This is a genomic window from Acinetobacter sp. YH12219, from assembly GCF_013417875.1.
GTDB classification, from domain to species: domain Bacteria; phylum Pseudomonadota; class Gammaproteobacteria; order Pseudomonadales; family Moraxellaceae; genus Acinetobacter; species Acinetobacter amyesii.
This window is the reverse complement of record NZ_VPDC01000022.1, coordinates 1-57,671: the sequence shown is the minus strand read 5'-3', so window position 1 is coordinate 57,671 and position 57,671 is coordinate 1. Positions and strand designations below refer to the sequence as shown.

Below are 57,671 nucleotides of genomic sequence, written 5' to 3'. Positions count from 1 at the left end.
AATTTAACCTCTTACAGAAACAAAAAGGCTATAACAGCCAGATTAAGAGTAATGGCTACATCCACGAAAAATTTTTAGTCACTGGCAAATCGATCATTGATGAACGTGAGTCGTTCAAGATGACAGGCTATTACAAAGCAGATGATGGCCGTGATAACATGTATTCAATTTCAGAATATCGTGTGTATTGTGATGACCAAAGCTTTGGTTTTGCACTCATGGACTTTGAAGCAGACGGTCAAAGACTGTACTAACCAATGAGAGTGATTATGCCTTTGACTATGAAGATCCCACTCCACGAGACCGTGAGTTTAGTAAAGTCCTCAAAAATGCCTGCAAACACGCCTCACTTAAATGATCAGAGCCATGCAGCATTGGATCAGTTAAGCACTGCGAAACACGAAATAGACACATCCAAAAAGGCATAAACCTGCCCACAAATAGTCCAACTTAAAGGGTTGTTTAAAAAGGAAAATCATAAATGGAACGAAGACCAATAGCGTCACGACTTCTTGTGTGATTTTCATTTGACCCAAAGACCACCCATGTTTGGCCAACAGTCGCGTTGCTGGGATCATAAAACTATATTCGAGTAATGCTATAGCCCATCCAAATAAAATCGCTTGCCAGAGCGGCGCATCATGTAGAAATTTCAGATGTCCATACCAGGCCAAAGTCATAAAACAGTTGGAGATAATCAATAAAAATAGGGCAAGTGACATAAGCAATCAAGATCGCAAAAAATTGCGCTTATTGTACGTTTTTCATCATGATTTCGCGCCTATTTTCCGTGTTTTTATCCTCAAGAAAATTGCGTACATTTGATCAGTTACGTGCTCAATCTTTTTGCACGATCTCATACAAAAAAATCTATCTTTTCGCTAAGACCCTTGCTATGGTTGCTCTCAAATGAAATTAACCTTTTCAACCAAATCTATAATGACAACACCACAATAACAAAGTGATGTGTCGATAAAAGCAGTGGAGTTAGAACGAATGCATCTGCATATCTTGGGTATTTGTGGCACCTTTATGGGTTCATTGGCGCTCTTGGCGCGTGATTTAGGACATAAGGTGACGGGTTCAGACCAAAACGTTTACCCACCAATGTCTACCCAATTGGAAAATGCAGGCATTACCTTAATGCAAGGCTATGACCGTAGCCACCTTCAACCACACCCAGATCTCGTGATTGTCGGCAATGCCATGAAACGTGGCATTGATGCAGTGGAATACATGCTGAACGAAGGCCTACCTTATATTTCTGGCCCACAGTTCCTTGCAGACCACGTCCTACAAGGCAAACATGTCTTAGGCGTTGCAGGCACGCATGGTAAAACCACAACCACAACCATGTTGGCATGGGTGCTCGATCAAGCGGGTTTAAACCCAGGTTTCTTGATTGGCGGAGTACCTTTAGGCTTTAGTGAAAGCGCACGTTTAGGCGGTGGTGAATATTTCTGTGTAGAAGCCGATGAATATGATTCGGCATTTTTCGACAAACGTTCTAAGTTTGTGCATTACCATCCTAAAACAGCGATTTTAAATAACCTTGAATTTGATCATGCCGACATCTTCGATGACTTGGCTGCGATTCAAAAGCAATTCCATCATCTAGTGCGTACTATTCCAAGTGAAGGCCGTATCATTGCGCCCATCACTGAAACAAATATTGATGAAGTCTTGGAAATGGGCTGCTGGACACCTGTAGTGCGTACATCTTTAGATGCCAATGACAAATCTGAGCTGTATGCAGAGCAATTGTCTGCTGATGGTTCACATTTCAAAGTGCTACAGCATGGTGTCGTGAAAGGCGAAGTCAAATGGAATATGACTGGGCAACACAGTGTAGCCAATGCTTTGGCAACCATTGCTGCAGCTGAACATGTCGGTGTTTCGATTGAAACGGCGTGTGAAGCGCTTTCAAACTTTGGTGGTGTCAAACGTCGTATGGAGCTTTTGGGCACAGTCCGTGGCATTGAGGTTTATGACGACTTTGCACATCACCCAACGGCGATTGATACCACTTTAGAAGGTGCGCGTAAGCGTCTGGGTCAACGTAAGCTTTGGGCGGTGATTGAGCCACGTTCTAATACCATGCGCATGGGTAGTCATAAAGATGGCCTTGCACATTCTGCACGCTTAGCGGATGAAGTGATTTGGTATCAACCTGAAGGTTTAGATTGGGATCTACAGCCTGTGATTGAAGCTGCTGCGAATAAAGCTGTCGTGGCGCGTTCACTGGATGACATCATTCAAACCATCGTAAGCGAGGCAGGCGAGGGCGATGCTGTAGTGATTATGTCGAATGGCGGTTTTGGTGGTTTACATCAGAAGTTGATCAGTGCATTAAAAGCCTAAATCAACTGGATAAAATAAAAGAAGCCCGCGAAGCGGGCTTTTTTTATTTTATTCACACTCAGCTTAAAAATAATGCTGATAGCCTCGGTTTTTATAGCCTGAATCCAGCTTAACCGGCTGTTCAACATTTTCTAATCTTAACAAGGTCGTTAAAAGCGCCTGAATTTGTTCTAGATTGAGCACGTCGGGTTGAAAGCTTGAATGTCCAAAGCGCTGAAACAAACTAGCAATTTCACTATGTCGGTTGACATATTTCATCGACCATTTTGAAAAATCGATTTGATCAATATTTTGATCAGGATAACGCACAATATCCCGATGGCGAGTATCTTTCGCAATATGCTGAAAAAGCTGTTCGAGAGCCGCTTGCTCACCTTGCAGGCATTGGAAGAACCGGCCTTCGGCATAGTACAGCACGCCAAAAATACGCTGTTCAGTATTAAAGCTGCGGGCTCTCACCAAAATATCACTTAAATCTTGTATTAAATCAAATTGTTGTTCTACACGTGTACTGGCATAACAGAGTTGTATCATTGTGTTTATTCTTAAAGTATTTGCACGATTTTAACGTAGAAAGTTCTACAGGATGAGTAAATATTTGTATATTTTTTAATCAAATGTGCTTTTTAACTTACAACAGAAAACCAAGATCACGTATACCGATATCACCTTCATTTTTTTAAACTCATACATATTAAAACAATGAAATTATTTCCATTTGAAGATGAATAAAGAGGCCGACCATGCTCAAGAATTTACTCATTTTTTTATCGATCACTTGTGTATATTTTGCTGCCTTGATCATACTGAATAATTTTGGCGTTTCAGATTTTTTAAATGTCGTTATTTGCTCATTTATTTTAGGAATAACACTGCGCACCGTGATTCCTCACTATCTTATTTATTTACTAATGATGATGACCATTGGCAGTATTTATTTTGTACTGAATGACTTTGCATTATTAAATATCATGTGTTTAAGCTTGGTTTTAGGAATATTGATCTGCTCGATTTTGTTCCAATTGTGGCCACATATCGTCAAAACACCATCAACGCTGTTGAAACTCAAACTCAATTGAGCACCACTCATTTTTTAAACTTTCATACAGATAAAAACGCCCGCATCGCGGGCTTTTTTAGGCTTGAACATCGGCTAATGTCTGGTCTCGACGAAACATCACCTCTACATAAGAACAGGTTGGAATAATTTTTAAGTGTTTCTCACGAGCGAACTCCACCAAATGATCCAATAACACACGAGCAACCCCTTGCCCACGTAAGGAATCATCTACCCACGTGTGATTTGCCACAATAGTGTGTTCATCACGCCATAAGTAACTCATTTCTGCGAGGCGTATACCCTCAGCATTTAACTGAAAAAATTCACCTTTTTGACCATTATCTTGATGTTGCATAGTCACTGTTTTTTCTTCCTTTTTATGAAAAAATACACCGTGTAACAAACGAGAAAGTGATCGGTACAGAACTTAAACGACCTATATTCAACTGTAGGTGATAATAAATCCGTACACCTTTCACATTAATTAAAAAACAATTAAATCACACTTGCCGGATATTTTTATTATGGACCTTTATCTTGTCGCTATCTTTGTATTTCTCATTGCTGCAGCATGCTTGGTTGTATCGCTGTATAAATCACGATCTTAATTCAACTTCACAACTAGATTTCAAATAAAACAGCCTGATTGCAATACCATCAGGCTGTTTTTTTTATTTATCCAAATGATTAATTCACATCACGCTATACAATTTAGCGTATTAGCGCAGAACATCACGAATCGATTCATCTTTATCAAATACAGATTTTGCAAAAGGGCAGAGCGGAATAATTTTCACGTTCTTTTCCCGAGCAAAATTCACTGCTGCATCGAGGAGATGTCGTCCAACACCTTGTCCTCGCAAGCTATCACTGACATCGGTATGATCAATAATAAATTTATCATCGCCTGCCCATGAGTAAGTCATCTCTGCCAAACGTTCCCCATCTTGCTCAACAAAAAAAGCCCCTTTTTTTTGATCATCATCTTGTTGTACAAACATCTTAAATTTCCTCCATTTTTTTATAAATTGGCATGTAATGCAGGTCAACTCTGTTGTTTTTGTATTAATTTAAACCGCATGCACAGGGCTTAAATCGGTTCCTGCTCGTGTATAGAGCATAGTAAAATAAGCCACTTTATTTATTTGAAGACACTCATGTCTGCCTCTCCCTCCGAAACGGCTTCTTCTGGCTCTTGGACGGCTGTGATTGCTTTGGCTTTCGCAGCATTTATTTTTAATACCACTGAATTTGTACCTGTCGCTTTACTCAGCGATATTGGCAAAACCTTTAGCTTGGCAGCGACCGATGTCGGCATCATGATTACGCTCTATGCATGGGTGGTTGCGCCGATTTCTTTGCCAATCATGTTATTGACCAAAAATATTGAACGTCGTTCACTCCTGATTTGCTTATTTATGGTGTTTATTGTCAGCCATATTCTGTCGTATTTCGCATGGAGCTTTAATACTTTATTGCTCAGTCGCATTGGCATTGCCTTCTCGCATGCACTTTTTTGGTCAATTACTGCATCGCTGGCGGTACGTGTTGCGCCGAAAGGCAAAGAATTTCAAGCCTTAGGGCTTTTGGCCACAGGCACAGCTTTGGCGATGGTTCTCGGTATTCCGTTTGGGCGTATGGTCGGAGAAGCCTATGGTTGGCGAAATACCTTTGCTCTGATTGGCATTGGCGCCAGTATCGTTTGCCTGATTTTAGCCAAAACGCTGCCAATACTGCCGAGTTTGAACTCTGGCTCGCTAAGCAGCCTAAAACAGTTTATTCGCCGTCCAAGCTTAATGATGGTCTTTGCATTAACCATTATTGTAATTAGTGCACAATTTACCGCATATAGCTATATCGAACCGTTCTCACTCAACATTGCTGCATTCAGTTCCATGCAAACCACCACGTTGTTATTAATCTTTGGTGCAGCAGGCTTTCTAGGTTCTTATCTCTTTGGAAAATTTGGTGGGAAATATCCCAAAGTTGCGATTCCTTTGAGTACAGCCACACTGGCTTTATCGATGCTGCTGTTGCTTCCATTTTCTTTGAGTTTTGCAGGTGTGAGTGCGGTGTGCCTACTATGGGGCATGAGTATCATTGGATTTAGTCTCGCATTACAGTCAAAGACACTACATCTCGCATCCGACGCCACCGATGTCGCCATGGCTATCTATTCAGGACTTTATAATGTCGGGATTGGCGGTGGTGCACTCTTGGGCGGTATCGTCAGCGTTCATTTCGGTTTGAGTTATATTGGTGTGATCGGAGGAATCATCGCCGTGATCGGCACACTTTTAGCCTTAGCGTTAGTACACCGTGGTGATTTTAACCCTCCTGTGGCACATTAAATGAATTCGCAAATTGCCGATTGCACTTTGTACTAAAAACTGTCATGCTTTGCCGCATATTTGGACAGTGTCCAAAACAAAATTTGAACAAGGGGAGTAGCCTCCTCCAAACGTAAACCTTGTTTTACGTGTCAGAATATCGTCATTACACTTTGCAAAAAGTCGGTATCTGAGCATCGCTGCTGCAAATCATTACAGTACGATGTAGGCAAGACCTTGATCATGTTGTCTCAGGCGTTTTATTTCGTCTGGCAACTGGTCGAGGTTTTTTTATGGCTGGTTGTTAGATGTGGAGAATACACATGGAAACGATTGGCTCTTTATGGCTATATCTGGCATTTTTCGGTTTAGTCACCATCATGCTACTCATCGACTTTTTAGGCTTTAAAAATAACAAAGGCCAAGAAATCAAAGTCAAAACCGCTGCCTATTGGAGTATTGCATGGGTCTCTGTGGCTACCTTATTCGGTGGTGCATTGTGGCTCTACTTACAGCAAACCGCTGGTGTCGCTATTGCAAACACCAAAGTCATGGAATATTTCGCTGGTTATCTGCTCGAAAAATCGCTCGCAATTGATAACGTTTTTGTCTGGCTCATGATTTTTGCTGCTTTTGCCATTCCACCTGCTTTGCAGCGCAAACTGTTGCTCTACGGTGTCCTCGGTGCAATTGTACTGCGTACCATCTTTATTTTTATTGGGGCATGGTTCGTTCAAGAATTCTCTTGGGTGCTGTACTTCTTCGGTGCGTTCTTGGTGTATACCGGCTTTAAATTCCTTAAGGGTTCAGACGAAGACGACAAAGATATCGAAGATATGGCAATTTTGAAGTGGCTACGTAAACACATGCGTATTACCCCTCAAATGCATGAAGATAAATTCTTCATTCGTCAAAATGGTGTCTTGTGGGCAACGCCGCTCTTTTTAGTGTTGATCTTGGTTGAAGCATCGGACGTGATTTTTGCGGTGGACTCAATCCCAGCAATCTTTGCGGTTACCTCTGACCCGTTTATTGTACTGACTGCAAACTTGATGGCGATTTTGGGTCTACGTGCCATGTTCTTCCTCTTGTCTGGTGCTGCATCGAAAATGCATTACTTACCATATGGTCTGGGCATTATCCTGGTATTTATTGGCGCTAAGATGCTGTTGCTTGATGTGTTCCACATGCCAATTTGGATTTCACTCGGCTTTATTGTGGTGACCTTAACTATCACCGCGTGGTTATCGATCCGACACAGCAAGAAGTACAATGAAACCATGCTTTAAAACACTTAGATGATTAAAAGCCTTCTTTCGAGAAGGCTTTTTTATTCTGTAATAAAGCCATGAGCTAAGCTTCAGGCGTCATCAAGAGTTTGAGTTTCGGCCAGCGTTGTAAAAATTGTTTCGCTTCTATACGTTGCAAAAAAGTCTCTCGACTAACTAAGGTTGAATTCCAACGCAGTTTTAATTCAAATAAATCAGCTAGTCCAAATGGTGCCACGATTTCTACTTGATCAAGCTCATTTAAACGGACTGCAACAGCCGTTGCAGTTTCAACCCACAAAGAAAGGGCATGGGAAATCGATGTTAGGGGCAAAATAGAATCACCATTGTCTAAACGATACCAATGATGCATCAAAGCTTGGTTGGTCACATCCCACTGTATCAATGGAAAGAAAGACTGCATTTCTTTTTGGATCTGATCACTATGAGCACCGTTATCCTCAGCATCATAAAATATGATATCCACCTCAGTATGGGACAGTGTATAGCTGTGTTGGTGTAGCACTGACCACAGCATATTTCGAATGACACCTGCGGCAATATACGCACTGGCATCCACCAAATAAAGCTGCTTTAAAATAGACATGATGCCGTCATGTTGCTGAATTAGTTGCTGCAAGCGCTCAACATAAGTGGCTTCAAGCTGTGATTGATTCACAGGATGCATTGGATGGGACATAGATACACGGTTGAATTCTATTCTTTGATTCGATTTAGCCTGACACAAGCGCATTGATTTAATCAATCGCTTTGAAAAAATGAGATGCTCTCGACATACATTAATGGCTGTTCGATGTTTTAGAACATAATCCTCTAATTACAGCAACGCCTTTTCTAGCCAAATTAAGCTACAATCAACCGAAAAAATTCTAAACTGCAGGTATGTCATGTCTTCTGTTATCGCATCTACAGCGATCCGTGGTCGCTTTCTAGATATTCAGAATACAGTTGCCCAAGCACGTGAAATTCACGACCAAGTGCGCTATTTCGAAGATGGTTTGCTGATTACGCAAGCCGGAAAAATTCAATGGTTCGGTCCATGGTCTGAGGGACAACACCATCTCCCAGATCAGGTTGACGTACAGCATTATCCAGATCAATTGATTGTTCCGGGTTTCATCGACACCCACATTCATTATCCACAAACGGAAATGATGGGGGCTTATGGTGAACAACTGCTGGAATGGCTTGATACTTATACCTTCCCAACCGAAATCCAATTTGAAGATCCGGCTTATGCAGAGCAAATTGCACAGTTCTTCGTAAACGAGTTACTCAAAAACGGAACCACAACAGCATTGGTTTTTTGTACCGTTCATCCACAATCAGTCGATGCTTTATTTAAAGCTGCAGAACAGCATCAGATGCGCTTAATTGCCGGTAAGGTCATGATGGATCGACATGCCCCTGAAGCATTATGTGACACAGCTGAGAGTGGCTACAACGACTCCAAAGCACTCATCGAAAAGTGGCATGGCAAGGGCCGTAACCTGTATGCCATCACGCCTCGCTTTGCCCCAACCTCAACGCCTGAACAATTGGCACGGGCAGGGGAGCTAAAAGCCGAGTATCCTGATGTTTATGTGCATACGCATTTGAGTGAAAATAAAAATGAAATAGCGTGGGTCAAATCATTATTCCCTGAGCAAAACGGCTATTTAGACGTTTATCATCATTATGGTCTGACCGGATCACGTTCCGTGTTTGCGCACTGCGTGCATTTGGAAGATGCCGAGTGGGAGTGTATGCATCAGACCAACTCAGCCATTGCGTTTTGTCCAACCTCGAACTTGTTCTTAGGCAGTGGTTTATTTCCATTAAAGAAAACATGGGAAAAACAGGTGAAAGTCGGCTTAGGCACAGACATTGGCGCAGGCACCTCATTTAACCAACTGCAAACCATCAATGAAGCCTACAAAGTTCAACAACTTCAAGGCGATAAACTGTCCGCATTTGAAGCGCTGTACCATGCCACTTTAGGGGGGGCAAAAGCCTTAGATCTAGAGGACAAACTTGGAAACTTTGATTTAGGCAAAGAAGCAGATTTTGTGGTGCTCGATTTAAATGCCACGGCTTTACAAGCCTTACGTCAACAACGTGCCAAAAATCTGGAAGATGCTTTATTTGCCCTCATGCTGATGGGTGATGATCGTAATATCCATGCCACCTATGTGTATGGACAATGTGTTTATGTCAAAGCATAAAACGGCTCGACCGAGACGAAAAACAGTGTTGAAAATTGGACTGATTGCCGTCGCTTGTTTGTGCTTACTCAAGCGTGACAGCACTTCCAAGAAAAACTGATTACATTTTCAACGGCAAAAAAGATGCATCTGCGAGCCAGATGTATTAAAATTGGTTCATCTTTAGAGGTGTTGCAAGTCAACACCTTTTTTATTTTTTGATTTGCTTTTTTAGGTATCTACCCATGTCTGTTCAAATGAGCGTACTGATTTCCACTGAAGAAATTCAAGCTAAAGTGAAAGAGCTTGGCGCAAAAATTGATGCACACTATGCTAACAGCGACAAAGAGTTGGTGTTAATCGGTCTTTTACGCGGTTCTGTTATTTTTATGGCTGACCTTTGCCGCGCAATTTCAAAACCGCATGAACTCGACTTCATGACCGTTTCAAGTTATGGCGGTGGGACCGTATCTACTCGTGATGTAAAAATCTTAAAAGATTTAGACGGAGACATTAAGGATAAAGATGTCTTAGTGGTTGAAGATATTATCGATTCAGGAAATACCTTAAGCAAAGTTTTAGAAATTTTACAGACGCGTAATCCAAACTCAATCGAGCTTTGTACTTTGGTCAGCAAGCCTTCACGTCGTGAAATTGACCTCGATGTAAAATTTTTAGGTTTTGAAGTCGAAGATAAATTTATCGTGGGTTATGGTTTGGACTATGATCAAAAATATCGTCATATTCCATTTATTGGCGAAATTGGTCTCTAAGCCAGATCAGATACTTAAGAGTGGCCGAAGGCCACTTTTTTTTTATTTTTTGGGCTATTTTTGAACAAAAAAACAACAGTTTTTTGCATGTTTAGGCTATAGCTCTGCGCAGTTTTGATTAAAGATAAAGATTGAACAAGTCGTAAAAAACAAATACATGATAACAAAAGGAGAGTTACTATGTGGTCACTCATTGTTGCGATTGTTGTTGGTTTTATTGCTGGTTTAATTGCACGTGCGATCCATCCTGGAGATGACAAAGCGGGTTTCATTATGACCACCCTTCTCGGGATAGCAGGTTCCTTACTTGCGACCTATGGCGGACGTTTATTAGGTCTATATGGAGAAAATTCTGCCGCTGGATTTATCGCATCCGTTATTGGTGCGATCATCGTGTTGTTTATCTATAACCTTGTAACGAAAAAAACCCGCGTCTAATTTTTATAGCGCCATTAAAATACCCGCCTATAGACGGGTATTTTTTTATTTATATTTTATTCATGCCGTATAGCTGAAATTATTTGATCTCTTTTAACATCGATTCTAATTCAGCAGCGGGGTAAGCACCGGTTAAGATCGAACCGTTGGCAAATACGATTCCTGGTGTACCACTTAGTTTTAAGCTTTTAGCTAATTTTAAATTTCGCTCAATCGGGTTTGCACAGCTTTTCGCTGACTTCGGTTGAATTCCCTTATTGATTAAATTATCCCAGGCCATAGCAGGGTTTGACTCACAAAAAATCTGCTTCGATGGCGCCAACGACTGCGTTTTTATGGCTGTGATAAAAGTATAAATGGTCACATCATTGAGTTTTGCCAGCTCTACTTCAAGCTTCTTACAATATGGGCAATTTGGGTCAGAAAAGATCGCGATTTGGCGCTTCCCATTCCCCCTGACTGTTTTAATCGCATCTTGTAATGGGAGTTTATGCCACTCAGTTTTTTGCTGACTGAGGATCAATTGTTTGGTCAGATTTTTTTGATCTTTTAAACGGATCATAGATCCTGCAATCACATAATCCGCATTTTCACTCAAATACAAAACTTGATCTTCAACAAAGCCGCTATATATGCCCGGCATTTCGGTACTTTGAATATTTTCAATTTTTAAACTGGGGTGCTTTTCTGCCAAGAGCTTTTGAACCTGTGCTGCATCTGCTAAAGCAAAAGTCGAAAGGGTGGTACTCAACGCCAACGCACATATTTTTTTCAACATAGACCGAACAACTTCAACATTTAATTGATTCAGCATTCTAAGCCTTAACACGTGAAAGTCTTGGGCTTTTTTCAGTTCATTACGCAATAGCTACATGCCGTTTCACGTGGAACATATTAAGCTGCATCAGGTGAATTAATTTCAACAGACACATGTACAATTTCTTCATGAATCGACAGCGCTTGACGCACTTCATCTGCACTCAATGCCTGACTTGTTTCTAAAGCCACAATACATGAAAACTGACCTTTACCCACTTTCCATACATGTAAATCAGTTACATCGACGTCGACAGGTAATTGCATTAAAACCTCTCGAATCTCATCAACGACAGGGTGATCCATTTCCGCATCCAGTAATGTTTGTCCTGTTTCTTTCATCAAGCCAATGGCCCACTTACCGACAAGCACTGCACCAACAATCCCCAATAGCGCATCTAAAAATCCCCAGCCCATCCATTTTCCAGCAAATAAAGCCACAATCGCCAACACCGAAGTCACCGCATCAGCAACCACATGCATGAAGGCTGCTTTCTGATTGAGATCGTGATGATGATCATGCTGCTCCTCATGGCTATGCTGGTGATGGTGATGGTGATGGTGATGGTGATGGTGATGGTCATCATGCAATAACCAAGCACAGATCAAGTTCACCATTAGACCTAAAATCGCAATAGGGATTGCTTCGTTATAATGAATTTGGACCGGGTTGAATAAGCGTTCCACCGAATGAAAGGCCATAAATGCAGCAACGACCATCAATAATATCGCGCTGCTATAGCCCGCTAAAATTTCAATTTTCCAAGTCCCAAAGCTAAAACGAGCGTCTTGGGCATAGTGGCGTGCCGCACGATAGGCAAAATAAGCCAAGCCTAATGCCAACATATGTGAACTCATATGCCAGCCATCTGCCAATAATGCCATCGAATTAAAAATCCATCCGCCAATGACTTCTAACAACATCATGACTGCCGTTAAAATGGTGGCAATTAAGATCCGTTTTTGTGCGAGTGGATTACCTTCATCAAATTGATGATGAATTCGGATGGATGGGGAAGTTTTCATTAGGTTCTATGCTTAAATATACTCCCCCATAGTATATTTATTTTCGGGAGAAAGTGTTGAGTCATTTACATCAGGACAAAAAGATTTTAAATCGGGTTAAACGTCTACAAGGTCAGGTCAAAGCAGTTGAACTGGCTTTACAGCAACCCGAAGCAGGGTGTATCGAGGTTTTACAACAGGTTGCGGCCATCAAAGGTGCTGTAAATGGATTAATGAATGAATTAATCGAAGCACATTTACGCCATCATGTATTGCCTCAAGATGTTGAAATCAATGAAGTAGAACTGGAAGATTTTGTAAAACTGCTTAAACGCTATGGATAACGTTACAACTGCGATTTGACCATGGAAAACAATCGGCATTAAACTGAGCCCATATTTCCTTCTTTCTCATGCAGCACAATATTGACCCTATGGGCTGTACCTCTGCGACTTTAAAATGACCACATCTCCCTCTTGGCGACCGTTTATTATGGTGAGCCTTGCACTCTGTATGGGCACTATTGGTACAGCGCTAGCTAGTCCTCTGTATCCCATTTATCAGCAACTTTGGGGACTGCTGCCGAGTCATATCACCTATATCTTTGTTGCCTACATGTTTGGTTGCCTAGCGACCTTGCTGTTTTTAGGTCGTACCAGTAACAGTTTTGGTTTTTTAAGAACCCTGCAAATCGGTATGGCGTGCATCATCTTAGGTTTAAGCTTGTCGGTGTTTGCCAGTAATGCGCTGTGGTTATCTATCGGGCGCTTTATTATCGGGATTGCCTCGGGTTTAATCAGCACCTCAGCCATGCTTGGTTTGGTCTATACCATTCCTGAACCGCATAAAAATAATGCTCCACAGTTGAGTTCAATCATTACCGTGATTGGTTTTGGTCTTGGCCCATTTATTGGTGGAGTGATTGCCCAATTTTCGGAACAGCCTTTAGTCACCCCTTATATCCCTGTGATCTTTGGGGGGTTGGCGTGTTTAATAGGGTTATTTTTTATTCGCACACCGAATTTTGAGCCACAGCCTTTTTCAGTGGCACCACATTTGGAATTGCCTGAAAAGCGTGATCATTCACGATTTTATATCGCTGGACTGACTGCCTTTTGTGCCTTTGGTTCTTTTAGCTTATTTGCATCACTCGCACCCTCTTTCGTCAAAGATGCGATCCCATGGCATGGCCCTTTGGTCAGTGGTAGTGCCATTGCAAGTATCTTGCTGGTTTCCGCTGTCGTGCAATTTATGGCGAAATCGATTCCTTCTGCAAAATGTGTCAATGCCGGCTTAATAGTGTTAATACTGAGCTATGCGCTCCTTGCGCTATGTATGACCCAACATTGGAGCGCATTGTTTTTTATTAGCGATGTTTTAGTCGGTGTCGGGCATGGTCTGGGGCTTTTAGGCGCATTTGGCTTAGTTCATCAAATGACCAACAATCAAAACCGTGCTGCGGTGATCTCGACCTATTTATTTATTGGATATCTAGGCACCATTATTCCAATTATTGCAGCCGGCTATTTATCTGATCATTTCGGCTTAATGGTCGGTGTTTTAGGTTTTTGTATTGGCGTAGGCTTATTGTGTATCGGCTTATTGTTTTGGCACCGCAGTCTTAACACCAATTAACCACTGAACTTATTCAAGAAGCATCTTGTATTGGGTGCTTCTTAAACCCAAAAGCAATTAAGAAACCCTATAAAAATCAATCAAATTAAATTAAGATCTTGTGTGATGTGATTCAAAAATTTAAAAAAATGCTAAAAATTCAATGTCAAATTAACACTGCGGAAAATCAAATCATCGCCAGCAGCAAATACGGGAATATTCACTATATTTTACCGTTTGAATCCTTACCGCAATTAGAAACCTATGATTTTATCGTTTGGGGCTTTTTACCCATTGCCATGCGCCTTGGCATCCCGCTGCATATAGAAGGACCTATTTCAATACAAACCCTCCACTCCGCACGGGAGGTTTCAACTGTCTGGGCCGCTTGGTTACCTGATTTATATCAACCAGTCATGCTCAGTGCTGCATCGATTATCCAAACACCACCGGCAAACCAAACCACTCAAAATTTAAGCTTTTTTAGCGGTGGAATTGACTCCACATATAGTACATACAAAGCTTTTCTTGAAAATGGGCAAGACTCTGATTGTCTCACTGTGCATGGAATGGATTATAAATTTGATGACCATGAAAAATTTCAGGCCTTAATGGATCAGACCCATGACTTTAGAAGCCAAGTTTTTAAGCAAAGTCGCGTGGTAAAAACCGATGCTTACACGCTGTACAGTAAATATGGCTGTAACCCTAAAGGTTCGCATGTCACACATATCTTTTCGCTGTTTTCCTGCGCTTCGATTTTTGAACATTACCAGCAATATCGAATTTCAGCCGATTACCGTTTAGATCAACAATTATTCGTTCATCCCTATGGCTCAAATACGGCATCAAACCGATTGATGAAGAACCGATCTGGGGTCTTAATCACCCTCGACGATGATGTCACGCGATCACAAAAAACCGCATTTTTAAGCCAATCTGACTTAGATTTACAAACCCTGTCGATCTGTGTGGACTATAGGGCTCGACCAAAAAATTGTGGTCAATGCAGTAAATGTATGCGCACCAAAGCCATGTTTTATGCCACTAGCCCCGAAATTCCCGATATCTTTTTAGATCGTCGCTTTGAAAAACAGTGGTATCAATCCATTCCATTAAGTTCAAAAATTAATCGTGCATTTTTAATTGATATTTTGTCAGCGGTCGAAAAATCCTCGCAACAGCAACAATTTCCAGACTATGCAACACTCAAAGTCAAAGTTGAGGCTGTATCGAAAAGAGCAGCAATCAATCCTTTTTATGAGATGAAAATAAAAGATGTGCTGAGAACGATCATTAAAATCATTTTTGGCTCAAACCCACGCTAAAGCGATGCAAAAAAGCACGATGTTTTCGAACATCGTGCTTTGGATGGATCTATCCATAGGTGAAATGAGGAGCTCAATCGTTTTATTACTTTCCGATACAGAAGGTTATTTAAGAGGTAACATTAATAAAAATCAAATAATTATAATTTAAAAATAAAATTAGTGACTACTTGGTGACTTTTTATGTCAAACATATATAACTGTTTTTATTTATTCTTATTAACCTTTTTACAATCTCATCAATCAAATTAATGAGGTCAAATATAGAACTTTCACCTTATGTACATGATGATTACTTATATCTTCAATAAGCTATAATGTAGTCAATTTATACAAAAATTTTGGTTATAAAATAAATGGCTTTAGAAATAAAGGATCTCTTTGACTTACAAACTTTGGCTGAATCAGAAGAGGTAGAATTTAAACTTGCAGCTGGTCAGGATGGTAATGGAGCTTTACCCAAAGACTTTTGGAGCTCATATTCTGCTTTAGCCAACAGTCGTGGAGGTTGGATTATTTTAGGAGTTAGAGAAAAAAAGGGACGTTTTACAATTGAAGGGGTTAAAAATTATGAAAAAGTACGTGCAGACCTATTCAACCAATTAAATGACAAAGGCAAAGTAAGTGTTAATTTATTACAAGGTACATCAGATGCCGAATTCATTAATTTTAATGGCAAAACCATTATTGCTATTAGAATCAGAGCTGCTTCAAGGACACAAAAACCCGTATACCTGAACAAGTCTCCTTTAGGTAACACATATATCCGTCAAGATGATGGTGATAGACAATGCGATGAAATCGCTGTTAAACGAATGTTAGCTGAACAAATATATGAAAGTCGCGATAATTTGATCCTTTCAGAGCATTATTCATTTGAAGAAGACATTAATCAAGATAGCTTAAAAAGTTACAGAAATTTATTATCGTCACATAATCCTCAACATCCATTTCTTGAACTAGATTTAAAAGATTTCTTTAAGAAAATTGGAGGATGGAGAAAAGACAGAGAAACAGGAGTAGAAGGTATTACTTTAGCTGGAATGTTAATGTTTGGAGAGTGGGAGGCTATAACTTCTGCAGCCCCGAATTACTTCATTGATTATCAAGAGCGGCCTGAAGCAAAAACTGAAAATCGTTGGATTGATAGAGTTGTTCCTGACGGTACATGGTCTGGAAATTTATTTGACTTCTATCGTAAAGTTTTTTCAAAAATAACCTCCGATCTAAAAATTCCTTTTGTACTTCAAGACGGACAGAGAAAAGCTGATACCCCTGTACACACAGCTCTACGTGAAGCATTAGTTAATACAATTGTACACTCTGATTATTCGGAACCAGTCCCTCTCTTAATCGTTAAACGTCCTGACCTTTTTGGGTTCAGAAACCCTGGAATACCGAGGATTCCTCTAGAAGATATTATTGAGGGAGGCGTAAGTGACTGCAGGAATCGTCTATTACATCAAATGTTTCTTTTAGTTGGTTTAGGTGAACGTGCTGGTTCAGGAATGCCTAAAATTTTCAGTGGTTGGAAATCCGTTAATTGGCGAACACCTAAAATTTGGGAAAAACAAACACCGGCCCAAACCATTCTAGAACTTTCTACTGCTAGCCTGATTCCTGAAGATGCACTGACGTTATTAGATATACTCTTTGGCGACCAACTAACATACCTTACGCAACTTGAAATACTTATTCTAACTACTGCATTAATAGAAGGATGGGTAAATCACGAGAGAGCATGTCAACTTACAAGCTTATCTTCTCGTGATGTAAGTGCATCATTAGCTAAATTAACATCTCGTGATTTTTTGGTATCATCTGGTGAATATAAGCAAAAAATCTATACTTTACCTGGTACCGAGGTACCATCTGCAGACCAAATTTTTGCAGGTGTTGAACTGACTCATAATTTAAATTTACTTAATAAATCTAACCATCTCGGAAATTCACATTCAGATAGCTCCACAGATAACGGTAGTAGCTCCAAATATAACGCTGATAGCTCCACATATAACGCTGATAGCTCCACATATAACGCTGATAGCTCCACAGACACAGACGAAGCTTATAATACAGCCACTTCAAGACATGAAAGAGATCAAAAAGGGCGTTTAATCAGTGAACATTTTGATGCACCCTATATCGACTCCTTAACAGCATTAGATCCTGAGTTTAGAGAGTTTCTTTTTGGAAAAGCAAATGAATCAAGAACTAAGCGTAGATTATCCCCTGAAAGCATGACTAAAATTATTCTAAGAATAAGTCAAGAGCACTATATTTCAGCTTCAGCACTGGCCACAATCTTAGATAGAAATGCTAACTCAATTAGACAACAATACTTGACACAATTAGTTGATCAGGGGAAATTAAAATTAGCAGTTCCTCAATATAAAAATGACCCCCGTCAAGGATATATGGCATGTAGTAAAGATAAATAAAAAAAATTTAAACCAATAAAAAGCATCGAATCTGATGCTTTTTGCGGATGGTAATACATTTTTTATTTCACATTTAGACTTTACCAAAAGTTGTTTGGAGCGCTGGACCTTTATCGACCATACTGTGAAATTACAACAATCACTGATAAGTTTTTTATTTTAACGAAGTATTTAATAATGATAGAAAGTTATAAGAAATTCTTAAAAGGTTTTCATAAGGATGATGGCATTCCCTTTAATTGCCCAGAATGCGAGAAAAATACCTTATACCTAGATCAAGACTCTTGGTTCCAGAAAGAAAGGGTTTCTAGTATTTTGGAGAGGGAGCATATTGATATTTTTGAGGCAGAATGGGTGAAATACTCCTACACAGGGACCTTTCAATGTCTAAATCCAAAGTGTAGAGAAATTGTTATAACATCTGGATCGGGATCAGTAATAGAGGAATATACTGATTATTGTTTAGATAAAGATGGTTATCCAACGCCATGTGAAAGTGAATATAGGGATATATTTTTTCCTAAATATTTTTATCCAACTTTAAATTTCTTTAATATTCCAGAAAAAACGCCAGAAGATATTAGGATTGCCATTACTGATGCTTTTAGCCTAACCCCTAACTCACCAAGTGCGGCAGCAAATAAAATTAGGGTGGCTGTTGAAATATTAGCTACGGAGTTTGAAATTCCTTCAAAAAAAGCTGATGGCGGTTTTGTTACCCTAGATCAAAGGATAAGAAGTATACAAGCTCAAGAGAATGAACTTTACGAGCACAAGGATCTAATGCTAGCCATTAAATATATTGGTAATGCTGGTAGCCATGAAGAAGATAATGTTAGCTTTGATGAGTTATTTGATTCATTCCAAATTATAGAAGATCTACTAAAAAGAATTTATCAAGAAAAAAGTATGATCGATGAAATGGTTAAGGTTATTACTAGTAGCAAAGCACCTATGAGTCGAGAACAACGAAAAAGTATTAGGACAAATAGATAGAAGGGATGGATAAAGAGGAAATTCCCATAATTATCGTAAGCATCAGGCTAACACAGCCTTACCAAGCGATCCTATAAGCCTTAATTTAGTCCCCACTTAAAAACAAGTGGGGACTTAAATTTATGACTACAAATAACCAGACATCCATCGCATCTCTTGCGAAAAAACAAAGAACATACAGTACTGAATTTAAACAGCAGATCGTTCAGACTTGTAAAGCACCGGACGTTTCAATTGCCTCTGTCGCTTTGCAACATGGATTGAATACAAATCTTGTATCAAAATGGATTCGCTTAATTGATGCTAAGCCAGGGAGTGATCGCTCACCACTACTTTAGAAACTGTATGCGATAGAAGCCGAACTCAGGAAAAAGACGGATGGTACAGCGGAAGACCGCTGCGAATACCGACAACAGCACAGTCAACCGGTGATGCAACAACTATATGAATGGCTCAACCAACATCATCTGACGGTGCCATCGAGTTCTCCCACCGCTCGGGCGATCAACTACAGCCTAAAACGTTGGGAGGCCTTAAGCCGCTATCTGGATGATGGCAATTTGTATATAGACAATAATTGGATTGAGAACCAAATGCGCCCCTGGGCCTTGGGACGTAAGAACTGGATGTTTGCTGGCTCGCTGCACAGTGGTCAGCGAGCGGCGAATATCATGACGTTAATCCAGTCAGCAAAGCTGAATGGCTTGGATCCGTATGCCTATTTAAGTGATGTGCTGAAAAGGTTACCGACACATAAAGTGACCCAAATAGAAGAATGACTGCCACACCGGTGGCAACCCGATCAAAATTAAAAATAGGTATGGGGTTCAGCACACGCTTACGTTTCTATTCAATTAAATTTACATACAACTTTATTTAGAGCATGGTATATAGGATTTTCAAGATTATCCCCGAAAATTTTATGAGCTCCTGATTCATATTCTTTTGTTATCTCATTTGAACGTCGAGACCCAATTATCCGATCATTTTTATCGTACATCGTGCTAACTCCATAATAAAAAGTTATAAAACCTTCACTGCCTAGTTGCTTATTATTACAGTCAACGATAAGTGTAGTTTTATAGTAGCTAACGGCAGAATTTTTTGGTTTATAAAGATAATGCCACTCCTCAACAGTTTTAAAACCTTTTATTTTAAATGGCTTCACTGAATTAACATCAAGAAGACTGACTGATCCAGTCTTTTCATTAATTCCTGAATAATGAAGATATTTGGTAGAAGCTGAAGTATAGAAAGAAGAAAGGTCTTTGGCATAAATAGAAATACTATTAAGTATTAATAAACTAAATAAAATTAAAGTTGATATCTTTTTAATTTTAATCATATTTTCCCCCATAACTTTCATTAAAAGAAGTATGCAAAAAATTATATCACTTCCACGTTGAATACTTCAGTTATTGAGCACAGCTAAATTGACAAAAATAATTAACCATGCGAAAAAGATTTTTTTAGTTAACCAATGTTCATACATACCAAATCTGAGAGTTATCGTTTGAAGGATAAAAAAAAGAATAGGGATTCAGCCACAGGTTGAAACTTAATACGAGGTCAAAGGGGGCAATTTTACTTTGCCATTTGTAATGATAAAAGTGGGCAATTTTAGAATGCCGTTGACAACGAAGCGATCGAGGTATTAGGATTTTTGCAGGCATTGACAATACTGAGTTTGAATTCTTTGCTGTATGTTCTTCGTTTTTTCGCTAGAGATGCGATGGATATCTGATAATTTGTAGTCATACACTTGTTTTTAAGTGGGGACTTAATTAAGGCTTATAGGATGAACTCATAAGGTGTGTTCAGCGGACGCTTACGCTTTAAGGCCATTTAAGAGCACTTATGATTATGGCCCATCAAGGAAATGGGTACGGCGATACACATCGATGCACCAGGCCGATTTAGAGATACGTAGCAATACATAAACCTTTCCACCTTTTTTAATGTACTTACTGGCAACACCGCTAAACGCCCGTTGGTGGTGATTCTGTGCCACTCTGTGGCATCTTCGTCCTCTCCAGTATTCTTGCTCCAAAACTCATAAGTCGCCATGGTGAAAATGGTAATGCTGCGATTGGTTGCGATTCATAAATTTGTTTTGGTTTAAGTCGATTACCCTCTCAGAACATCTATTTTTTAGAGGCAACAAGGGCAACACAGGCAACATACTTGATATAACTAGGTTTCAGGCTGTTGCCTCCTTTTTTGGGCCTGGGCAACAAAGGCAACATTTAGGATAAATTATAATTTTTAATCTTCTTTAAATTATTTAAAGCTAATCTTGTTCTTTTTGAAATCCACCAATCAATCTTGAATTAACCTTATGCTACTATAAATATTCTTAATTCTTACAATGACTTATATTATGAAAAAAACTATAGCAGGGTTAATTATTGGACTCTTAATAAGCACCTATTCTTTTGCATCTGATACAGAAATCACAGCTAAGAAAACCAAAGCCAGCCAATATACAAAATGTGCGTCTAACTCCATAACGACAGGTTTAATTAAAACAGCTTTCAATCAACAAAGCGATCGTGAATCAAAAGTTATGACCTATGGTGGATTAGCATTAGCACTTTTTGCTGGTTGGTACACATCACCAGAATATGCATTAAGTAGCTATAAAGAACATCAAAATGTACTAAATCAAGATGCTTTAAAATACATTAAAAAGGGAAGTCGTGATGAAATTTACAAGTTCACCGTCTCATACCTGGTACCAAGAAATGAAAAATGCCTTCCTCTCTTGAAAGAACTAGAAATTAGTTTACGAAATAATAAAAAGGAATTTGATAGCTTCAAAGAATCAAAACAAGCTAAAGACTTAATGGATGCAGTTCTACAAACATCAAAAGAATTCGTTATTGGGAAAGCCCCTAATTAGAATAGATACAACCGCTGTTAAAGGCGGTTTTTAAGTTTTACTGATTGGACAACATCAATCACAAGTCTATTGACCGTCTGAAGCATTTTTTAGCTCTCGGTCATCTTTGTTTGCAAGGCTATTCGTATGATCTAATTGCTTTGTACATAGCGTTGACATTGCTCTGTTTGTTTTCTATGCTTTAATCAAGTTTGCAGTTTACTATACGGGTCAGTTCCTTTTGATGATTACCATCAATCATGACTCCCGTCATTGGAAAAATTGCTGCACTAAGCCCGTCTAATAGCGGGCTTTTTGTATTTTAATGCATGTCATCTTTACTCCCTTCTCTGAAGGTAGTTCCTTACGCACTGTGTTGGTCATATCCCAGAGTACTAAATAGAACATAAGCAATTGATCAATCTGATACCGTTTGCCCTATAGTGGAGTCAATGAATTATTAAAATTAGATTTTTGATCGCACTTTTTTCAACTTCAATAACTTTTCTATATATTTCTAAATCAAATAATGTGTCTTTATCATCTTCGGGATAATCGTCTTCATCATATTAATATTTTAGGGTTTTTTCTTTTTATTGGTCTATTTTTTTTATCTAATGGTCGATATCATCAACTACTCGATTGACCGACTAAACCATTTTTTTTAACTCACGGTCATTTTATGTCACACGGCTATTCGCATATTTTTTTGCTTGCATAATATTTACATCATCTAGTAGAGCGTTGACATCGCTTTGATTATTTTTTATGCTGCCATTAAGCCGGCAATTTGCTATGCGGGCCAGTTTAGCAAGTTCATCTTGTGACACTCCCGCCGTTTGAAAAATTGCTGTAGAGAGCCCGTCTAATAGCGGGCTTTTTTGCATTTTCAAACATGTGATTAATAGTGATATCGTTAAAAACTAGTTTCTGAGAAGAAAGTTTCCTATGCACTATGTTGATCATATCCCAGGCCACCAGATAGAACATGAGCAATTGATCGATCTGATACCGTTTGCCCTATAGAGATATCACTCGGCGCTTTTGTTGTAGTAAAGGCCGTCAAATTCTGTCCAATCTTTGTGAGCTCTGGCGAAATAACCGGTACTTTTATCGGTGCCGGTCGGCTTGCACCAGGTTTGAAGATCTGAGCTTGTTGGGTTTTGGCCGCCGGATTAGTTGCTTTAATTACTTTAAACGCTTTGACTGACTCTTTTTTAACAGTTGAACTGTGTGCATTATTTACAACAATCTTTTCTTCTGAGCCAATCCACTGCTTACGGTGCGCTTGAAAAGCCTTGTTTTGTACTGCTTCGCCTTTTTCAACAATGCCATTATTGTCAGTATCCCACTTTTCATTTAGTTCATAAGCCTTACTACCTCTTTTATACCCATAACCGCTCACTGCTGTATAAGCATCTGCTAACAAACGCTTCTTCTGACCATTAAAACCTCGAGCTTAGTAGTATTTTTCAACATAATTCATCTGCTCATCAAAAGATAAAGCCCCAAACTGATCACGAGTCATGCCGTAATACTTGCCTGCATAACCACCAGTGCCAGACATAAACTGAATTAATCCCGTCGCACTAGAACGTGGGTTTCTAATGTTCGGATTAAATGTCCCGCTAGTTTCAAACGAAATAATTGAAGCTAAATCGTTAGGGTCGACGCCAATATTTTTAGCTACTCGACTGATCGATTTTTGTTTATCTGCTGAAAATGCTCCTGATTTAGTGATTGAACTACCGTCACCACCGTCAAAAACTCGACTACCAAAGCTTTTGGCCTTATCCCATAGGCTGACCGCACCATTGCCAATGGTTTCACCCAATCGATAGGGAATAAAGGTTTTTTCGAAATATTAGTCAGGCCAGATACAGCACTTTTAAAGATACCGGTCCAGTCTTCACCTTTGAGTTGATCAACCCATCCGCCGACCTTTTCCCCAAAAATACCGCCTAACCAGTTACCCAATGCACCACCGGCCACCGCACCGGCCGGCCCACCAAAGGCCCCTAAAGCACCACCTACAGCGGTCCCAATAATTTGCCCCAGGCCCTTGCCTTTTCCTTTGGTATCTAAGCCTTTCCAGTCTTTTGCCAGGAATGCACCGCCAACCAAGGCACCGAGGAATGGCAAGCGTTTAAGCAATAATTTTCCGCCCTTTTTGAATAGTCCGCCACCACGTTTACCCAGGCCACCAAATAAACCGCCTAAAGCATCACCAATGCCACCACCTTTATCACCGGAACGCACAGCATCGATCAAACGACGTAATAGACTATTGCGCTGTTTATCGCTTCGCTGCTGCTCTTTATTCGCTTTGATTTGTTCTTGCGGCAATTGTTCATCTGCAGCACGTTTTTTCATACGGCCACGAAATACACCGATAGCACGCGCACCCATGCCACCAAAGACACGACCCACTGGGGAAACAACGTCTTTCACTTCACGTAATGCATCAATGGTCGGGTCCACGCCGCCCACATCCACATTTGCACCTTCAACGCTACCTTTCAGACTCTTAATCCAACTAAATAGCCCACGGCTTTCGTTACCATTACCCGATGTAAAGCGGCCCTTTGAATCACGCTCATGCTCTCGCTGTGTGCGGTCAGACGCACTTGATACACCTCCACTAGAATCAACTGACCGAACCTTACGGCGTTCACTCAAATCATCTTCACGCGCTTTACGAAGCACATCACGCGATACAGACACAAGATCGCTTGCAGCCTCTACCGTTTTCTTTATGGCCTGGCTTTGCTCTGTTGCCGAAACTGACTTAGCATCGCGGTTTTGTCGATCTAAGCCGGTCTTATTGGTCGAAACAAGCACTTTAATGTTTTGTTCTAATGCCAATTGACCATCTGAAATAATTTTTAAAATCTGTGCGGTATTATCTTCAATCTTGGTAATGCCTTCTGACATTTCCTTGAGCCGTCGCTCACCGATGATAAAACCGCCTGAATCATAATTAATTGCCATACATTAACTCGAAATATTTTTTTTAAAGGGTAACGTGGGTAAAATTTCAGTAAAGTTAAAATAAAACATAAGAATAATTTTATGTGTTGCCTTTGTTGCCCAGGCCAAAAGAATGAGGCAACAGCCTGTAATACAGTCATATCAAGCATGTTGCCTATATTGCCCTTGTTGCCCTATATTTTTACTATTCCCAACTAAATAGAGCGTCTTTGACGACATAAACTCGAATAGCTTTCGTCCGACTAGGTAGGCGAACTGTTTTAGTACTCTTACCTGTATCATGCTCTAATAATTTTTCAATCAATAAAGCCTTTACTACTTTTCGACTATCGTGTCCTTTGCATACTTCCTTTTTAAATTGCTCAGGCAACACAAGAAACAACTTTTCGCCGTTCTCTATCTTCCAGTAGCCCACTCGATTGAAAATCTTATCGATATGGTTAGGGTCAGGTGTTATCGATTCAAAGCGGCTGGATTCATTCGCCTCAAAGAATGCCTTGACATGCAAAATATACTCTTTGGTTTGATAGTCCCCGACATATTCAAAGCTATTCACCCATTGACTAAAGACAGTTTTCACAGCGTTAAATGCTGTACCTGTTTGCCATCCTGTAATCCCTGCTTGAGTAGCAAGCTCGCCTCCAACGGCAATAAGGGCAAAGGCATTCGCCACTCGTACAATATGACCTTGTTTATGTTCTGCAACCAATTCAAGGTTATATTGCTCTAATAGCTGCTTAGCTTGGCTAATGACATTTTTCTTATCACTGGTGAGGTATTTCAACCACGCCATGCCTGCAACGCCATAGGACTGATTAGAATGCTCTACAAGTAGCCTTGATTGTTTTGCACCATCGTCGGCAAAGTCAATCTGATCAAATAAGCCATATTCGGACTGGTCTATATCAATATCAATCAAACGGATTTCTTGACCAAGTTTGGTTTTTTGTCCGTGTTCCTGCATGATTTCCTTGAGGCTCTTTTCACCTGTAGACAAGAATATAACTTTCCATGTGTATGAGGGTTTAGCCGTGATTTGCTTGGTTAATCGTGCCTTGCCTTTACCATTGGCAAGCATATAAGCAATGTTGCCCAGCTCTTTAGGATTGGCGACCTCTCCAATCTCATCCAGTGCCAAGAACCCATCATTGTGAATATACGCCGTATGCTCTAAAGCATTGCCGGTCGATTTCCATGTTTTGCAATAGTTGCTTGGTTTGCCCCATACACTACAACCGACATATAACGCCGTGGTTTTACCTTTAGAAGATTGCCCTTTAAAGTGAACGCCTGCACCTGACTGTTGCTCCAGTGGTGCAAGTAATTGACCTGCAAAAGCCGAGCTTAGTGCAACCACTAATTTTGAGTGAGCCTCAAGGGGAATAGAAATACCCTTTTGCCATTGTTCAAGCGTACCCTTGCTTTGATAGTTGTTATCAATGCCTTGTGTCGTTTGATAAACGATTAAATCATCACTTTCATGCAGTCCGATCTGCTTATTCGGCAATACAAATACATCGTCATGCCATCCAACACGATCAACACATAACGCCCTTGTTTCAGTCGGGTAGCTCATCAAATAACTTTGCAATAAGTTCCTTGCTCTGCCATCGGGTGCAATAATGACACCTTGATACGCTAAGGCTTTTCGCAGCTCTACGCCGTCAGACTGAAATAACTCCATAGATAGGGCTTGAGTATGTTTGACCCCATCAGCATCATACCATTCGAGCAAACGTCCCCAGGCGTTATTAGTAGTATCTCTCGTTTGAGCCAATACTCGAATAGGACTTGAGATATAGCGTTTATATTCGTCATCTTTGGTCTGTTCGATGTAGTACAAGCCATCTTTGAATAGATGAAATACACCATCACCATAACGAAATGGTTTGGCTAAATGTCCTTTGGGCAAACGGTCGGGTTCGGGCAATTGCTCAATGGCATAATCAAGAAATGCTTTTACTTCCTCTGCATCATCATCCTGTAAAAGCTCATTTAAAAACTCGCTTTCACCTACCTTTTGAAATTGATTGAGCAATCGAACAAGACTGTTTTTCTCAAGGTTTTGGAATGCCTCTAAGTGTTCAGGTCGGACTGGCATATAAAGTTTGGTATAGCCTGCCTTTGATAACTGATTAATTACAAATTGAGTTTGCTCAAAATCAAACGGCTTGAGTTCTGTTGGCTTCTTATTGCATAACATAGGCAACACAACCAATACAACGGCATAACCTGTTTGAGCAATCTTAAAAAATGCCTCCAGTCCATAAGTAATGATTACTGACTTGTCATAGTCAAAATCCCCATACTTTGCAAAGCCTTTGGCCAATCCATCAGGTACGATTTGCACACGTTGGCCATCCTGTAATACGGCGCATTGGATCTGCTCAAGCTGGCCATTCACGATAGGAAAAATTAAAGGGTTGTCATACTCAATGCCTTCAATATCTACTTTGCATTGATCAACATAGATCGGCTGTAATGGACTGCCGAAACGCTTAATAATGGGATGCTCGATATATTCCTTATCGGATGGATTTAATAGCGTGCAATTTGCTAGAATCGAATCGGGTTTGATGGGGGCGGTGATATTCATAGTGTCATCGCCTTTTATTTATTCAGGATAATTTGGGTTTGATTAGACATAATCAAATTTCCTCACCTTTAAACGCTAAAGGTAGTATTTTTTCAATCATCTCTAGGTTTGTTTTAATTTCGAGAATAAGGCCAGCTACAACACTTCCATCAATCATTAACTCATTATTACTATCAAAACACTGAAAAGTAGCTTCAGAAATATTCATTGAACTTGATATTAATCCAGAAACAATATCTTGAGCATTTAAATGATTGGCTTCAGCATGTGGAACAAAGAAAGTATCAATACTGCTTAAAAGTGAATTGTAAGTTTTTTGGGCCTGGTTAGACATAATTACTCTCCCCATACTTTTTTCAGTGATAAAGACATGCTTTCAACTAAACCTTGCTTGTGTGCAAAGTCAGAAGATTGAAGTCGTTGACGAGTAATTTTATGGATATTATTCGGTACACTAACGTCGTGTTTATTTAAATTAAAAATAGATAAATTCATGCCTACGCCTCATTAAGTTCGTAACAAGCATGAGAGCCTTTTTTATTTGAATTTGGCACTCTATGAGTCAATATGTCGTAACCAATATTACGTAAACGATTAATGACAGCACTTAGACGGTAGCAGTTAAAATAGGTAATAGCTTCGGTTTGACTCAATGTCTTACCACTTTTCAAGTAATTTAAAACTTGGGCTTGATGATTTTGCATGATTTAAGCCTCCAAAATTGCATTGGTGGCTCTATGGCTTTCTACTCTTTCCGTAATCCACTGATCTATCTCCGATTCAATCCAAGCAACACGTCTTTCAGACAACTGTAATGGCTTAGGAAACTCTCCTTTTGCCATCATAGCGTAAATGGATGAACCGCAAAGTCCTGTTTTAACTTGAACTTCTTTGCGGCGAATTAAGCGATTATTTTCAATTTTTTGATTTTTAGATGTATTCATCTAAACATTCTCCGAAACGGAAATGCCTAGACACAAATTTAGTTACTAGAATAAAGCTGTATTTATATTCATTACACACATAGCTATTTACAACTATTTAGACACACATCTACTGAAATTAACTTTCAATATTATTCTTTGTGGAATAAAGATGGTATGCTAATTTATTCGTTAACGAATAGTTTAGGTTCATTACTATTCGCATGTATGTAAGATTTTTGACTTTATCTACATTCTAGTTTTCCTAGTTTGTGCCCTGTCATGGCAAAGTTAAAAAATAAAGGCTTCTGGTAATTGGCGTTACCAAAGCCAACTGCTTCACAAAAAGATCAAGTATTGGCGTACTTGGTCTTTTTTATTATTTATCGATTGCTTTGTATATATTGCAACTCAATGAACTTGCTATAACTCTATAAGAGTCATAATAAAATTACTACCCATCTTAAAATCAGTTAAAAAAGCACTTTTGAACATCTAGCATCTGTAAATATCAAAATATTTATATGCCCACGGTTAAATTTTTAAATTTAAAATTCACGTACACCATTGAGATTTATAATTTTATAAAATACTGTTTTTTATAAACATTATGTTCAATTAAACACAGTGTTCAAATGAACATAATGTTTATTTACTCATTTATCATTGATTTTTTTACAATATTTTACAATTCAAGCTGTATTAATTATTTTAGACGCATTAAAGAAGATTATATTTCGCTCATAAATTACACTGAATATAAAGTTACTCCACTTTTGCATCATCTCTGTACGCTCTTTTTCATACTTTGCTTTGTTATATACACCTCTAACACCTTTCGCCGTATGGTTTAAACAAGCCTCAATTGCATCACTATTAAAGCCTTGCTCATTTAGATGCGTACTTGCTGTACGGCGCAAATCATGAACAGTGAAGTTGGGTATATCTGTTAAAGATAATGCTGACTTTTGAGCTGTGTTAAAAGCATTGTGACTAATATGTGTACCTGATTTCCTACCTACAAAAACATAAAGCTCATCACCAGCAATCGTTTTTAATTCTTTGAATATCTCAATCACTTGGTCTGACATATAGACGACCATTTCACGGCTATGGCCTGTGGTGCTATCTGCCTTTGTTTCAGGAATAAGCCATATACGATTATCAAAGTCCACATGTTCCCACTTAGCACGTAATAATTCGGACTTTCTAACCAAGGTCAGCAATGAAAGTAAAAGGCCCAACTTTCTAGGTCGGTGAATTCTTGAATTTAAGAGGGTGGTGTAATAAGTACGGATTTCACTTGTACTTAAATATCGATCTCTAGGTTTTGCTTTATGTATTTGTCGTGATGGTATAGCTAACACGGGGTTATACGACACCAGGCCCCAAGTTATTGCATAATCAAACATGCGCTTTAATAAGCCTCTAACTTGGTTAGCTGCCGCATCATATCCCTGTTCTTTTTTGCGCCATATTGTACGGCGTATATCTTCAATGCTGACTTGATCTAAAGGTATGTGGCCCATCATTGGGTAAATATCATTATTCAGGCATAAAACCATGTTGTAAGGGTTTTTACGGTCTTTTTTAATGACCTCATTTAAATAACGCTCACCGTAATCCTTAAACAATAGAATATTCGTAACCTTATTTTTATTCTGTTTTGGTGAAATACCTTTAGCCACCAATGACGATGACTCATCTCGAATCTGTCTAGCATCTTTCAGTGACAAATCAGGATAACGGCCTAAAACCAGTCTTTCCTGTTTCCCATTTAAAGAATAACGATACCACCATGACTTAACACCAGTCGTTGTTATATCCAAGAACAAGCCATTGGCTACCGTATCTTTAGCTGTATATCTCTTTTCACTTGCTTTTAAATTTTTTATTTCTCTGTCTGTAGAAAAAAATATCTTTTCTGTTGAGGCCATAATTTAGTCACCATATAAAAAATATAGCCACTTTAAATCTTGTGACTTAGTAGTGACTAAAAAAATCATAACACTAGTTGAACACATTGAACATATTGGAAGAATGACAATGCAATAAAAAAGCACTAAGTTGTTAAAACTTAATGCTATTTAATTAACATAGTAACTTACTGGAACTTATTAGAATATTAACTTAAATTGAAATTACTTTCCGATACAGAACGATCCAAAAATCTTACCGAGTAGATCATCTGCACTGAAATCGCCCGTAATTTCACCTAAGGCATTTTGCGCCAAACGTAGAGACTCGGCTACCAACTCACCCGCATGATAAACCACCAACTGCTCACGTGCTTCTGCAAGATAGCGCTGCGTGCGCTTCATTGCGTCTAAATGGCGTGTTCGAGCAATAAAGGTGTCTTCCTCTGGTTGAAAGCCTGCATGCGCTGTAATCGCATCAATAAGCGCTTGAACGCCGGTTTCTTGTTTAGCCGAAACACGAATATGTCGAAAACCGTTTAAATCGGTCATTTCCGCGGTAGATCCCGTCAAATCGCATTTATTACCAATCAGCATCAAACGCTTCGGTTCAATATGATCGGCGAAGTACGCTTGAGCCAATTGCAGTGGATCTTCGCCCTGACTTAAGTCATAGACCAAAAGTAACAAGTCAGCTTGCTCAATTTCTTTAATTGCGCGGCGAATCCCTTCTTTTTCGACGATATCACCGGTTTCACGTAAACCAGCGGTATCGGTCAAAGTAATCGGCAAACCATTGAGGCTGATTTTTTCATGTAAAACATCACGTGTCGTACCTGCAATATCCGTCACAATCGCACGTTCCACACCCGCCAAAGCATTGAGTAGAGATGACTTACCTGCATTGGGTTTACCGGCAATCACCACTTGTAAACCCTCACGTAGTAACTGACCTTGACGAGCAGACTGCTGTACAGCATGGACCGAGCTTGCCACTTCATCCAATAAGCCCAAAATCTTACCATCCGCCAAAAAGTCGATTTCTTCTTCAGGAAAATCAATCGCTGCTTCCACATGCAAACGCAAATGGATAAGTTTTTCTAACACCGTATTGACCTTGCTCGAAAAAGCACCTTGTAATGAACGTACCGCAGAACGCGCAGCAGCTTGTGAGGTGGCATCAATCAGGTCGGCAATCGCCTCGGCTTGCACCAAGTCCATTTTGCCATTTTCAAAGGCGCGCATTGAAAATTCGCCCGCTTTTGCAGCAATAGCGCCCAATTCAAGTAACCGCGCCAATAATGCATTTTGAATAACGGGGCCGCCATGACCTTGAAGCTCCACCACATCTTCCCCCGTAAAAGAGTGCGGATTTGGAAAGCAAATCACCAAACCTTCATCCATGATTTCATTCGATGCATCAAAAAACTTACGGAAACCAGCAAAACGTGCTTCAGGCAGGGATTGCTGCGTTAATGCTTCTGCAATGGCATAAGATTGGGGACCAGACAGGCGAATCACGCCGACACCACCACGACCCGGCGGTGTGGCAATTGCTGCGATGGTGGTTCGGTTTAACATAAAATTCACCTAAAAATTTTCAAACGACAGATAAAGAAAAATCCGCCTAAGATTACCATCTTAAGCGGATTTATTCAGCCCATCAGCAATGCTTAGTTTGCTGAGTCAGCCGCTTCACGTTTTAAACGTTCTTTTTCAACAGATTTGTTAATCAAACCTTGTTGAAGAATAGTAATACTGTTGTTACAGATCCAGTAAAGCACAAGGCCCGCAGGGAAGAACAACATAAATACCGTAAAGATCACTGGCATGATTTTGAAGACTTTCGCCTGCATTGGATCAGCCGGTTGTGGGTTCAAACTTTGCTGAATAAACATGGTTAAGCCCATTAATAGCGGCAAAATAAACCACGGATCCATCGCAGATAAATCTTGAATCCAACCTAACCATGGCGCATGACGAAGTTCAACAGACTCCATCAATACCCAGTACAAAGCAAGGAAGATCGGCATTTGGAGCAATAACGGCAAGCAACCTGATAGTGGGTTCACTTGTTCACGTTTATACAATGCCATCATTTCTTGCGAGAAGCGCATACGGTCTTCACCGAACTCTTCTTTCATGCGTTGCATTTCAGGTGCAATCACACGCATTTTCGCCATAGAGCGGTAGCTCTTCGACGACAATGGCCACAAGATCAGTTTCACCAGAATCGTCAATAGAATAATTGACCAACCCCAGTTACCCACTAAACCGTGGAAAAACTCAAGACCGACGAATAATAATTTCGCAATAGGCCATAACCAACCGTAGTCTACAGTTTGGTTTAAACCAACCGCCAATTCTTTCAATTCAGATTGGATTTTTGGACCTGAATAGAACGTTGCATCTACTTCTGCCACAGTTCCTGCAGGAACATTGATTGCAGGCGATGTGAACTGAATAATGTTCATATCATCAGTAGATTTACGTGACTCAAGTTTCGCAGCATACGGTTGACCATTGGCTTGCGTTAATTTGATCTGTCCAGGAATCCACGCACTCACGAAGTAATGCTGAACCATTGCAACCCAACCGCCAGTTGCTTCAACATTCAATTTTTCTTCATTGAAGTTGGCAAATTTAAGTTTGTTGTAATGTTCTTCAGGCGAACCCCATGCACCACCAAGGAATGTACCTAAAGTGAAAATACCTTGATCAGATTTACCTGGATCTTCAGAGTTGTCGCGTTTAAGCTGACCAAACATCTGACCTTGCCAGTTCTGAGCACTGCGGTTCACGATTTTATGATTCACGACAACAGGGTATTCACCTTCAGTGAAGTTAAAGGTTTTAATAACCTCTACACCATCTGCTGTTTTATAAACCATTGGTACTGACAAAACTTTTGCTGTTTGGCCATTTTTACCCTTCACAGCTTTTGCGTCATTTAACGTATATGAAGATTTTTCAATCTCATAGGTCGGACGTCCTTTCGGATTGCCGTCAGGGCCATTAAGACCAATTAAGCCAGACTGAGCAACATAAGTCCGTTTCGCATCGCTTTCAAGCATTACAAACGGTTCGTCGCTGTCTTTATTTTTGTCATGATTGAGTAATTCAATACGAACAATATCGCCACCCTTTGGATTAATCCAAAGATGGTAAAGGTCAGTTTGTACTGAAATTAACTGTTGACTAACAGGTGCAGTGGCATCTGTTGTTTGTTGTGTAGCAGCATTATTTGCTTGCGGCACATCAGTAGCAGCCGTAGCTGTCTGGCCATTTGGTAAATCGGCAGATACTTCATGCGTTACCACCGCAGCATTTTGCTGAGGTTTTTGTTCCGCATTTCCATAATCTTTCTGCCAAGCCAAAATGAGCAAATATGCGACAACAAACATGGCCCCTAGAATTGCAATCCTGGCCCATTGTTGCATAGGTATTACCCCAAGTGGTTAGAGTGATTTTGGTTCAATAAACGTTCACGAAAGGGTACAGCAACGTGAAGCGTTTGAGAATCTATTTGCTGAAATGAAATAAAACGAATTGCTTTTGATGGAACAGGATCATAGCCTGAACCGCCCCAAGGATGACAACGGCAAATACGCTGAACAGCTAGACACACTCCACGTACAGCACCATGTTGATGGACTGCTTCCAAAGAATATTGAGAACATGTTGGAATATAACGACAGCGTGGTCCCAATAAAGGACTAATCGCAATCTGATAGAAACGAATGAGCCAATGCAGTAAACGAACCATTGGTCATCTCTACGCTTGTGGGGAGGTAGCTATTTTTTTATGCTTATTTGCAAGGCGCTGCAATTTTTGCCAAGCAAATTGTAATTGCTGATGCAACTCTGCATTCGGTACCGCCTCTATGCCCATTTTTGGCATAACGACAATATCTAATACATTAGACTGCTGTTGATGCAGGCGAAAACTTTCGCGTGCAAGTCGTTTTACTCGATTTCTTTCATGTGCGCGGCGCACTTTTTTCTTAGCAACAACAATACCCAAACGGCTATTCGGCTGTTCGGAGATTTTTGCTAGAAATAAGAAATGGGGTTGATGCACTTTAAAAAGCGCACCATCGAACACACTTTTATAATCGGCAGCACAGTGTATTCGCACATCTGTGCTAAAGCCGTAAAGTGTTGTCATAACACCCAAGTCTTGACAGTCTTAACTGAAATTAAACAGTTAAGCTGTGACGACCTTTTGCACGACGACGCGCTAATACTTGACGGCCAGCTTTAGTAGCCATGCGAGCACGGAAACCATGAACGCGTTTACGTTTCAACTCAGAAGGTTGGAAAGTACGTTTCATATCGAAACTCCACAAATGATCTTTCAGTAAAGGTTCGCGATTTTAGTGCTCATTGCTTGAGCTGTCAATGAAAAACACGCTTTCTTTCAAAATCTAGGCTGTGATATATCAAGATAATATAAGGATTAGAAATCAGTCAGAAAGTTTTAAATTAAAATATTCACAAACTAAATCATTGTATATATTAATCATTTAAGTTATCTTCAAGTTTACTCACAGATTTATCCACAATCTCAAATTTGTGAATTGGTTTTTATGAATTTAAATTTGAATTTAAACCAACCATCAAGTTATCCCCAGAATGGGTCGATCTTATAAATAAATTCAAATTTTAAAATTTAAATTTATTACTATTAGTGTTGATATTTTCTGTGGAAAACGTATTTTTAGATTTAAAAAACAAATAATTACATTGTGGATAACGATGTTTTTATAATTTTGATAGTTTGTGGATAACTTTGTGCTACAATTTATCCACAGCTTGCAGATAAACTTATCCACATGTGATTTAAATTTAAATTTAAACTCAATTTGCGTTTTTTTGATCGATTTCGACTGATTTGTTCATGACAGATGTGGATAAGATGGTTAGAATGGCTGCCCGCTTAGGCGGGGTTGAATTATTTTTTTACGTACAATGGACTGAAATAGGGGTTTCACATGCTTTGGACAGACTGCTTAACTCGCTTGCGACAAGAGCTTTCAGGAAATGTCTATACAATGTGGATACGCCCACTGGTGGCAGAAGATGCAGGTGATAGTCTAAAACTCTACGCACCGAATCCGTATTGGACACGCTATATTCAAGAGCACCATTTAGAACTGATTTCAATTTTAGCGGAACAGTTGTCTGAAGGTCGGGTACGTAAAGTTGAGATTTTGGTTGATTCACGGCCTGGTGCAATTTTATCTGCAGCTGAACAACCAGCAACAACCACCGCAGCATTAGAGTCAACACCACAAGTATCGGCACCGACTCGTCCTAAAAAAGAAAAAGAAGAGACGTCTTCAAAAAATAACCGTAAGCGTCAGCTTAACCCATTATTTACCTTTTCCTTGTTTGTTGAAGGCCGTTCCAATCAGATGGCGGCAGAAACCTGTCGTAAAGTCTTGACGCAGCCCGGTGCTTCGCAGCATAACCCGTTATTTTTATATGGACCGACTGGTTTAGGTAAAACCCATTTAATGCAAGCCGTAGGTAATGCATTATTGCAAGCGAAGCCGAATGCACGTGTGATGTACATGACGGCTGAAAGTTTTGTACAAGACTTTGTGAGCTCGCTACAGCAAGGTAAGGTCGAAGAATTCAAGAAAAACTGTCGTTCGCTAGATTTGTTATTGGTGGATGATATTCATTTGTTGGCGGGTAAAGAGGCCAGCTTAGTTGAGTTTTTCTATACCTTCAACGCGTTATTGGATGAATCTAAACAAATCATTTTAACCTCAGATCGTTATCCAAAAGAACTGACTGAGCTAGATCCACGTTTGGTTTCACGTTTTTCATGGGGCTTATCGGTGGGTGTTGAACCGCCTGATATTGAAACCCGTATTGAAATTTTACTGAAAAAAGCGGAAAGCAATGGGGTGGAACTTCCACGGAATTGTGCGCTGTTTATTGCTCAACAAGTGGTTGCTAATGTCCGTGAACTAGAAGGTGCGCTGAATAAAGTCGTAGCCATTTCTCGTTTTAAAGGCACCCCAATCGATCTAGATGTGGTGCGTGAATCGTTAAAAGATGTGTTGGCAATTCGTGCGCGCACCATCAGTACTGAAAACATTCAGCGTGTGGTGAGTGAATATTTCCGTATTCCATTGAAAGAATTGGTTGGTCCAAAACGTACACGTATTTATGCACGTCCACGTCAGTTGGCTATGGGGCTAGCACGTGAACTGACAGGGGATAGTTTCCCTGAAATTGGTATGGCTTTTGGTAATCGTGACCACAGTACTGTGATGCATGCCTGTGAAAAAGTACAAAGCCTGCGTGAAGAAGATCCAATCTTCAATGAGGACTATAAAAACTTGCAACGTCTGCTGCAAAGTTAAGTCTTTTCGTTCAAATTCTGTTCTTGCAATGCGGTATATTCTGCCGCATAGTACACTGCTAAAAAATTAATTTATTTTGTCTATCTTCAGTTTTTAGAGGAATGTATCGTGCGTTTAAAAATCGCGAAAGAAAGCTTACTGAATGTTCTATCACATGTCGTAGGAGCGGTTGAACGTCGCCATACCTTAAATATTTTATCCAATGTAAAAGTACAGGTAACAGAGCAAGCTTTGACCATTACGGGGTCGGATCTTGAAGTGGAACTGGTTGCAAGCACATCACTTACTGAAGGTGCATGTTTACAAGCAGGTGTGACGACTGTTCCTGCACGTAAATTGATGGATATCTGTAAATCATTACCGTCAGCGGCATTGATTGATTTGCAAATTACTGAAGATCAACGTTGTATTTTAAAATCTGGAAACAGTCGTTTTGTATTGGGTACTTTGCCTGCAGAAGACTATCCATTATTAACCACTGAAAATACTCAAGGCACTCAAGTCAGTGTGACTCAGCGTGAGTTAAAGCGTTTATTTGAGAAAACATCTTTTGCCATGGCGGTTCAAGATGTGCGTTTCTATTTGACAGGTACTTTGCTTGAAATTGATGAAAATCAATTGCGTGCAGTAACGACCGATGGTCACCGTTTGGCGATGTGTGAAACAGCGGCAAGCTCGAATGCGACACAAGCAATGCAAGCGATTGTTCCACGTAAAGCTGTAGGTGAATTGCAGCGTCTATTGAGTGTTGAAGACGAGCAATTATCGTTGTTAATTGGTCGTGAATTATTAAATGTAACAATTACTATTGCCAGCCGTGATAAAGAGCAGGGTGATATTACCGTACGTTTCACCACAAAATTGATCGATGGTAAATTCCCAGACTACCGCCGTGTGATTCCACGTGGTGGCGATAAAAACGTGCGCATTGCACATGATGTATTTAAACAATCACTGCAACGTGTAGCGATTTTAAGTAATGAAAAATTGCGCGGCGTATTCTTGAAGTTTGATGCGGACACTTTACAACTTCGTGCCAATAACCCTGAGCAAGATGAAGCAATCGAAGATCTTGCGATTCAATATGCAGATGCACCGATGGAAATGTCGTTTAATGCACAGTACTTATTGGAAGTTCTGAATGTATTGGATGGTGATGATGTTGCAATGACCATGACAGAAGCGAACCAGTCGGTATTGGTACAAGATCCACAGCAACAAGATCAAACCTATGTTGTGATGCCAATGCGTGTTTAATTCGGACTGACGTCTCAATTATTATGCATATCACGCGTTTACATGTAGAACGTGTTCGAAATTTAAAGACGGTTGCACTCTCTGGGTTGCAGCCGTTTAATGTCTTTTATGGGCAAAATGGTTCAGGTAAAACGTCTGTATTAGAAGCAGTACATTTGCTGGCAACTGGACGTTCTTTTCGAACCCATATTCCGAAAAACTATATTCAAAATAATAGCCCTGACGCTGTCGTCTTTGCGCAGTCTGCAACAGACCGCATTGGTATGCAAAAAATGCAGTCGGGCGAGCAAGTGATTAAAGTCAATGGCGACCTAGTGGGGACACAAGGGCAGTTGGCTAAGATTTTACCGCTACAACTCATCGACCCACAAAGTACGGATATCATTGATCATGGTGCGAAGCCACGACGTCAACTTTTAGATTGGTTGATGTTCCACGTGGAACCGGAGTTTTACCATGCATGGCAATATTATGCACGGGCATTAAAACAGCGGAATAGTTTACTGAAATCACGACGTCATTTGAGTCTGTCTGACTTAGAACCGTGGAACAAAATGCTCAGTGACTATGGTGAGATATTACATAGTCTACGCAGCAATGTGGTGGAACAGTGGACTCGATATTTCCAACAAGATCTTGAAGCATTATTGCCTGATTTAACAGTGACATTGGAATATAGTGCAGGCTTTCATGCTGAAACAGGACTGCTGAATGATCTGACTAATCAGCATTTTAAAGACTGCGAGCGTGGCTTTACTGAGTATGGTCCGCACCGTGCAGATTTAAGGTTAAAAACTGCTATGGGGGATGCTGATGTTGTGCTCTCACGTGGGCAAAAAAAGTTATTGATCATGGCGTTAAAACTGTCACAGATTGCAATGCTACATGCTTGTAATAAGGAAACTGTGGTATTATTAGATGATCTGACAGCAGAATTAGATTTAACCGCACAACAGCGTTTAATTGAGCGTTTAAGCCATCTTGGTAGTCAAGTTTTTATTACCACTTTAGACCATGATTCAGTGCAAAAACACTTACATGATTTATCTATTTCTTATCAATTATTCAAAGTTGAAAATGGTACGGTGCAGGCTGTTGTGCAATGAAATACCACCTTTGGATAGACCTATTTTTCACTAGGGAGAAACCATGAGTTCAGAAGATCAAGCTGCTTCTCAAACAGAACAAACCATAGAAAAAGCTTATGATTCCTCTAGCATCAAAGTATTACGTGGTCTAGACGCTGTACGTAAACGTCCGGGCATGTATATTGGTGATACTGACGATGGTACTGGCCTACACCACATGGTGTTTGAAGTTGTCGATAACTCAATTGATGAAGCGTTGGCAGGTCATTGTGACGAAATTCAAGTCACCATTCATGAAGATGAATCTGTAAGCGTATCGGATAACGGCCGTGGTATTCCTACCGACATTCACCCAGAAGAAGGTGTTTCTGCAGCAGAAGTGATTTTAACGATTCTACATGCTGGCGGTAAATTTGACGATAACAGTTATAAGGTTTCAGGTGGTCTTCACGGTGTTGGCGTTTCAGTTGTAAACGCTTTATCAGAAAAGCTCCTATTAAATATTCGTCGTGCGGGTAAGAGCTATGAGCAGGAATATCGCCATGGCGATCCTGTCTATAAATTACGTGAAACTGGTGTGACTGAAACTTCAGGTACAACAGTCCGTTTCTACCCTAGTGCAGAAACCTTTAGCCAGACTATTTTTAATGTCGATATTTTGGCACGTCGTTTACGTGAATTATCATTCCTAAACGCTGGTGTACGTATTGTTCTACGTGATGAACGTGTAAACCTTGAACATGTGTATGACTATGAAGGCGGCTTATCTGAATTCGTAAAATACATTAACCAAGGTAAAACACATCTCAACGATATCTTCCATTTCACCACTCAAGCCGATAATGGCATTGGTGTAGAAGTTGCATTGCAGTGGAATGATTCTTATCAGGAAAATGTTCGTTGCTTTACCAATAACATTCCACAAAAAGATGGTGGTACGCATTTAGCGGGTTTCCGTGCTGCATTAACTCGTGGCTTAAACAGCTACATGGAAAGCGAAAACTTACTCAAAAAAGAGAAAGTGGCGGTTTCTGGTGATGATGCGCGTGAAGGTTTAACTGCGATTGTTTCGGTGAAAGTGCCTGATCCAAAATTTTCTTCGCAAACCAAAGAAAAATTGGTGTCGAGCGAAGTGAAAACTGCGGTTGAGCAAGCAATGAATAAGTCGTTCTCTGAATATCTTTTAGAGAACCCACAAGCCGCTAAATCGATTGCAGGTAAGATTATTGATGCAGCACGTGCGCGTGATGCAGCACGCAAAGCGCGTGAAATGACTCGTCGTAAGAGTGCGCTTGATATTGCAGGCTTGCCCGGTAAATTGGCCGATTGTCAAGAAAAAGATCCTGCGTTGTCTGAACTTTACTTAGTCGAAGGTGACTCTGCGGGTGGTTCTGCAAAACAGGGCCGTAACCGTAAGATGCAAGCGATTTTGCCGCTGAAAGGTAAAATCCTCAACGTGGAACGTGCACGTTTTGACAAGATGATTTCTTCTCAAGAAGTGGGAACATTGATTACCGCTTTAGGCTGTGGTATTGGCCGTGAGGAATATAACCCAGACAAACTGCGTTATCACAAAATCATCATCATGACCGATGCCGACGTCGATGGTTCGCACATTCGTACGCTACTGTTGACCTTCTTCTTCCGTCAAATGCCAGAACTTGTGGAACGTGGATATATTTATATTGCACAGCCACCGTTGTATAAGCTGAAAAAAGGCAAGCAAGAACAGTACATCAAAGATAATGATGCGCTTGAGACTTACCTGATTTCAAATGCAATTGATGAGCTTGAATTACACATCAGTGCAGAAGCACCAGCCATTCGTGGTGAGGCTTTAGCGGGTGTGATTGCGGATTATCAAACCTCTCAAAAGAGCTTGCATCGTCTGACTGTACGTTATCCTGCAAGTGTGTTGGATGGTTTATTGGCAGTAGAAGGCTTTAAGTTAGATCACGCAAATAACCAAGACTATGTACAGACTTGGGGTGAGCAACTACGTGCCAATATTGAGAAAACTCAACCTAGCTTACGTCCTGAATTAAGCTTAGAAACTTTTGAGCATGAAGATACCGAAGGCAATAAGTCAGCGACCTATTTCCCGCGTATTACCATCTATGTTCATAACTTACCGCACCAATACTTGTTAGATTCAGGTCTATTGGGTTCAGGCGAATATGCACGTTTACTCAAAAATTCGAAGAGTTGGTTCACCTTATTGGAAGAAGGTGCTTACCTACAAAAAGGTGAGCGCAAAATTCCAGTAAATAGCTTCCATCAGGTTTGGCAAAACATCCTACAAGACTCACGCCGTGGCATGATGATTCAGCGCTATAAAGGTTTGGGTGAGATGAATGCTGAACAGCTTTGGGAAACCACAATGGATCCTGAGAACCGTAACATGCTGCAAGTAACGGTACAGGATGCGATTGAAGCTGATCGTATGTTCTCTTGTTTGATGGGTGATGATGTGGAACCACGTCGTGCTTTCATTGAAGAAAATGCGTTAAATGCGGATATTGATGCCTAAATTCTGATTACAGAATCATTCAAAAAAGCACTCTTCGGAGTGCTTTTTTTTGTGCTATCTTAAATAAAATTGAATATTAAATCGCCAATTTGTGTTTTATAAAATTGACTTATTCTGATGCTAAGCTCAAATCAAATTGAACTTAGCAGCTAAAAATAAGAGGTCTATATATGATGGACAATCAACCTGAACACATTCGTGACATCTGGGTAAATGCATTTTTTACCGGAAATTATACCGTTCTTGCCGAATACGAAGATGAGCACTTTAAGGTGGTTTATGAGCAAGACGGGCGTGTCGAAAGTAATTATATCCGCTATGAACGTATTGCACATGCAGTGAAAAATGGGGTTTGGAAACCACAAAAACCAGACGTAGAATTTGAAGAATATGAGTTTAATCGTGACCAAACTGAGTGCAAAATTTTAATTGGTTTAGCTGAAACACAGCAGCAAATACAGGAAATCTGGCATTTTGATCAAACCTAGAAAATACAAGAATTACGCTTTTTAAAGGCAAAAAAAGTCCATCCTTCTGCCTTATCTTAAACAATAAAAAGTTTAAATTGATGTAGTCAGTGGAGATAAAATGCATCCATCTTATAAATGTGGGTAAGTTTTGTGAATTTTCACATTTAATAGTGTTCAACATCAAAGTCATTTATAATTGTGGATAATATCATTTAAAAATATTTATCCACAAAAAAGGTGGTTCGATATTTTGAATTTAAAAAATAAAAATGAATTTAAAACCAAGATTTGAATTTAAAAATGGCTTTTATGGATAACTATGGCAATGAGTTTGATGTGAAGTATATTTTTTGAATTCATTTACAAAGTTAGGGTAAAAGCTATCGCTGAATTTTTAGATTCTTTCCGAATAGAAATGCCTTAACGATGCAATAACCAGTTGGATATGAACATTCGATTTTTTAAATATTTTTTAGATTTATAGTGTGATTATTATTGTGAAGTATAAATAAAAAATCGCCGTGGAACATTTAAATTTCACGGCGATTGATTTTTTGAGCTTAAGTTAGGTTTTCTTAATAATGCAAATCTAGGGTTTTGCTTTTTAAATTAAGCCTCAAAACTACTTTCCATTTCTTCTAATTCCATCATTAATTCAAGCATTTGCTCTTCGACAGATTCAAGTTTGGCTTTTAATTCTGTTTGCTCATTCATCAGTTTGAGTAAGTCATCTTTACGACTGGCTTCATATAAAGCACTGTCTGCTAATAATTCCTCGATTTCGTTTAAGCGTGGCTGAATTTTGCTGATTTGCGCTTCATTTTTTTCAATGTTTTTACGAATCGGGCGGGTCAATTCACGCTGACGTGCAGCTTCTTTACGTTGCGCTTCTTTATCGACTTTGGAAATCGTCGGTTTAGTTTCAACTTGAGATTTGATGGGAGTCGGGGCTTGTTGACTATTTTTCATCATGTCGATCCGTGCTTGACGCAGCCAATCGGCATAAGCCACGAGGTCACCATCAAATTCGCGACATTTCCCATGATGTACCAATAATAATTCGTCACAAACACTGGCAATCAATTGACGTTCATGCGAAACCAAAACCACAGCGCCTTCAAAGTCTTGTAATGCCATAGTTAGCGCATGACGCATATCAAGGTCTAAATGGTTGGTCGGTTCATCTAGAATTAAAACATTGGGGCGCTGCCAAACAATCAAAGCCAAAGCCAATCGTGCTCGTTCACCGCCTGAAAATCCTTCACTTGGCGTATCCATGCGTTCGCCACTAAAACCAAAGCTACCTAAGAATGAACGTAATGCCGCTTCACTGATTTTTTTGTCAGCGATTCGAGATAATTGCAACATTGGGCTGGCATTGCCATCTAGAGCATCCATTTGATGCTGTGCAAAATAGCCAATATTCAACAGTTCCGAGGCTTTGCGTGTCCCTTGTAATAAGGGAAGATCACCAACCAAGGATTTAATTAAGGTTGATTTACCAGCACCATTCATTCCCAGTAAACCAATACGACTGTTTGGGGTAATCTGTAAATTCACATTGGTGGCAATCAGTTTGTCACCATAGCCAATGTCGACATGTTCCATTTGTAACAGTGGTGAGCTCATTTTGGTTGGCTCACGGAAACTAAAGGTAAATGGCGTATCGACATGCGCGGCAGAAAGTTCCTGCATGCGTTCTAATTGTTTAATACGACTTTGAGCCTGCTTAGCTTTAGTGGCTTTAGCTTTAAAACGGTCAATAAATTTTTGGAGATGCGCACGAGTTTCAAGTTGTTTCTCATAGGCTTGTTGTTGTTGTGCCAAGCGCTCAGAACGGGTGCGTTCAAAGGTTGAATAGTTACCGGTGTAAAGCGTCAGCTCTTGATTTTCGATGTGTAAAATATGATCAGTCACCGCATCTAAGAAATCACGGTCATGTGAAATCAAGATCAGTGTGCCTTCATAAGCTTTTAACCAATCTTCTAACCACAAAATCGCATCTAAGTCTAAGTGGTTGGTTGGTTCATCGAGTAATAATAGGTCAGAACGGCTCATCAGGGTACGCGCAAGGTTTAAACGCATACGCCAACCACCAGAAAAGCTTGAAACATTGAGTTGGGACTGATGTTCAAAGAAACCCAGGCCGGCCATCAGTTGTGAGGCTTTTGATGGAGCTGTATAGCCATGGATTTCATCAAATCGGCCATATAAGTGTGCCAGCGCTTCATTGTCTAATTGTTCTGGATGTTCAAGTTTATGTTGTATATCCCAATATTCTTCATCGCCTGATAGAACGAAATCAATCGCTTTCATATCCAACGCTTTGATTTCTTGCGCCATATGCGCGACGGTCCATACTGCAGGACGTGTTAATGAACCACCATCAGATTCCATTCCACCTAAAAGCGCAGAAAAAAGAGTCGATTTACCCGCACCATTTACACCAGTTAAGCCGATTTTCCAGCCTGGATGCAATTGCATAGATGCTTTTTGAAATAAAACACGCCCACCGCGACGAATGGAAAGTTGGTCTAACTGAATCATGGAACTAACTAAACAAGAAGAATGTGGGGCTATTCTAATGGATGGCTTTGCAAAAGAAAAAACAAAGCATCGCAACCATCTGAAAAAATGTGACAGATTCCACGTATTTAGGTATATTGAACGGGCTTTAGTATTAAAAAAATATTTCAAGTTGTTGTTTTAAATGGATTAATAAAACATATTGGAAATATAAGAAATGAGAAAAGGAATTTTAATTTTATCGCTTCTTTCAGGTGTGATGTCTGCACAAAGCTATGCCAATCAGAAGGTTTGTGTGTTCGATTTACTTGGAAAAGCGGGGGAATCTTATAAGCTGATGGAAGAGTGGTCTCTGGCCAGTAAGGCATGGGGAGCACAAGTTCAACTGATTTCATATCAAGATGAATCCAAAGTCGATAAAGATTTTAAAGAAGGGAAATGTGACGCATTTTATATGACCTCGATGCGGGCACGTGCATATAACAAATTTGCTGGTTCGATTGATGCCATTGGCGGTGTACCGAACAATACCATCGCGCAAAAAGCCATCACCTATGTCTTAGATAAGCGGAACAGTAAACGACTGATTACCAATCTAGGCAAAGACAGCTATGAAGTGGCGGGGATCGGGCAAATTGGTTCAGCCTATATTTTTGTCCGTGATCGCAATATCAATAATTTAGAAAAAGCTGAAGGTAAAAAATTTGCCATTTTGCATTATGACTATGCGCAAAAAGTGATGGTTGACCGTGTCGGCGCTGTACCAGTCATGTCGGAAATTTCCAATTTTATTCGCAAGTTTAATCAGGCTGAAGTTGAAATTGTGGCTGCGCCGGCTTATGCCTTTAAGCCACTCGAAATTTCAAAAGGCTTAGGCACTACTGGGGCGATGGTTAATTTTCCTGTGGTGATTGTCACGGCAGACCTGATTATTCGTAATAATAAATTCCCAGAAGGTTTTGCAGAGCCTTCTCGGCAATGGTTCGTTAAGCAATTATCAAAAAGTTTTGCCATGGTAAAACGCATGGAAGCTGAAATTCCTGCCAAATATAAGATGAATCTCAGCAAAGATGATCAGTTGAAATATCAGAAAATATTGCGTGAAGGACGGATGGATTTAACCAAACAGGGGATCTATGACTCCACTATGATGACGGTACTGAAAAAAGCCTGTTGTACGATTGAGCGAACCAATTTCGAGTGTTCAGTGGCGGGTGAATAAGCTTTTTTCTGTATTTCTTTGTAAATTTTGATGCAAACGCTGTAAATGTAAAAAGCCATTTTTGCAAATCTAAGATGATGATTATATTTATAATTTCACTTTGAATAAAAAGTGATATGCATCACAGAAAAACAGAATATGCCAAAATGACATAAATAAATGGAGTAAATGCTCTATTTTTTTTAAATTAACTTGCTTAATATCGGCGTTGTGTAAGGACACCTCTGAACCATAAAAAGATTTGAAAGGAAAATAGAATGAAAAAAACCCTCCTATCATTGGCTACATTTGCTGCAATTGGCTTTGCTGGTTCAGCTCAGGCAGCAAAAGTAGATATCTGTGTATTTGACTTACTGGGTAAGTCAGGCGAGTCATATCAAATGGCTCAGGAATGGGCGCTTGCAGCAAAAGGCTGGGGTGCTGAAATTAACTTAATTCCGCGTCAAGACGAAGCAGTAGCTGATAATGACTTTAAAGCAGGGAAATGTGACGGCGTATTTATGACGGCGATGCGTGCCCGTCAGTACAATAAATTTGCAGGCTCTATTGATGCGCTGGGTGGCGCACCGAGCAATGCGATTGCACAACGTGCGATTACCTTTGCATTAGACCAACGTAATGCTGCAAAAATGGTCAGCAATCTAGGTGGTAAGAAATATGAAGTGGCGGGTATTGCCCCACTAGGTTCAGCGTTCATCTTTGTCAAAGACAAGAAAATTGACTCAATTGAAAAAGCAGCAGGTAAAAAGTTTGCAGTTTTAGGCTATGACGAAGCACAAAAAATCATGGTGCAACGTGTCGGCGCTCAAGCTGTGATTTCAGATGTATCTAACTTTGTGGCGAAGTTTAATAATGGTCAGGTGGATATGGTGGGTGCGCCTGCATATGCCTACAAACCATTAGAGATCTATAAAGGTTTAGGTACCAATGGTGCGATGTTTAACTTCCCAGTTCTACAAGTGACTGCGGACTTTATTATTCGTCCTGACCAATTCCCAGCTGGCTTTGGTCAAAAATCACGTGATTGGTTTGTGAAACACTTACCGAAGAGTATCGCGATGATTAACCGTCTAGAAGCGGGTATTCCTGCGAAATATAAACTTAACCTAAGTGCAGAAGATAAAACCAAATATCAAAAATTACTGCGTGAAGGTCGTATGGATATGACGAAGCGTGGCATTTACGATGCAGGCATGATGTCTGTTTTGAAAAAGGCACGTTGTTCTGTCGATAAAGCCAATTTTGAATGTTCACTTGGCGGCGAATAAGCTGATATTTAAAGAAAAAAGTCTGGATTTATCCAGGCTTTTTTTTGCAAATTCATAGGTCATTCTCGCCATTGAGTCAGCAAAATATTCAGGTAATCTAAATTCAAATCGAGGGCTGTGAGTCAATTGAATCGAACTCAGCATGACCCAAAATTCAAAAAATGGTTAAAAACAAAAACAGTAAAAAAACAAGGAAAGTCAGTATGAAACAATGGACAAAGGCATTGAGCGTTGCTGCTGCATTAATGGCGGTAAATGGCGTAGCTCAAGCGAAGCAAGTGGTATGTGTATTTGATTTGGTTGGTAAAAATGGTGATGTTTTTACCCTGATGAAAGATTATCAATTGGCGGCAAAAAACTGGGGCGCAGACATTGAGCTCCGCGTCAGTCAAAATGAAGCGGTGATTGCGGAAGATTTTAAAGCGGGTAAATGTGATGGGATCAGTGTTACTGGTATGCGTGGTCGCCAATTCAATAATTTTACCGGTTCTTTAGATGCGATTGGTGCGATTCCAGATTTGAAATTGGCCGTAAAAGTTATGCAAGGTCTTGCAAGTCCAACATTTGCTAAGAGCATGGTCAATAGTAAATATGAAGTGGCAGGTGTGATACCTGTTGGTGATGCCTACCTGTTGGTGAATGATCGTAGTATCAATACTGTCGCTAAAGCCGCAGGTAAAAAAATTGCGGTGCTTGATTATGATGAAGCGCAGAAAATTATGGTGCAGCAGGTCGGGGCTCAAGCGGTCAGTGCCGATGTAACCAATTTTGGCGCTAAATTTAACAATGGTCAGGTGGATATTATTGGTGCTCCTGCAGCTGTGTTCAAACCATTAGAATTACACAAAGGTTTAGGCAGCAAAGGCGCAATCGTCAATTATCCAATTTTACAAGTCACGGGAAATATCATTATTCGCCCAGATAAATTCCCAGCAGGTTATGGGCAAAAATCACGTGATTGGGTCAAAACACAATTACCTCGTGCATTCACGATTTTAGGCAAAATGAAGTCAGAAATTCCAGCTAAATATTGGATGGATGTTCCCACTGCAGACAAAGCTGGTTATCAAAAAATGATGCGTGAAGCGCGTATTGATTTGACTAAACGTGGTATCTACGACAAGCGAATGATGAAATTATTATGGCAATTCCGCTGTAAACAAGACCCGAAAAACTTCGAATGCGCATTACAGGAAGAAAACTATAAATAAGTTTTAAATGAATCTTGAGAAAAATACTCTGATTTAACTTTAAACTGTGAAGACTGACCATATATTGAGTATGTTATACTTGAAATATGGTCTTTTCTTTTTAAAGACACCCCAATGACTCAGAGGAATCCATCATGAATGCTCAAGCACTTGTGCTGACTGACAATGCTGCCAATAAAGTACGCCAATTGCGTGACAGTGAAGGTAATCAAGACCTCATGTTACGTGTATATGTGACTGGTGGTGGTTGTTCAGGTTTCTCATATGGATTTAATTTTGCAGAAAGCCAAAACGAAGATGATGCTGAATTTATCAATGAAGACGTGAAAATGTTGGTGGATTCACTTAGCTATCAATATTTAGTTGGTTCAACAGTCGACTATATTGAAGGTCTTGAAGGTTCTCGTTTTGTGGTACAAAACCCGAATGCGACAACCACGTGTGGATGTGGATCTTCATTCTCGATCTAATCACGATGATGAATTGAGCCATAAAAAAGCCCTCATTTTGAGGGCTTTTTTAATGTTTAAAATCGATATTAGGCTTCAAATTTAAGCGCTTCTAATAGATCTAAAATTACGGTAGTCACGTCTTGAGTCAATTGATAATTATTAAAAATTTCATATGCCGTAATGGTGACATCGGTATCACTCGGAAGCAGGCGTTGTTCTTCTTCGATGAGGTCACGGATCGGCAATAGGGTTTGTTTGACCTGTAAATGCAAGACATCTTTAAACTCAAGATTTTCGTCTTCGAGTTCAATGAGTTGCTCATTAAAAAATGGTAAAAGTACCGCATGGAGATAAGGTTGAATTTCGGTAATATCAAAAAGCTCAATATCACGGGTTTGTTCAATCGTGCTGATGTGGTCATTCACTTCAATTAAGATATGGTAGTAACTCACATTGCTCTCCACGGAAGATGTCATTGATATAAGGGGATTATTGCAGATCAACAATAACATGAAATGCTGATTTTTGTTGGTGAATCCTGCAATATCCTTATAAATTGTATGGTTTTTTATGCTCAGGGCACACTAGCGATAATACAGTAAGCTTTGGTCTGCTGGCATCAGTTTAAAGTTTTCTAATTGTTGCGCGCCCAAGATTGGGTACATTAATGCAGTAGGGTCATTATGGTGAGATAAGCCGAGAGCATGTCCGAGTTCGTGGGCAAGGGTGAGGCGTAAATCATCTTCGGCATCAAATTGATAAATCTGAATCTGATCTCCCATAAAGACACCTTTATGAAACTCTCTTGCAGGAAAGCGCTGACTGGCTTGTATCAAGCTTGCATTATATTGATCGATTTGCTGGTTATAGCTTGAGACTTGTTGATTAAATTGATCATTTTGCTGATTAAATCGATCTATTTCTTGGTCTAATTGCATTGCTTGTGCTTTGACTTGCGCAAGTTCTCTTTCAACGCGTTGCATATTGGGGCCTTGCGCATGCTCGATTCGGCTCCAACTCATACGTTCTTGCGACAGCTGTGCGATTTCCGCACGGATCATGGCTTGTTTTGATCGGAGCTGTTGCTCATTCATCTCCAGACCTTTTCTCGAATTTGCTAAGTTCTCGGCATATAAATCATTACGGGCTTTATCTGCGGCTAAGGTCTTTTGGACTTGCTTATAGGCATTGTATTGTTCTTGGCGATCATCATAAATTAGATGGATTGCCAGTTGTGCATTTGGGTCATAGATAAATAACGGTTTGAGTGTTCCTTTATGCCATATCTCTGCGGCTTCTTGGCTAAGTTGAATGACTTGTTGCTGGCTTAATCCAAAACGCGGATCGACATCAGCAACCCGATAACGCAGTCGGGTATCGAGAGGGTGTAAAAGTCGATCTGAAATTGAATTAAATTTCAGTTGAGGATGCTGCTTGGTTTGAAAGATCCACCAAGTACTCAAAACGATGACAACAATAATTAAAATCAAACGCATAGCGTCGCAAAACTTGATTATTTTGCATTAATTTAACTGAAATTTAGTGCTATGCAAATCTAAGTTTAGACAGATTGGCAGTCGAGATGAATGTGGCTGTTTGAGCTTAAGCGTGTTATTTGAATATTGCCTGATGCAGATAAAATCATCCACAAAAAAAACCGCGCTTTCGCGCGGTCTTTTTGAGCTTTGAAAAACTCAGTTAAAGCGACAAATTATTTTTTGTCATCTTTTACTTCAGTGAACTCAGCATCTACAACGCCGTCATCTGCTTTTTGAGCTTGACCTTCAGCGCCTTGGAAAGCGTTAGGATCAAAACCTTCAGCACCGCCTTGACCTTGTGCAGCTTCATAAGCACGTTGAGTGATCGGCATAATGATGTTTTGAAGTGCTTCAGTTTTCGCTTTGATTGCATCTACATCGTTTTCTTTAGTCGCTGCTTCAAGCTCAGCTACAGCAGCATCGATTGCAGATTTCTCATCAGCAGTTACCTGTTCGCCAAGATCTTTTACTGCTTTTTGAGCAGAAGAAACAAGTGCATCAGCTTCGTTACGTGCTTTCGCTAATTCTTCAAATTTACGATCTTCTTCAGCATTCGCTTCAGCATCTTTGATCATCGCTTCAATTTCAGCATCGCTCAAACCAGAGTTAGCTTTAATTTGAATTGATTGCTCTTTACCTGTGCTCTTATCTTTTGCAGATACTTTCAAGATACCATCAGCGTTGATGTCAAATGATACTTCAATTTGTGGTACACCACGTGGAGCAGGTGGAATATCGCCCAATTGGAAGTTACCCAACAATTTGTTTTGTTGAGCCATTTTACGTTCACCTTGGTAAACTGAAATGTCTACAGCTGGTTGGTTGTCTGCAGCAGTTGAGAACACTTGAGATTTCTTCGCAGGAATCGTGGTGTTTTTCTCAATGATCGCTGTTAACACGCCACCCATTGTTTCAATACCAAGTGTAAGCGGAGTTACGTCAAGAAGAAGTACGTCAGTTTTATCACCTGAAAGTACTGCACCTTGAATCGCAGCACCCATCGCTACAGCTTCATCTGGGTTCACGTCTTTACGTGGCTCACGGCCGAAGAACTCTTGTACTTTTTGTTGTACAAGTGGCATACGAGACTGACCACCCACCAAGATTACGTCAGAGATGTCAGAGGTTGAAAGACCTGCATCTTTAAGTGCAATCTTACATGGTTCAATTGTACGAGCAACCAATTCAGCAACTAAACCTTCAAGTTTAGAGCGAGTCACGTTGATCACTAAGTGTTTAGGACCAGTCGCATCTGCTGTGATGTATGGAAGGTTGATTTCTGTTGCATTCGAAGAAGAAAGCTCGATTTTTGCTTTTTCAGCAGCTTCTTTTAAACGTTGAAGTGCAAGCGGATCTTGTTTCAAGTTTACGCTTTGTTCTTTCTTGAACTCTTCAACCAAGTATTCAATTAATGCATTATCGAAGTCTTCACCACCAAGGAATGTATCACCGTTTGTAGACAATACTTCGATTTGTTGGTCGCCATCAAGGTCAGCGATTTCAATGATTGATACGTCGAAAGTACCACCACCTAAGTCGTAAACCGCAACTTTACGGTCGCCTTCTTTTTTGTCCATACCGAACGCAAGTGCAGCAGCTGTTGGTTCGTTGATGATACGTTTAACATCTAAACCAGCAATTTTACCTGCATCTTTAGTCGCTTGACGTTGAGCATCGTTAAAGTACGCAGGAACAGTAATTACCGCTTCAGTTACTGTTTCACCAAGGTAGTCTTCAGCTGTTTTTTTCATCTTTTTCAAGATTTCAGCAGAGATTTGTTGTGGTGCAAGTTTCTTGTCATTTACATCAACCCAAGCATCGCCATTGTCAGCTTTGATGATTTTGTAAGGTACAAGGCCGATATCTTTTTGCACAGCTTGGTCTTGGTACTTACGACCGATCAAACGTTTGATTGCAAATAATGTGTTTTTAGGGTTAGTCACTGCTTGACGCTTAGCAGATTGACCGACAAGGATCTCGCCATCTTTATACGCAATAATAGATGGAGTTGTACGAGCGCCTTCAGCGTTGTCGATTACTTTTACTTTGTCGCCTTCAAGTACTGCTACGCAAGAGTTTGTAGTACCTAAGTCAATACCAATGATTTTCGCCATTTGGATGTTTCCTCTAAAATTCTTTTATTCCCAAACTCTTCCCTTTCTCAAAGGGAAATAAAAAGGGATTTACTTGTTATCCGATATGAGAGCCAATCAAAAATTTTCAAGTAATATTAGTTAAAATTTTTAATTCGTCTCAGAAAATTTGGGTTTATGCACCAACCATAACCATAGCTGGACGTAATAGACGACCGTTTAAGCTATAGCCTTTTTGCAATACTGTCCCGATTTCATTCGATTTGGCATTTGGATCGATGCCCACAGCTTGGTGAAGATCTGCATTGAAACCATTTGCAGTATCCACAGCAACCACACCAAATTTTTCTAAAGTGCTGAGCAATGATTTCAGTGTAAGTTCTACACCTTCAGATAAACCTGATTTTTCATCACCTGCCGCAGCAATCGCGCGTTCAAGGTTATCAACTGACTCAAGCAATTGTTTTGCAAATTTTTCCAGCACAGTATCTTTATGCTTTTCAGATTCGCGTTGAATGCGTTCTACACTTTTTTGCGCTTCATATACGGCATTTGCAGTACGTGCTTTTTCAAGTTTTAAGCTTTCTTCTAAATTGGTGATTTGTGCTTGTAAATCTTCAACTGAAACTTCAGCTTGCTCGTTTTCAGCTTGAGTTTGCTGTTCTGCTTGCTCTTGTTGAAGATCTTGAGCGTCTTGGTTTTGCTCAGTCGCCATTGATTTACTCCGTTTAAATGGGTTCTTAAACATGTTCAGTCCTTATAGCTGTGCGTTCAAACGACATCGATGCGTAACTGCCATGCGTTTTGAATTCATGATTAATAAAAGAAATCGGGGCAGGGGATAAAAATTCAAGCGAAGTCAGCGATTAAATGCAGTTTTTTATTCAAATAAATGGTTTTTCAGCAAAATATCGACTGCAAAATTAAATTCTATGAAAATATAAATTATTGATTTGAATGTATAATCATATTTTGATCGGATTTATAGATTTTCATCATAAATTTTAACGGTTTCTCTTTGTGCCTGAAAATTTGCATAATTTATCTATCGGAAGTGACCATATCCACTGGAGAGAGGGATATGGTGACTACCTCTAGATTTTAGAAACACTTTTCCATGCTGATTTCCCAAGAATCAGCATTTTTTTTGCCTCAAAAATAGTGGTTAATATTTATACATAAAAACTCTTAGTATCAGTTTTATTAAATATTTCACAAAAAATGATCAGCACAGTATTCTTTGTTTCAGATTCTATCGCTGTAGTTTCCGAATTTATTTCGAATGTGTTTTTTATGGCCTGCTTCTCTCATAAGCAGGCTTTTTTTTGCATGAAATTTATAAAAACAGCCACTTAAGTAACTGAGCTGCAAGTTTTGTTGGTCTTTGTTGTATTCAAAAGCTCTGATCACGCTTTATTTAAAACTATTTATATTTATTTTATTAATAAAAAACAAAGCACTTGAGTTAAATAAATGATGTAAAGCCTCAAAATGAATGAAAACTGCCTGATTAATAAAACGTTTCATAAGCTGTACCGTGCCTCGTACAAAGTACAACTTAGAAGGTGGGAACTTCACAGAATTATTTTCCATTATGACTCGGGCAAAGTTGAGCTTTGCTTTTAATGATTCAATGAAGGAAATAATGAAGATGAAAAAAATTGGTTTATTCGCTGTTGCAGTTTTAGGTTTTGGTTTAGCTGCGGTAGGTTGTACGTCTCAAGAAACTGTAGAATCTCCAGAAACCGCACAAGTAACGTCTGCAACTGAAGCATCTGTAACGACAGAGCAATCGGGTGCTGTGGTTCAAGCAGATCCATCAGCTCAAGGTGCTGAAGTTCAATCTGCGCCTGCACCGCAACCTACAGTTCAGCAATAAGATTGTTTAATGCTCTCTGACCTGTAACAACAGGCAGTCAAGAATAGACAGAAGATAGGATGCCTCTTCTGTCTATTTTTTTTCTATTGCTTTTTTTACCTTTTCTATTTTTAGTGAATGAAAAAAAAGCCCATCATGTAGATGAGCTTTTTACTTTTAACCGATCTGCAAAAACAACAATTAACGGCGATTTTCCCACGCGCGACGACGTTCTTCAGCCGCTTTACGTTGTTGATCTGATGCCTTTCTTAAATCTTGAATATTTTTTTTGCGCTCTTGCTCAATTTGTTTTCTACGATCTTGACTGGCTTTACGGCGCTGTTCTTCTAAGCGCTGACGCTCTTTGCTGACTTTTTGACGATCTTGTTCAGCACGTTTACGACGTTCAGCTTCAGAGTATTTACGCTGTTGTTCTAGACGTTGACGTTCGAGTTCGTTTTTACGACGATCCCACTCTTGTTGATTTTTACGATTTTGTTCCCAGTTACGCTGGTCAAGTTGCTGCTTTCTACGTTCGAGCTCTAAACGATTACGTTGTTGTTGCTGACGTTCCCATGTACGGCGGTCTTGTTCATAACGACTGTCATAACGGCGATCATAACGATTGTCATAGCGTCGATCATTATGATCATAACGGCGGTCATAACGTTGATCATAACGTCCATCGTAGTAACCATCTTCAGGGAATGCTACGCAGCCTACAGCCAAAAAAGCAGTCGCAAAAGACAGAAGGATGATCTTTTTAGCCATGGTGAGTATCCTTTATCGAGAATGGGTTAGCATAATCAACCCATAAAACTTGGGTAAATTGTCAATGACAACTCTATAAAAGAAGATTAGCTTAACTAGGTCTGTACTATGTATGTCGATGTTGAGACTTATATGTGAATATGGTCACATTTGACCTAGATCATGTAGAAAGTATGAAGAGCATAATTCGAAGGATAGAGCATGTTTGCATTGAATGAATCACTTAAAAATATGAAAGATAAAGGCCAAGGTACGGCTGCTCGGTTACTTGATCGTCTTCCTAACTTTGCCAAAGAAAGCCTCGCAAAACGTCTCGATTATCCGTTTATTTTTCCAGAATTAGATCCGCTGGTGAAATGCATGATGGCGGCTCAACTCAAGCAAGGTAAGTCAGGCTTTGTGACCGAAGACTATGTGAAGTCTCGTAAATTATTTGATTTACAGATGGAGTCGATCAAGACCAAGCCGACCTTTGTGAAACAAGTGCAAGATATACGTCTACCTTTACAAAGTGCAACGCTGTTTGCGCGTCATTATCATCCTGCTCCAAATAAAAAATTACCGATGATCGTGTTCTATCACGGTGGTGGTTTTGTGGTGGGTGGTTTAGACACGCATGATGAAGTTTGTCGTTTATTGGCCGTGCATGCTAATGCACAAGTTTTGAGTATTGATTATCCTCTAACACCAGAGGCCAGCCCAGCTCAATTAATGCAAAGCTGTGAAGATGCCTTGGCTTGGACTTATCAAAATAGTCGTCAGTTTAAAATTCTAAAAAATCGAATTGCGGTGGCAGGGGATAGTGCAGGCGGCAATATTGCTACCGCAGTTGCGCAGCGCAGTGCTCAGAAAGTTTTTGCCCCGCAAGCTCAGCTATTAATTTACCCAGTAGTGGATTTCAAGAGTCGCCACCCATCTTTCTATGCTTATAAAGATGGTCTAGTTTTGACTGAAAAAGATATTGATGTCGTAACTGCTTTATATGCGGAACAGCATGCAGTGGCCTTGGATGATCCATTAATTTCACCGACCTATGGAAAATTGGCAGGTATCGCACCCGCGTATATCGTGACGGCAGGGCATGATGTTTTACATGACGAAGGTGAAATTTATTCGCATAAACTCCGTCAGCAAGGGGTGAAAGTGTTTTATCAAGAATATACCGATCAAACCCATGGCTTTATTAACTTAACCCCGGTTTCGCACCGAGCTAAAAAATACGTGATTGAGATCAGTACGAAGTTCCGTAAATTTTGGGATAAACGTAGCTAATCATTCCTTTATATAAAATAAACCCAGTGTTTCACGTGAAACACTGGGTTTTTATTTATTGGGTTATTTATCTTGGATTTTTGCAGCAGGAAAAACGAGGCTAAATTCTGGGACATAAAAGCTTTGCAATAATCGTGCTTCAGAAAAATTTGGAAAAATGTCCTGTGTGTTTTGCCATTCTACCTGTTTCAGTTTAGATAGCCGTCCGCGAAACTTCGGTGAAAATTGATAGCGCTTACCTTCCCACGCTTGTCTGATTTGCAACATCGCTGCAGGGATATGATGACTATTAATATAGAAAGAACGCTGTAAACGTGATTTTTTTAAACGGATCTGCATCTTTTGTTGTTCAACTTCTATAGTACAGACCACTTCATTGTCATGTTGTTGCCATTCAAACTTTGCCAACTCTTTAGGAATACCCCAGAGTTTTTGGCCATGAATGACAGAGATATCTGTCGAAACATAAATCTTAGGTATCGAACTTAACCTTTTCTTACTCCATAAAGGGTGATCTAAAATCAGCAATTCGTCATAAGGACCTACAGGCGAATCATGATATCGGACCAATAACACCTGAACCACACGACCCAAAGGTGATGTCGCTAAACGGAACATCTGCGCTTGTTGGATAAAACTCGGAGAGATCCAATAATTCAAAATAAAAGCATCGCCACGCAGTTGCCAAGGCGGTAAATGTGTCAATGCAGTGTCCGACGGTATTATTTGCGTCATCATTGTTCTCGTTTTAATAATGGCAGAATAATTACTTTTTAATCATCAAAGACTAATATACAGTCAATAACAAGTACGAGATCAATCAGAAGAGTTAGCAAATGTTAAAACAGATTTTATTTACTGTAGCACTTGGATGTGTGAGCTTAAGCAGTTTTGCTGCCAATACTATTGTCGAAATGAAAACCTCTCAAGGCAATATTGAAATTGAACTATTCAATGACAAGGCTCCTATCTCAGCTAAAAACTTTGAAAGCTATGCAAAAGAAAAATTTTATAACGGTACGATCTTTCATCGCGTGATACCTGGATTTATGGTTCAGGGTGGGGGCATGGATGTCAAAATGCAGGAGAAGCCAACAAAAGCAGCGATTAAGAATGAATCTAGTAATGGCTTGAGCAATAAGCGCGGCACATTGGCAATGGCACGGATGAATCATCCCGATTCAGCAAGTAGTCAGTTCTTTATTAATGTTGCAGACAATGACTTCCTCAATAAAAGTGCAATGAATGCGGGATATGCTGTTTTTGGTAAGGTCACTAAAGGTATGGATATCGTCGATAAAATCGTAAAAGTTCCAACTGCGAACTATGGAATGCACCAAAATGTCCCTGTAAACCCAGTGGTTATACAGAGTGTGGTGATTAAAGCAGCACCTGTAAAAAACTAAGCACGCAAAATAGGAAAAATATTTACATGATATTTGTAATAAATATCATGTATTTATGTGAATAAAGTGTGTTTTTTGAACCATAATGGTGCATAAAAATAAAACACTCGTGTTCTTTGTGAGTGAAAAGCACTTGCACGTGTAAGAAATTGCCCTATAATGAGCACCATACCGACGAGATAGACGGAAACGAACGAAACGCGAAGCGTTGAGTTGTTGAGTTTATCGAAGTCCAGCTTCTAGCATTGACGAGATGTTAGAAAGATCATTAAGAGATTATGAAGAACAACTTGTGTGGATTTTTACTAGTTGATTGATCGAAATTATTTTCATTGATTGATGGTAGAAATTACTCGAAGTTTATTTGAGCAAATTTTTGTCAGTAATT

The 57,671-nt window shown here is 39.8% G+C and carries 56 protein-coding genes and 2 pseudogenes (1 of these 58 running past the window's edge); 28 read left to right on the top strand and 30 right to left on the bottom strand.

What is annotated here, in order from left to right; all coding sequences use genetic code 11:
• Positions 1 to 254, top strand: the 3' portion of a protein-coding gene (locus FTV04_RS13875) for a hypothetical protein (RefSeq protein WP_228157220.1). 91 nt of this gene lie to the left of the window's left edge; only the last 254 of its 345 coding nucleotides appear in the window; its start codon lies off the left edge, out of view; it ends in the stop codon at positions 252 to 254.
• Between the two features lie 129 nt (positions 255 to 383).
• On the opposite strand, the gene FTV04_RS13870 is transcribed toward FTV04_RS13875, so the two are convergent.
• Positions 384 to 722 carry a DMT family protein gene (locus tag FTV04_RS13870; protein WP_078189529.1) on the bottom strand — a complete coding sequence of 113 codons (339 nt, stop codon included), beginning with the start codon at positions 720 to 722 and terminating at the stop codon, positions 384 to 386.
• 274 nt (positions 723 to 996) lie between these two features.
• On the opposite strand from FTV04_RS13870, the gene mpl reads away from it, so the two are divergent.
• Positions 997 to 2,361: a UDP-N-acetylmuramate:L-alanyl-gamma-D-glutamyl-meso-diaminopimelate ligase gene (mpl, locus tag FTV04_RS13865; protein WP_180090022.1), complete on the top strand. Its 1,365-nt coding sequence runs from the start codon at positions 997 to 999 to the stop codon at positions 2,359 to 2,361.
• Between the two features lie 63 nt (positions 2,362 to 2,424).
• Here the strand turns inward: mpl and FTV04_RS13860 are convergent, their stop codons facing one another.
• Positions 2,425 to 2,895 (bottom strand): BLUF domain-containing protein, encoded by a 471-nt coding sequence (locus FTV04_RS13860; protein ID WP_180009150.1) that lies wholly within the window; start codon positions 2,893 to 2,895, stop codon positions 2,425 to 2,427.
• Positions 2,896 to 3,104: 209 nt separating this feature from the next.
• Between FTV04_RS13860 and FTV04_RS13855 the strand changes: the two genes are divergently transcribed.
• Complete coding sequence (locus tag FTV04_RS13855) at positions 3,105 to 3,440, top strand: hypothetical protein (protein WP_180022936.1); 336 nt, start codon at positions 3,105 to 3,107, stop codon at positions 3,438 to 3,440.
• Positions 3,441 to 3,497: 57 nt separating this feature from the next.
• Here the strand turns inward: FTV04_RS13855 and FTV04_RS13850 are convergent, their stop codons facing one another.
• Together FTV04_RS13850 and FTV04_RS13845 are read right to left on the bottom strand one after the other, a co-directional pair.
• The gene (locus FTV04_RS13850; protein ID WP_180090020.1) at positions 3,498 to 3,782 is read right to left on the bottom strand and encodes a GNAT family N-acetyltransferase; all 285 of its coding nucleotides are present in this window, start codon (positions 3,780 to 3,782) and stop codon (positions 3,498 to 3,500) included.
• Between the two features lie 358 nt (positions 3,783 to 4,140).
• Positions 4,141 to 4,446, bottom strand: a complete 306-nt coding sequence (locus FTV04_RS13845) for a GNAT family N-acetyltransferase (protein WP_347269446.1) — start codon at positions 4,444 to 4,446, stop codon at positions 4,141 to 4,143.
• A 132-nt stretch (positions 4,447 to 4,578) separates the two neighbouring features.
• Between FTV04_RS13845 and FTV04_RS13840 the strand changes: the two genes are divergently transcribed.
• Both FTV04_RS13840 and FTV04_RS13835 read left to right on the top strand, forming a co-directional pair.
• Positions 4,579 to 5,772: a sugar transporter gene (locus FTV04_RS13840; protein WP_180090018.1), complete on the top strand. Its 1,194-nt coding sequence runs from the start codon at positions 4,579 to 4,581 to the stop codon at positions 5,770 to 5,772.
• Positions 5,773 to 6,074: 302 nt separating this feature from the next.
• Complete coding sequence (locus tag FTV04_RS13835; protein WP_180090016.1) at positions 6,075 to 7,040, top strand: TerC family protein; 966 nt, start codon at positions 6,075 to 6,077, stop codon at positions 7,038 to 7,040.
• Between the two features lie 64 nt (positions 7,041 to 7,104).
• Here the strand turns inward: FTV04_RS13835 and FTV04_RS13830 are convergent, their stop codons facing one another.
• Positions 7,105 to 7,719 (bottom strand): nucleotidyltransferase family protein, encoded by a 615-nt coding sequence (locus tag FTV04_RS13830; RefSeq protein WP_257221056.1) that lies wholly within the window; start codon positions 7,717 to 7,719, stop codon positions 7,105 to 7,107.
• A gap of 208 nt (positions 7,720 to 7,927) precedes the next feature.
• Between FTV04_RS13830 and guaD the strand changes: the two genes are divergently transcribed.
• From guaD to FTV04_RS13815, 3 genes are all read left to right on the top strand, one after another.
• Positions 7,928 to 9,244: a guanine deaminase gene (gene guaD, locus FTV04_RS13825; protein WP_180090014.1), complete on the top strand. Its 1,317-nt coding sequence runs from the start codon at positions 7,928 to 7,930 to the stop codon at positions 9,242 to 9,244.
• A gap of 224 nt (positions 9,245 to 9,468) precedes the next feature.
• Positions 9,469 to 9,996: a hypoxanthine phosphoribosyltransferase gene (gene hpt, locus FTV04_RS13820; RefSeq protein WP_078189517.1), complete on the top strand. Its 528-nt coding sequence runs from the start codon at positions 9,469 to 9,471 to the stop codon at positions 9,994 to 9,996.
• Between the two features lie 180 nt (positions 9,997 to 10,176).
• On the top strand, positions 10,177 to 10,434 hold the full coding sequence (locus FTV04_RS13815; protein WP_180027157.1) for a GlsB/YeaQ/YmgE family stress response membrane protein: 258 nt from the start codon (positions 10,177 to 10,179) through the stop codon (positions 10,432 to 10,434).
• Between the two features lie 79 nt (positions 10,435 to 10,513).
• Here FTV04_RS13815 and FTV04_RS13810 read toward each other — a convergent pair whose 3' ends face one another.
• Together FTV04_RS13810 and dmeF are read right to left on the bottom strand one after the other, a co-directional pair.
• Complete coding sequence (locus FTV04_RS13810) at positions 10,514 to 11,212, bottom strand: DsbC family protein (protein ID WP_180090028.1); 699 nt, start codon at positions 11,210 to 11,212, stop codon at positions 10,514 to 10,516.
• Positions 11,213 to 11,328: 116 nt separating this feature from the next.
• Positions 11,329 to 12,276, bottom strand: a complete 948-nt coding sequence (gene dmeF / locus FTV04_RS13805; protein WP_180090012.1) for a CDF family Co(II)/Ni(II) efflux transporter DmeF — start codon at positions 12,274 to 12,276, stop codon at positions 11,329 to 11,331.
• Positions 12,277 to 12,332: 56 nt separating this feature from the next.
• Between dmeF and FTV04_RS13800 the strand changes: the two genes are divergently transcribed.
• The 7 genes and pseudogenes from FTV04_RS13800 to FTV04_RS13770 form a co-directional block, all read left to right on the top strand.
• Entirely contained in the window at positions 12,333 to 12,599 is a 267-nt protein-coding gene (locus tag FTV04_RS13800) for a metal/formaldehyde-sensitive transcriptional repressor (protein WP_180024968.1), read from the top strand.
• Positions 12,600 to 12,714: 115 nt separating this feature from the next.
• Entirely contained in the window at positions 12,715 to 13,890 is a 1,176-nt protein-coding gene (locus tag FTV04_RS13795) for an MFS transporter (RefSeq protein ID WP_257221055.1), read from the top strand.
• Between the two features lie 128 nt (positions 13,891 to 14,018).
• Positions 14,019 to 15,197 carry a hypothetical protein gene (locus FTV04_RS13790; RefSeq protein ID WP_180090010.1) on the top strand — a complete coding sequence of 393 codons (1,179 nt, stop codon included), beginning with the start codon at positions 14,019 to 14,021 and terminating at the stop codon, positions 15,195 to 15,197.
• Between the two features lie 356 nt (positions 15,198 to 15,553).
• Entirely contained in the window at positions 15,554 to 17,638 is a 2,085-nt protein-coding gene (locus tag FTV04_RS13785) for an RNA-binding domain-containing protein (protein ID WP_180090008.1), read from the top strand.
• 177 nt (positions 17,639 to 17,815) lie between these two features.
• Entirely contained in the window at positions 17,816 to 18,634 is an 819-nt protein-coding gene (locus FTV04_RS13780) for a DUF4145 domain-containing protein (RefSeq protein ID WP_180090006.1), read from the top strand.
• 122 nt (positions 18,635 to 18,756) lie between these two features.
• On the top strand, positions 18,757 to 18,972 hold the full coding sequence (locus tag FTV04_RS13775) for a transposase (RefSeq protein ID WP_373688135.1): 216 nt from the start codon (positions 18,757 to 18,759) through the stop codon (positions 18,970 to 18,972).
• Positions 18,973 to 19,413: pseudogene (locus tag FTV04_RS13770) on the top strand (transposase); the annotation flags it as partial.
• 71 nt (positions 19,414 to 19,484) lie between these two features.
• On the opposite strand, the gene FTV04_RS13765 reads toward FTV04_RS13770, so the two are convergent.
• Positions 19,485 to 19,979 (bottom strand): hypothetical protein, encoded by a 495-nt coding sequence (locus tag FTV04_RS13765; RefSeq protein ID WP_180090004.1) that lies wholly within the window; start codon positions 19,977 to 19,979, stop codon positions 19,485 to 19,487.
• A gap of 287 nt (positions 19,980 to 20,266) precedes the next feature.
• Positions 20,267 to 20,392, bottom strand: a pseudogene (locus FTV04_RS13760) (IS66 family insertion sequence element accessory protein TnpB); the annotation flags it as partial.
• Between the two features lie 622 nt (positions 20,393 to 21,014).
• On the opposite strand from FTV04_RS13760, the gene FTV04_RS13750 reads away from it, so the two are divergent.
• The gene (locus tag FTV04_RS13750; RefSeq protein WP_180090002.1) at positions 21,015 to 21,536 is read left to right on the top strand and encodes a hypothetical protein; all 522 of its coding nucleotides are present in this window, start codon (positions 21,015 to 21,017) and stop codon (positions 21,534 to 21,536) included.
• Positions 21,537 to 22,195: 659 nt separating this feature from the next.
• On the opposite strand, the gene FTV04_RS13745 is transcribed toward FTV04_RS13750, so the two are convergent.
• The 14 genes from FTV04_RS13745 to rpmH form a co-directional block, all read right to left on the bottom strand.
• Positions 22,196 to 22,402, bottom strand: a complete 207-nt coding sequence (locus FTV04_RS13745) for a hypothetical protein (protein WP_180090001.1) — start codon at positions 22,400 to 22,402, stop codon at positions 22,196 to 22,198.
• Positions 22,403 to 22,461: 59 nt separating this feature from the next.
• Entirely contained in the window at positions 22,462 to 22,944 is a 483-nt protein-coding gene (locus tag FTV04_RS13740) for a hypothetical protein (RefSeq protein ID WP_180089999.1), read from the bottom strand.
• Between the two features lie 257 nt (positions 22,945 to 23,201).
• Positions 23,202 to 24,506, bottom strand: a complete 1,305-nt coding sequence (locus tag FTV04_RS13735; RefSeq protein ID WP_180089997.1) for a hypothetical protein — start codon at positions 24,504 to 24,506, stop codon at positions 23,202 to 23,204.
• A gap of 184 nt (positions 24,507 to 24,690) precedes the next feature.
• Positions 24,691 to 27,102, bottom strand: coding sequence for a DUF927 domain-containing protein (locus tag FTV04_RS13730; RefSeq protein WP_180089995.1), 2,412 nt, complete (start codon positions 27,100 to 27,102; stop codon positions 24,691 to 24,693).
• 52 nt (positions 27,103 to 27,154) lie between these two features.
• On the bottom strand, positions 27,155 to 27,436 hold the full coding sequence (locus tag FTV04_RS13725; protein ID WP_180089993.1) for a hypothetical protein: 282 nt from the start codon (positions 27,434 to 27,436) through the stop codon (positions 27,155 to 27,157).
• Between the two features lie 2 nt (positions 27,437 to 27,438).
• Positions 27,439 to 27,597, bottom strand: a complete 159-nt coding sequence (locus tag FTV04_RS13720; RefSeq protein WP_180089991.1) for a hypothetical protein — start codon at positions 27,595 to 27,597, stop codon at positions 27,439 to 27,441.
• A 2-nt stretch (positions 27,598 to 27,599) separates the two neighbouring features.
• Positions 27,600 to 27,806 (bottom strand): helix-turn-helix domain-containing protein, encoded by a 207-nt coding sequence (locus FTV04_RS13715; RefSeq protein ID WP_180089990.1) that lies wholly within the window; start codon positions 27,804 to 27,806, stop codon positions 27,600 to 27,602.
• A gap of 3 nt (positions 27,807 to 27,809) precedes the next feature.
• Positions 27,810 to 28,046 carry an AlpA family transcriptional regulator gene (locus FTV04_RS13710; RefSeq protein WP_180089988.1) on the bottom strand — a complete coding sequence of 79 codons (237 nt, stop codon included), beginning with the start codon at positions 28,044 to 28,046 and terminating at the stop codon, positions 27,810 to 27,812.
• 671 nt (positions 28,047 to 28,717) lie between these two features.
• The gene (locus FTV04_RS13705) at positions 28,718 to 29,962 is read right to left on the bottom strand and encodes a tyrosine-type recombinase/integrase (RefSeq protein ID WP_180089986.1); all 1,245 of its coding nucleotides are present in this window, start codon (positions 29,960 to 29,962) and stop codon (positions 28,718 to 28,720) included.
• A gap of 204 nt (positions 29,963 to 30,166) precedes the next feature.
• The gene (gene mnmE, locus FTV04_RS13700) at positions 30,167 to 31,522 is read right to left on the bottom strand and encodes a tRNA uridine-5-carboxymethylaminomethyl(34) synthesis GTPase MnmE (protein ID WP_180089984.1); all 1,356 of its coding nucleotides are present in this window, start codon (positions 31,520 to 31,522) and stop codon (positions 30,167 to 30,169) included.
• Between the two features lie 92 nt (positions 31,523 to 31,614).
• Positions 31,615 to 33,381: a membrane protein insertase YidC gene (yidC, locus tag FTV04_RS13695; RefSeq protein WP_180089982.1), complete on the bottom strand. Its 1,767-nt coding sequence runs from the start codon at positions 33,379 to 33,381 to the stop codon at positions 31,615 to 31,617.
• A gap of 5 nt (positions 33,382 to 33,386) precedes the next feature.
• Complete coding sequence (gene yidD, locus FTV04_RS13690; RefSeq protein ID WP_078189510.1) at positions 33,387 to 33,707, bottom strand: membrane protein insertion efficiency factor YidD; 321 nt, start codon at positions 33,705 to 33,707, stop codon at positions 33,387 to 33,389.
• A gap of 9 nt (positions 33,708 to 33,716) precedes the next feature.
• A complete protein-coding gene (gene rnpA, locus FTV04_RS13685) occupies positions 33,717 to 34,109 on the bottom strand; it encodes a ribonuclease P protein component (RefSeq protein WP_078189509.1) in 393 nt (130 codons plus the stop codon).
• 31 nt (positions 34,110 to 34,140) lie between these two features.
• Positions 34,141 to 34,275: a 50S ribosomal protein L34 gene (gene rpmH / locus FTV04_RS13680; protein ID WP_000831329.1), complete on the bottom strand. Its 135-nt coding sequence runs from the start codon at positions 34,273 to 34,275 to the stop codon at positions 34,141 to 34,143.
• Positions 34,276 to 34,935: 660 nt separating this feature from the next.
• Between rpmH and dnaA the strand changes: the two genes are divergently transcribed.
• The 5 genes from dnaA to FTV04_RS13655 all read left to right on the top strand — a co-directional run bounded on the left by dnaA (position 34,936) and on the right by FTV04_RS13655 (position 41,684).
• Complete coding sequence (gene dnaA / locus FTV04_RS13675; protein ID WP_180005504.1) at positions 34,936 to 36,321, top strand: chromosomal replication initiator protein DnaA; 1,386 nt, start codon at positions 34,936 to 34,938, stop codon at positions 36,319 to 36,321.
• 108 nt (positions 36,322 to 36,429) lie between these two features.
• A complete protein-coding gene (gene dnaN, locus FTV04_RS13670; RefSeq protein ID WP_180089980.1) occupies positions 36,430 to 37,578 on the top strand; it encodes a DNA polymerase III subunit beta in 1,149 nt (382 codons plus the stop codon).
• 23 nt (positions 37,579 to 37,601) lie between these two features.
• A complete protein-coding gene (gene recF / locus FTV04_RS13665; RefSeq protein ID WP_180074177.1) occupies positions 37,602 to 38,684 on the top strand; it encodes a DNA replication/repair protein RecF in 1,083 nt (360 codons plus the stop codon).
• A 43-nt stretch (positions 38,685 to 38,727) separates the two neighbouring features.
• Positions 38,728 to 41,196: a DNA topoisomerase (ATP-hydrolyzing) subunit B gene (gyrB, locus tag FTV04_RS13660; protein ID WP_180089978.1), complete on the top strand. Its 2,469-nt coding sequence runs from the start codon at positions 38,728 to 38,730 to the stop codon at positions 41,194 to 41,196.
• 170 nt (positions 41,197 to 41,366) lie between these two features.
• Complete coding sequence (locus FTV04_RS13655; RefSeq protein ID WP_180089976.1) at positions 41,367 to 41,684, top strand: hypothetical protein; 318 nt, start codon at positions 41,367 to 41,369, stop codon at positions 41,682 to 41,684.
• 591 nt (positions 41,685 to 42,275) lie between these two features.
• Here the strand turns inward: FTV04_RS13655 and FTV04_RS13650 are convergent.
• Positions 42,276 to 44,213: an ATP-binding cassette domain-containing protein gene (locus FTV04_RS13650; protein ID WP_180056038.1), complete on the bottom strand. Its 1,938-nt coding sequence runs from the start codon at positions 44,211 to 44,213 to the stop codon at positions 42,276 to 42,278.
• Positions 44,214 to 44,409: 196 nt separating this feature from the next.
• On the opposite strand from FTV04_RS13650, the gene FTV04_RS13645 reads away from it, so the two are divergent.
• From FTV04_RS13645 to erpA, 4 genes are all read left to right on the top strand, one after another.
• A complete protein-coding gene (locus FTV04_RS13645) occupies positions 44,410 to 45,414 on the top strand; it encodes a putative solute-binding protein (RefSeq protein ID WP_180089975.1) in 1,005 nt (334 codons plus the stop codon).
• A gap of 257 nt (positions 45,415 to 45,671) precedes the next feature.
• On the top strand, positions 45,672 to 46,682 hold the full coding sequence (locus FTV04_RS13640) for a putative solute-binding protein (protein ID WP_078194442.1): 1,011 nt from the start codon (positions 45,672 to 45,674) through the stop codon (positions 46,680 to 46,682).
• Positions 46,683 to 46,885: 203 nt separating this feature from the next.
• Entirely contained in the window at positions 46,886 to 47,893 is a 1,008-nt protein-coding gene (locus tag FTV04_RS13635; protein ID WP_180089973.1) for a putative solute-binding protein, read from the top strand.
• Positions 47,894 to 48,027: 134 nt separating this feature from the next.
• A complete protein-coding gene (erpA, locus tag FTV04_RS13630) occupies positions 48,028 to 48,363 on the top strand; it encodes an iron-sulfur cluster insertion protein ErpA (protein WP_078189499.1) in 336 nt (111 codons plus the stop codon).
• Positions 48,364 to 48,431: 68 nt separating this feature from the next.
• On the opposite strand, the gene FTV04_RS13625 is transcribed toward erpA, so the two are convergent.
• From FTV04_RS13625 to grpE, 4 genes are all read right to left on the bottom strand, one after another.
• The gene (locus tag FTV04_RS13625) at positions 48,432 to 48,809 is read right to left on the bottom strand and encodes a hypothetical protein (RefSeq protein WP_180089971.1); all 378 of its coding nucleotides are present in this window, start codon (positions 48,807 to 48,809) and stop codon (positions 48,432 to 48,434) included.
• Between the two features lie 120 nt (positions 48,810 to 48,929).
• Positions 48,930 to 49,841 (bottom strand): matrixin family metalloprotease, encoded by a 912-nt coding sequence (locus FTV04_RS13620; protein ID WP_180089969.1) that lies wholly within the window; start codon positions 49,839 to 49,841, stop codon positions 48,930 to 48,932.
• Between the two features lie 215 nt (positions 49,842 to 50,056).
• A complete protein-coding gene (gene dnaK / locus FTV04_RS13615; RefSeq protein WP_078194438.1) occupies positions 50,057 to 51,997 on the bottom strand; it encodes a molecular chaperone DnaK in 1,941 nt (646 codons plus the stop codon).
• Positions 51,998 to 52,151: 154 nt separating this feature from the next.
• A complete protein-coding gene (gene grpE, locus FTV04_RS13610; RefSeq protein WP_111885723.1) occupies positions 52,152 to 52,691 on the bottom strand; it encodes a nucleotide exchange factor GrpE in 540 nt (179 codons plus the stop codon).
• A gap of 936 nt (positions 52,692 to 53,627) precedes the next feature.
• On the opposite strand from grpE, the gene FTV04_RS13605 reads away from it, so the two are divergent.
• Positions 53,628 to 53,855 (top strand): hypothetical protein, encoded by a 228-nt coding sequence (locus FTV04_RS13605; protein ID WP_228144800.1) that lies wholly within the window; start codon positions 53,628 to 53,630, stop codon positions 53,853 to 53,855.
• 180 nt (positions 53,856 to 54,035) lie between these two features.
• On the opposite strand, the gene FTV04_RS13600 is transcribed toward FTV04_RS13605, so the two are convergent.
• Positions 54,036 to 54,605, bottom strand: coding sequence for a hypothetical protein (locus tag FTV04_RS13600; protein WP_078194437.1), 570 nt, complete (start codon positions 54,603 to 54,605; stop codon positions 54,036 to 54,038).
• Positions 54,606 to 54,806: 201 nt separating this feature from the next.
• Between FTV04_RS13600 and FTV04_RS13595 the strand changes: the two genes are divergently transcribed.
• Entirely contained in the window at positions 54,807 to 55,877 is a 1,071-nt protein-coding gene (locus FTV04_RS13595) for an alpha/beta hydrolase (RefSeq protein ID WP_180089967.1), read from the top strand.
• Between the two features lie 63 nt (positions 55,878 to 55,940).
• Here FTV04_RS13595 and FTV04_RS13590 read toward each other — a convergent pair whose 3' ends face one another.
• Positions 55,941 to 56,612, bottom strand: coding sequence for an acetoacetate decarboxylase family protein (locus FTV04_RS13590; protein ID WP_180090024.1), 672 nt, complete (start codon positions 56,610 to 56,612; stop codon positions 55,941 to 55,943).
• Between the two features lie 101 nt (positions 56,613 to 56,713).
• Between FTV04_RS13590 and FTV04_RS13585 the strand changes: the two genes are divergently transcribed.
• Entirely contained in the window at positions 56,714 to 57,283 is a 570-nt protein-coding gene (locus tag FTV04_RS13585) for a peptidylprolyl isomerase (RefSeq protein WP_168379531.1), read from the top strand.
• Positions 57,284 to 57,671: the final 388 nt, after the last annotated feature.

Bases quoted from the DNA above. Each gene is read 5' to 3' on its own strand.
- FTV04_RS13870 (WP_078189529.1), bottom strand. From the start codon at position 722: ATGTCACTTGCCCTATTTTTATTGATTATCTCCAACTGTTTTATGACT.
- mpl (WP_180090022.1), top strand. From the start codon at position 997: ATGCATCTGCATATCTTGGGTATTTGTGGCACCTTTATGGGTTCATTG.
- FTV04_RS13860 (WP_180009150.1), bottom strand. From the start codon at position 2,895: ATGATACAACTCTGTTATGCCAGTACACGTGTAGAACAACAATTTGAT.
- FTV04_RS13855 (WP_180022936.1), top strand. From the start codon at position 3,105: ATGCTCAAGAATTTACTCATTTTTTTATCGATCACTTGTGTATATTTT.
- FTV04_RS13840 (WP_180090018.1), top strand. From the start codon at position 4,579: ATGTCTGCCTCTCCCTCCGAAACGGCTTCTTCTGGCTCTTGGACGGCT.
- FTV04_RS13835 (WP_180090016.1), top strand. From the start codon at position 6,075: ATGGAAACGATTGGCTCTTTATGGCTATATCTGGCATTTTTCGGTTTA.
- FTV04_RS13830 (WP_257221056.1), bottom strand. From the start codon at position 7,719: ATGTCCCATCCAATGCATCCTGTGAATCAATCACAGCTTGAAGCCACT.
- guaD (WP_180090014.1), top strand. From the start codon at position 7,928: ATGTCTTCTGTTATCGCATCTACAGCGATCCGTGGTCGCTTTCTAGAT.
- hpt (WP_078189517.1), top strand. From the start codon at position 9,469: ATGTCTGTTCAAATGAGCGTACTGATTTCCACTGAAGAAATTCAAGCT.
- FTV04_RS13815 (WP_180027157.1), top strand. From the start codon at position 10,177: ATGTGGTCACTCATTGTTGCGATTGTTGTTGGTTTTATTGCTGGTTTA.
- FTV04_RS13810 (WP_180090028.1), bottom strand. From the start codon at position 11,212: ATGTTGAAAAAAATATGTGCGTTGGCGTTGAGTACCACCCTTTCGACT.
- dmeF (WP_180090012.1), bottom strand. From the start codon at position 12,276: ATGAAAACTTCCCCATCCATCCGAATTCATCATCAATTTGATGAAGGT.
- FTV04_RS13795 (WP_257221055.1), top strand. From the start codon at position 12,715: ATGACCACATCTCCCTCTTGGCGACCGTTTATTATGGTGAGCCTTGCA.
- FTV04_RS13790 (WP_180090010.1), top strand. From the start codon at position 14,019: ATGCTAAAAATTCAATGTCAAATTAACACTGCGGAAAATCAAATCATC.
- FTV04_RS13785 (WP_180090008.1), top strand. From the start codon at position 15,554: ATGGCTTTAGAAATAAAGGATCTCTTTGACTTACAAACTTTGGCTGAA.
- FTV04_RS13780 (WP_180090006.1), top strand. From the start codon at position 17,816: ATGATAGAAAGTTATAAGAAATTCTTAAAAGGTTTTCATAAGGATGAT.
- FTV04_RS13775 (WP_373688135.1), top strand. From the start codon at position 18,757: ATGACTACAAATAACCAGACATCCATCGCATCTCTTGCGAAAAAACAA.
- FTV04_RS13765 (WP_180090004.1), bottom strand. From the start codon at position 19,979: ATGATTAAAATTAAAAAGATATCAACTTTAATTTTATTTAGTTTATTA.
- FTV04_RS13750 (WP_180090002.1), top strand. From the start codon at position 21,015: ATGAAAAAAACTATAGCAGGGTTAATTATTGGACTCTTAATAAGCACC.
- FTV04_RS13745 (WP_180090001.1), bottom strand. From the start codon at position 22,402: ATGCAAAAAAGCCCGCTATTAGACGGGCTCTCTACAGCAATTTTTCAA.
- FTV04_RS13735 (WP_180089997.1), bottom strand. From the start codon at position 24,506: ATGGCAATTAATTATGATTCAGGCGGTTTTATCATCGGTGAGCGACGG.
- FTV04_RS13730 (WP_180089995.1), bottom strand. From the start codon at position 27,102: ATGAATATCACCGCCCCCATCAAACCCGATTCGATTCTAGCAAATTGC.
- FTV04_RS13725 (WP_180089993.1), bottom strand. From the start codon at position 27,436: ATGTCTAACCAGGCCCAAAAAACTTACAATTCACTTTTAAGCAGTATT.
- FTV04_RS13720 (WP_180089991.1), bottom strand. From the start codon at position 27,597: ATGAATTTATCTATTTTTAATTTAAATAAACACGACGTTAGTGTACCG.
- FTV04_RS13715 (WP_180089990.1), bottom strand. From the start codon at position 27,806: ATGCAAAATCATCAAGCCCAAGTTTTAAATTACTTGAAAAGTGGTAAG.
- FTV04_RS13710 (WP_180089988.1), bottom strand. From the start codon at position 28,046: ATGAATACATCTAAAAATCAAAAAATTGAAAATAATCGCTTAATTCGC.
- FTV04_RS13705 (WP_180089986.1), bottom strand. From the start codon at position 29,962: ATGGCCTCAACAGAAAAGATATTTTTTTCTACAGACAGAGAAATAAAA.
- mnmE (WP_180089984.1), bottom strand. From the start codon at position 31,522: ATGTTAAACCGAACCACCATCGCAGCAATTGCCACACCGCCGGGTCGT.
- yidC (WP_180089982.1), bottom strand. From the start codon at position 33,381: ATGCAACAATGGGCCAGGATTGCAATTCTAGGGGCCATGTTTGTTGTC.
- yidD (WP_078189510.1), bottom strand. From the start codon at position 33,707: ATGGTTCGTTTACTGCATTGGCTCATTCGTTTCTATCAGATTGCGATT.
- rnpA (WP_078189509.1), bottom strand. From the start codon at position 34,109: ATGACAACACTTTACGGCTTTAGCACAGATGTGCGAATACACTGTGCT.
- rpmH (WP_000831329.1), bottom strand. From the start codon at position 34,275: ATGAAACGTACTTTCCAACCTTCTGAGTTGAAACGTAAACGCGTTCAT.
- dnaA (WP_180005504.1), top strand. From the start codon at position 34,936: ATGCTTTGGACAGACTGCTTAACTCGCTTGCGACAAGAGCTTTCAGGA.
- recF (WP_180074177.1), top strand. From the start codon at position 37,602: ATGCATATCACGCGTTTACATGTAGAACGTGTTCGAAATTTAAAGACG.
- gyrB (WP_180089978.1), top strand. From the start codon at position 38,728: ATGAGTTCAGAAGATCAAGCTGCTTCTCAAACAGAACAAACCATAGAA.
- FTV04_RS13655 (WP_180089976.1), top strand. From the start codon at position 41,367: ATGATGGACAATCAACCTGAACACATTCGTGACATCTGGGTAAATGCA.
- FTV04_RS13650 (WP_180056038.1), bottom strand. From the start codon at position 44,213: ATGATTCAGTTAGACCAACTTTCCATTCGTCGCGGTGGGCGTGTTTTA.
- FTV04_RS13645 (WP_180089975.1), top strand. From the start codon at position 44,410: ATGAGAAAAGGAATTTTAATTTTATCGCTTCTTTCAGGTGTGATGTCT.
- FTV04_RS13640 (WP_078194442.1), top strand. From the start codon at position 45,672: ATGAAAAAAACCCTCCTATCATTGGCTACATTTGCTGCAATTGGCTTT.
- FTV04_RS13635 (WP_180089973.1), top strand. From the start codon at position 46,886: ATGAAACAATGGACAAAGGCATTGAGCGTTGCTGCTGCATTAATGGCG.
- erpA (WP_078189499.1), top strand. From the start codon at position 48,028: ATGAATGCTCAAGCACTTGTGCTGACTGACAATGCTGCCAATAAAGTA.
- FTV04_RS13620 (WP_180089969.1), bottom strand. From the start codon at position 49,841: ATGCGTTTGATTTTAATTATTGTTGTCATCGTTTTGAGTACTTGGTGG.
- dnaK (WP_078194438.1), bottom strand. From the start codon at position 51,997: ATGGCGAAAATCATTGGTATTGACTTAGGTACTACAAACTCTTGCGTA.
- grpE (WP_111885723.1), bottom strand. From the start codon at position 52,691: ATGGCGACTGAGCAAAACCAAGACGCTCAAGATCTTCAACAAGAGCAA.
- FTV04_RS13605 (WP_228144800.1), top strand. From the start codon at position 53,628: ATGAAAAAAATTGGTTTATTCGCTGTTGCAGTTTTAGGTTTTGGTTTA.
- FTV04_RS13600 (WP_078194437.1), bottom strand. From the start codon at position 54,605: ATGGCTAAAAAGATCATCCTTCTGTCTTTTGCGACTGCTTTTTTGGCT.
- FTV04_RS13595 (WP_180089967.1), top strand. From the start codon at position 54,807: ATGTTTGCATTGAATGAATCACTTAAAAATATGAAAGATAAAGGCCAA.
- FTV04_RS13590 (WP_180090024.1), bottom strand. From the start codon at position 56,612: ATGACGCAAATAATACCGTCGGACACTGCATTGACACATTTACCGCCT.
- FTV04_RS13585 (WP_168379531.1), top strand. From the start codon at position 56,714: ATGTTAAAACAGATTTTATTTACTGTAGCACTTGGATGTGTGAGCTTA.